This window comes from Bacillus sp. 196mf (genome assembly GCF_003217275.1).
GTDB lineage: Bacteria > Bacillota > Bacilli > Bacillales > Bacillaceae_G > Bacillus_A > Bacillus_A thuringiensis_S.
In genome coordinates, this window is sequence record NZ_QJTG01000017.1 from 57,672 (window position 1) to 115,342 (window position 57,671).

Genomic DNA, 57,671 nt, shown 5'->3' on the forward strand with positions numbered 1-57,671 from the left:
CTTTATTACACGATATAGGACACGGACCCTTTTCACACTGTTTTGAAAATATTACTGGATTAAATCATGAAATTTGGAGTGGAAGGATTATCCAGGAGCATACTGAAATGAAAAAGGTTTTTCTTAAAAACCCAAGAATCCAAAAAGATATTATTTCTGTTATATCCAAAGATAATAAATTTCCTGTTATACAAGGGCTTCTATTCTCTAATCTTGGAGCTGATAAACTAGATTACTTTAGCAGAGATTTATTTTATTCTGGATTAATACAATTAGAGAATATAAATATTAATAAGATAATTAAAGGAAGTAAGATTCAGCAAGATAAAGTTATTATTTCTCCCACAATTATTAATGAAATAGAAAAGCTATTTGTGATAAAGAAAAATTTATTTAATACAGGATTTGCTAGTGAGTTTGTAATCGGAAAAGATGTATTATTAAAGATGATCTTTAAGCAGGCTTCGAACTTGTTTAAAATTAACCAATTGAAACATATACCTAACTATCTGATTCCTATACTGAGTAATAGTAAGAGCATGTGGAGTGTTGAACAATATACGGAGTTAACTGATTCCTATATTTTAGAGAGTATCATCCATTGGAGAGATGAAGAATATGACGATCAACTAAAAAGACTTTGTAATAAATATCTTTCTAAGGAAGATAACTTATTCTGGGATACGTTGGATACAAATAATTCATATCAAATTAACAATGATTATACAGAAGTTATTCAACAGGATCCTAAATATGGTCTTTATACAGGGGGGATTTTCTTAAGAGAAAATAGTGTATTATTCGACCTTGCAGAGAAGTCCAATCTTATAAAGGATTTATCGAAGAAGGAAAATTTAAAATCTTTAGTTTATAATTTATAAACATAACATTACAATTTTCGATAATTTTGAAATTAAGAAACGAGTGAGCTTTATTATTCTGCTGAAGCTCACTCGTTCCTACTAAACTAATGATGACAATCTATGCATGTAAATTCAAGTTAATCTTGATGAGGGACTGTGATGAAATCGTTTAAATAGCAAATGAAACTAAATCTAAAAAGATAACAGTTTGCTAATTTTGTTAAAATATGCCATCCTGAAAATTGAAAATTCACTTTGTATTTTTAGATAATTCATCTATCATTACATGCAGTAAATTAACAAGAGTGTTAACATCATAAAACTTATGAACAAACTCTTTTTCATCTTTATAAGGCTCTTCAGTAAACAAATCAGAAACGATGCCTTCAATTGGGGTTTGTAGCATAATTGTAGAAGTGAGTCGATCACTTTCTTTAATTACTCTATGTATAACCTCCTTTGATAGAGTATAGAAGGACCCTGCTTCAATGGTAGCATCAAATACCCAGTTTAAATTCTCTCTCCCCAAATCTTTTAATTGATGTCCGACCTCTCCTGAGGGTAAAGGTAATGTTCTGTAATGATACAGCTCCTCCCCAAATAGTTCATTAAGCTTATATGTTTTAAACGTAAGAGCACCTGTTAAAACCTTAGAGCTAAAGTCCCAAGGATGGTTATGTACGTGTTCCGCATGAAACAATACATGGTCTGGCCGCCAAATGTGCAGACGAAGTCTATATCCGACCTCATAATTTTCAATTAAAACAATTTTGTCAAATCCATTAGCATGAGTATACGATTTACTAGCTATTTCTGCTAGTTTTTCTTGATCATTAAGAAGAGATTTCAACAGAATAATCAATTGCTCATTGGTACATACAGGTTCTAAAAGTTTTTTTGTTTTTTCTAAATTACTAGTGCTTATGGAATTGAAATTAATATCAATCCACTCCTCTACTTCCCTGATATTACTAAACATAACTGGTTTAATTAACTCAATCATCATCTATTCTCCCTTTCCTTTATATAAATATTTTTATAACTATACATAGAGTTAAGTATTTTGAATATTTTAATAATTTTAAATTAGATACATTCTTTAAAAAATGTTGACTTTTGGAAAAAGAATAATTTATATTTTTATATAGTTCTATATTTTATAGGCATTTTATTCCCATCTTAAAGAAAGAAGGAGAAATTATGAATAAAAAGAAAATAATGGTTGTAATAGGGACACGTCCAGAAGCAACTAAAATGTGTACAGTTATTCAAGAATTGAATAGACACAATGAAGAATTTGAAACATTATTAGTGCTAACAGGGCAACATCAAGAACAGTTGTATCAAGCATTAGATGCTTTTAATTTAAAGCCTGATATTGATCTGAACATAATGCGTGAAAGACAAACATTGACCTATATTACATCTGAATCCTTAATTAAATTAGGTGAAGTTATAGAAGATAAGAAACCTGACATGGTTCTTGTTCATGGTGATACCCAAGCTGCACTTTGCGGATCATTAGCCGCTTATTTCCATAAAATCCCTACAGGGCACGTTGAAGCTGGATTGAGAACTTACAACAAATATTCTCCTTGGCCCGAAGAAATGAATAGACGTATTGCTGATTCTATCAGTGATTTACTTTTTGCACCTACTTCTATGAGTAAAGACAACCTATCAAAAGAAGGATATCTAAATGAACAGATTTTTGTTACTGGTCAAACATCGGTAGACGCCGCTCTTGATACATATAAAGATGAACATGTATTTGAAAATTCTACATTGAACCAGATAGATTTTGCTGCAAATAAAATAATAACGGCTACTGTACATCGTCGTGAAAATTATGGTTTACCTATGAAACAAATATTTAGTGCTATGAAGAGGATAGTAGATGAACACCAAGATGTTACTTTAATTTATCCAATTCATAAAAGTCCAACAGTAAGAGACATTGCCTACCCTATTTTAAAAGGCCATGAACGTATCAAATTAATTGAACCTTTGGGTTATCCAGATATGATTAACCTTTTAGGTCGTACTCATCTAATAATGAGTGATTCTGGTGGCCTTCAAGAAGAGACTGCTGTTTTTGGTAAACCGCTTATACTACTGCGAGATACCACTGAAAGACCAGAAGCTGTTGAAGCTAACGTTGTTGTATTAGCAGGAACCGAAGAAGAAAACATATATTCTCTTACTAATCGTTTATTAACTGATAATTCTTTATATAACAGTATGAAGAACTCTGAGAATCCTTTTGGAGATGGTAAAGCTTCAAAAAGAATTATAAATATTTTAAAGAAATACTTTGATTTCTCCGAAAGTTATCCCAGTGAATTTATCTCTATATTAGACAGAGAACCTCAAATTAGTAAATGAGTTTAGTTAAAGGTAATTCTTTTTAAGAATTACCTTTATTTAATGACTAAGATACTCACATTAGAGAAACTTCCAATGAATGTCTTCCATCTGAATTTCCTTTTCTACATTCACTGCATACTTTTCATCAATTTCAGATAGGATCTTATTTTGAACTTGGAAGTGACAAAATGGACAGGCACTAGCATTAATTCTTTTTATTACTTCTTCCCTGAGTTTGCTATTCCAAATCTCATTAAAACTCATATCCTTAATATTCCCATATTTCCATTCATCGTCCATAAGTTCCTTATAGATTGCATAGCAAGGAACTACATCACCAGTAGCAGCTACATAAGCATAAATTCCATCTTGTACAATCGGACATTCTTTAAGGTGCGTCGGAACATGCTTTTGAGAGTTTTGGTTAAATTCATTAAGGAAATGTTCAAACTGATGAGGCATCCCAACATTATTAGCGTATTTTTCTAATTTTGGGAGTAGTTCCCTCAGTTCTGATAGGGGACGTGTGATCTGCTCTGATTCTAAGTCTAATAAGGCACGATACATTATGTAATCTGCTTTAGACTCTACACCTATGTCTATACACTTAAAGAAAGCTTCATCTGATTGGGAATCCTTAGTCATTATGTATGCCAAACCAATTGTAGGCCAATCTTGATTTAGTCTCCTTCTCTCATCTGACAAAATTTTACAATTTTTGATAACTTGTTTGAAATTTTCTGGTTTATGTGGACTCATAAGTCTTACATATGTCTCTTCCCAAGGAACATCAATGGAAATTCTTATCCAAGAACATTTCAAATACGCCTGTTTAATTTTTTCAGTTAATAATACACCATTGGTAATGACCCCTACTTCAATCCCAGCATCAACTAGCCTGTGAACAGCTTCTGAAAAATAAGGATGTACAGACGGTTCACCACCACCTGATAAAATAACTGATTTTACTGTAGGAGTGCAGTTTATTAAGTCTGTTACTAGATCTCTAAAAGCTGGTACCGGTAAATATTCACCCTGTCTGATATCATTATATGAGCAAAAAACACATTTTAAATTACACCGATTAGTTGGATGAATTTCAATACAAACTGGAGCGCTAGTAGATACTTCTCCCCTCTTCCAGCTATATTCTAATCTACTAGCATGACCCAAAATCCTATTTCTTACACCTGTTGTACCAGGTAATGTAACATTAGACATTCTTATGCCCCCTGTATCTTCTAAATAATTTAAAAGTTTTCTAAAATAACTATTCAACAATATCAAAAACAAAGAAAATGTTCTGACAATTAAAAATGATAGCAAATATCTTTTTTTTCTGTCAACCATTTTTTTTTATATTTACTAGTTATTGGCTATGTGTTAACATAATTTTGAAGTTTTTTATTTACAAAAAATTCACAAAAAAATTACAAAAACACACTTGATTTGTAAACTTCATCGAGTTAAATGGAGAGAACATTTATGATTAATGTTTATTTAGTTGAAATCCCTTTGATTTATACTGAAAATCAAATTAATACATATCTAGAGCAGATACCCATATCAGAAAAGAAAAGAATAAACAGAATGCAAAAAAAAGAGGATAAACTTAGATCCTTAAGTGCTTATTTACTAACGCGTTATATAATATGCAGGAAATTAAATGTAGAAAAGGGTTTGTTTTCTTTATATCGAAATCCATATGGAAGGCCCTGTTTAATTGAGGACATTGAGAATTGGAAAGGAGACTTTAATATTTCTCATTCAGGAAAATGGATAGCCCTAGCTATATCAGATTGTGCTAAGGTCGGAATAGATATCGAAGAAGTAAAAAATATAGATATAACGGATTTGGCTAATTTTGTTTTTTTGAACGGGGAATTAAGAAGATTCTATAGGGAAAGTATTGAAAGACAGATTGAATTATTCTATGCAGCATGGGCTATAAAAGAATCATTTTTTAAAATGATTGGAATAGGTCTATCTTTAAATATTATTCCTCCTAGTACAATTAAAATGATTGATAGCACAAATATTAGTGTATGTAATTTAGGTAATCTTGTATGGTCCCAGAAACTATATGAGTTTGATAAAGGATATAAGCTAGCTGTATCCTCAATGGATGAAGAATTTTCAAAAAAAATAAACTACATTAACTTTTACGATTTATTAGATTAAATATTGGTGGTGACAACATGAAAAATAAAATAATAAATGATTTAGACTCAGAGATGCTTTTTAAGTTACCCATACAAAAGGAGTATGATGTATTACAATCTTGCGAAATTAGAAGAAAAACATTAGTAATAAAAATAAGCAATGCAATATTAAATTCTAATATTACTAAACAGCTTAATATTTCATCACATGAAACCTTGTTAGTCGCTTTAGCTACGGTAGTTTATAGGTACTGTAATAAAAAAATAATTAATATTCCTCTAATTAATAATAGGGTTCTCTCTAAGGTCGATATTAACTTTGATGAAAATAGAAATTTTATAAATGCACTAAATCAACTACAGAGAAGCACAACACATAAGATTAGTGCTTCTGCAGTTAGAAATTCCCCTTTTGTAGTTACCGATAACTCTATACTCGAAGAAGATAAAGTTTTTAGAGATTATAAAGGGATATTAATTTCTGTATGCCCTCAAGATAAAGATATTATTTTAAATGTTAACTATATAGATATCCTATTTGACAGAAAAGCACTTGAAAGTTTTTTCAATCACGTTATTAAAATTATATGTTGTATAGTAGATAATCCCTATCAGGACATTAACTTTATAGATTATTTGACTGAGGAAGAGAAGCATGAAATTTTTCTTAAATTAAGTGATACTAGAACTTCTTATCCAGATACCAGCTGTATTGGCGAATTATTTGAGCAACAAGTAAAAGCTACTCCAAATAATATAGCAGTTGTATGTCCAAAGAAAACATTGACATATAAAGAGTTAAATCAAAGAGTGAACCAATTGGCTCATTATTTAAAGGAAGAATTAAGTATAAAAGAAGAGGATTTCATTGGTTTATGTATACCAAAATCTTCGGAACTTATAATAGGAATTCTAGCGATCATTAAAGCTGGGGGAGTTTATGTTCCAATAGATCCGGAATATCCAGCAAATAGAATTTCACATATTATTGAAGATACAAAAATGCATGCAATACTTACAACAGAAGAAACGTCCACAAAGTTACAAGAACATAATATTCTCTTAGATAATACCAAGAATATTAATGTGGAACATATACAATGCGAATTATCAAATTATAATACTAGTAATCCAATTACAAGTTGTCATTCGGAAAATCTAGCATATATTAACTATACTTCTGGCTCCACTGGTAAACCTAAGGGAGTCTGTATTCCTCATAAAGGAATAGTTAGATTAACTATAAACAACACATTTATTGATATTAGCGAAACAGATGTATTTTTACAACTTTCATCTATTTCTTTTGATGCTGCTACATTTGAAATCTGGGGATGCCTATTAAATGGAGCAAAATTAATCATCCCTTCTAATTATTTATCTTTGAATGAACTTGCAGATGTTCTTGATTACCATGAAGTATCTATTTTATGGCTTACAGCTGGACTTTTCCATCAAATTGTTGATGAAAATCTACAGATTTTAAATAAAGTAAAAAAATTATTAGCAGGTGGGGATGTTTTATCTGTTAACCACGTAAGAAAAGTAATTAATACTTTCCCTACAATTCATTTTTTAAATGGTTATGGTCCAACTGAAAATACAACATTTACATGTACCTATAAAGTAAATAATTTAGATACTAGTGTAAGAAGCATTCCTATTGGTAAGCCTATTTCAAATACAACAGTATTAATTTTAGATAAGAATGGTCTACCAGTTCCAATAGGGGTACCTGGAGAACTGTATGTAGGTGGGGATGGCTTAGCCCGAGGATATTTAAATTTGCCACAGAAAAATAAGGAGAGTTTTGTAAAAAGCATATACAATACGGATAATGATTCAAATCTATATAAGACGGGGGATTTAGTAAAACTCCTTGAGGATGGAAATATCGTATTCATTGGCCGAGTTGATAATCAAGTTAAAATTAGAGGATTTAGAATTGAATTAGATGAAGTTCATCTAGCCCTCAGTAGGTATGAATCTATTAATAAATGTCTAGTAAAGGTCTGTTATGATGGATTTGGGGAGAAAAACTTAGTGGCTTATTTCACTTCTAATGAAGAAATCAATTCAGTAAAAATAAGAGGATTTTTAGAACAGATTCTTCCTAAATTTATGATTCCATCTCTATTTGTACAAGTAAATGAGTTTCCATTAAATAAAAATGGAAAGGTAGATAAAGAGGCATTACCTAATCCATATTCAGTTAAATTAAGTAATAACAACTCTGTTGATGATATAAAAAGGAATACTGCAACTGAGAATGAGATCTGTTCCATATGGAAAGAAGTATTACAAGTGAACACCGTAAATCCTTGTGATAATTTTTTTTACTTAGGTGGACACTCTCTCAAGGTAATGCGAATTTTATCTAAGATTAATAAACGGTATAATGTGAATCTATCAATGTATGACTTTTTTGAAAACCCTACTGTATCTGGTTTATTAGAAAAAATACATACATCTAATTCTGAAGATATCAAAGACACTGCAATATCAACCATAGCTGATAAAGAATCACCTCTTTCAGTTGCACAGGAACAAATGTTATTAATGGATGAAATGCAGTTTGAAAACCCAGCGTATAATGTAGTTTCCGCTTACAAACTTCGAGGGAGAATTGATATTGAAGTGCTAGAAAAGAGCATTAACTTAGTAATTCAACGTCATGAGATTTTAAGAACTTATTACGATACTAGTGGTTATACACCTTTACAAAAGAGTATTCCTAATCATAAATTGAAGATAAATTATATAGATTTAAGCACCCTTCTTATAGACCGAAAACAAGAATGTGACAAATTGTTATTAAAGGAATCTCGTTACATTTTTAATTTATCTTCTCTACCATTACTACGAGTTACATTAGTGAGAACTGAATTACAAGAGTATATGCTACTTTTAGTCGCACATCATATAGCATTCGATGGATGGTCTTTGGGGATTTTTTACAATGAAGTTTCGCAATACTACCTCGATATTATTATGAATAAGGTACCAGACACGCCTCTGTTGCAGACGCAGTATAAAGATTTTTCTGTATGGCAAAGAGATTTATTGAATAGTCAAGCTATCAACCAGCAACTCAATTATTGGAAGGATAAGCTGAATGGAGCAAACACATACTTAGAGCTACCCACTGATTTTCCAAGACCAGCTATGCAAGAATTCATTGGAAAATATACAACGTGGCTTATGGATACAGAGCTATCAAAGAAAATTAATATTTTTTCTAAGGAAAGAAACATTACCCCTTATATCGTTTTAATGTCTGCTTACAAATTATTATTAAGTATATACAGTAAGCAAACAGATATCGTAATTGGAACACAGGTGACTGGTCGAACAAATTATAATTTCGAATCACTAATAGGATATTTTGTAAACAATATTGTAATTCGTACTGTTTTTACAACTGATTTAACGTGCGAAACAATTTTACAGAAAGTTCAATCAACGGTATTGGAAGCATACAAACATCAAGATTTACCTTTTTCAGCATTAGTAAAAGAGTTAGCTCCTAATAGGGATGCAAGTTATAACCCTATTTTCCAAGCGGCATTTGTGTTACAAAATTTCGATCAACCAGTACTTAACATACCGGATACAGAAGTTATAATACAAGATGTTGATAATGGCACTGCAAAATTTGATTTGAATTTAATTGTAGAAGAAAGAAATGAATCTTACCTTTGTAAGTGGGAGTACAATACTCACTTATTTCTACCAGAAACTATTCAAAGAATGATAAACAACTTTAAAGATATATTGGAAAAACTCCTTTCTAATCCAAATGGAAAAATTTCTGATATCTGTAATGTTTCTATAGGTGAACAAGATCAACTCTTAAACAAATGGAATGATACACACAAGGATTTCCCACAACCTAAATTGCTGAATGGCTTATTGGATAAGCAGGTTACAGAAAATCCTGATAAAGTTGCTGTAAGATATAAGAATGAAGAACTTTCTTTTAAAGAGTTACATAAAAAGGCTAATCAGATTTCAAAATACTTAAAATCTCTTGGTTTGTCATCTGATAAAATAGTTGCTATATATTTTGATAAATCAATAGATACCGTTGTAAGTATCTTAGGGATTCTTAAGGTTGGAGCAGCATATCTACCTATAGATAGTTCTTATCCTATAGATAGATGTAAATTTATGATTGAGGATTCTGAGTGTGATGTATTAATTACGAGTAGTAAATATAAAAAGAACTTAACAGATTTTCACAAGCACATTGTATGTATAGATGAGAATTGGGATTTAATTTCAACATATGACGAGTTGCCCCTCCAGATTGAAATTAATGAAGAAGATACAGCGTATATTATTTATACATCAGGTTCAACAGGGGAACCAAAAGGGGTAAAGGTTCCCCATAGAGCAATATATAATCACATGATGTGGATGCAGGATACATTCCCTATCACATCAAATGATATCGTAATACAAAAAACTCCATTGAGTTTTGATGCGTCTGTATGGGAGTTTCTTGCTCCGCTATTAACTGGTGCAACGCTACTATTGGCAGAACAAGGAAAGCATATAGACCCAGAGTACTTAGCAGGTATTATTCAACAAGAAAAAGTCACAATTCTTCAGGTAGTACCTACATTGTTACAGATGCTTTTATTAGAGCCAAAATTTTTAGAATGTATAAGTTTAAAGAGAGTATTTTGTGGTGGAGAAGAATTAACTCCAAATCTTGCAGAACAATTTTTTAAGGGTTTTAACATAGACTTAATTAATCTATATGGTCCAACGGAGGCATGTATAGACTCAACTTATTTTATTTGCTCAAAGAATGGAAATCAAAAATATATTCCTATCGGACGACCAATTGATAATGTAAAGATATATATTTTGGATAAAGATCTCCACCCTGTTCCGATTGGGGTTTCTGGAGACATTTATATATCTGGAGAGGGACTATCAACAGGTTATTACAATCGTCCAATTTTAAATAAGGAACGCTTTATTCCAAATCCTTTTGATGATTCATCTAAATCTAAGATATATAAAACGGGAGATGTAGGAAAATATTTAAGTGATGGAAATATTGTCTACGTAGGTAGATCTGATAGACAGGTCAAAGTAAGAGGACATCGAATTGAACTTGGGGAAATTCAATCAATAATAAATATGCATTCACAGGTAAAAGATACAGTTATAGTTACCACTAAGGATAAAATGAATATTATTGCATTTGTTATATCAAACAACCTGAAAGAAATTTTAGATTTAGATACTTTCATGTATGAGAGACTACCTAAATATATGATACCATCTCATATTATATATTTAGAAGATTTTCCAACTACACCAAATGGCAAAATTGATATTCAAAATCTCTTGAGTACTTTTGAGAGTTATAGAACGAAAAATCCTATCACACAACCAATGGATGAGATTGAGAAACAAATTTATCACATATGGTGCAATCTACTAGAAGTGAGTAGTATAAATGTACACCAAAGTTTTTTTCAGCTAGGTGGTCATTCTCTATTAGCTTATCAACTAGTTATAGCCCTAAATGAAAAATTTAACATAAAAATTTCTTTACGTGACATTTTTGAATTTAGTACAGTTGAAAGTTTAGCTAAAATAATCAAGCAGAAAATTCAAGAGATTTCATTGGGAACAGAAGGCGTAATGCCTTCGGAACTGAAACAAGAGGAAAGTATCATTAATTTAGATAATTTATCAGAAGAAGAAATAGACTTATTATTGGCTCAATTAGTAGATTAGGAAGGTGCTCATATGAACAAGTTAGATATATTAGAAAATCTATCATCAATTGAAAAAAGAAAGTTATTAAATGATCTTATGCATAAAAAAGGGATAAACAGAAAGGTTTATCCCTTAACTTACCAACAAAAAAGACTTTGGTATTTTAACGAACTAGAGGAAAATAAAAAAAATTATAATATTCCTTACTCCATAATGTTTGATGGGCAATTAAGTATCCCTTTATTAAGACAGAGTATTCAGCAAATAGTAAGCAATCATGAGTCACTTAGAACTCACTTTATTGAAATTGATGGAAATCCTTATCAACAAGTTTCTCCAAATTTAACGGTAGATATCCCTGTATTTGATTTGACTAATTTAAATCGGGAAAACCAAGAACATAGTATTAACTCATATAGGGAACAAGTTGCTAATCATATATTTGACTTAAGAAAAGGACCGTTATTTCAATTTTTACTATTAAAACTCACTGAAAACAAACACATATTAATTTTGAATTTTCATCATATTATTTCAGATGGTGGATCTTTAAAAATATTTTTCGAAGATTTAGAGAGTATTTACACATCTTTTCTAACAGGAAATCCAGAATGCCTAACTAAAGCAGCCTTTGCGTATGGAAACTATGCTGTTACTCAGCAGAATAGTTTCCATGATAGGGATTTTAAACAAGAAAAAGAGTATTGGAGATGTAAGTTGAAGGATGCAAATTTACTAATAGATTTACCAGTGGATGATAAAAGACCTCCTGTACAGACTTATCATGGAGAGAATTTTTCCTTTGTTATTCCCAAACATATAAAAGAACATATTGTAGATTTAGCTACTCAATATAATACTACTGTATATACTGTTCTACTTTCTGCGTTTGGATTATTGCTAAATAGGTATACAAGCCAAGAGACAATTCTTGTTGGAACACCAGTATCTTTAAGAGATTCAAAAGAATTAGAAAGAACCATTGGTTTTTTTGTGAATACTTTAGTGATAAAAATGGATTTCTCTACGGAAATTACATTTAAGCAATTATTAAAATTAACCCGTGAGGAAATAATCTCCTCACTTGAAAATAAAAACTTTCCTTTCGAAAAAATTGTAGAGGAGCTAAAAATAGATAGAAACCTAAGCCATAACCCTATATTTCAGGTAATGTTTTCATATGAGGATTCATCCAGACAAATTGAACTTCCTAATTTAACTGCAACACCGGAAGTAATTACAAATGGAGTTTCCAAATTTGATTTAACTTTAAATATTTATCAGAATGCAGACAATCTTTATGCAGATTTTGAGTATAACAAAGATATATTCAATCGTTCTACTATATTAAGGTATAGCCAGCATTTCTTAACTTTACTTAAGGATATCACTCTGAATTCCAATAAATCCTTGCATGACCTTAATATTTTAAGAGATAACGAGAAAGATGAATTATTAGATTTAGGAAATCATCAAAAAACGACCTATAGTAACAATTTTTTAGTAACAGATATGGTAGAACGCATTGCTAAAGAAAAACCGAATCATAAAGCGATTTGCTATGAAAGTCAGTTTATTAGCTATTATGAATTAGAGAATAAGTCTAATCAGCTAGCAAATTATTTATTAAGAAGAGGGATTAAGAAAGGATCGCTAATAGGCATATACATGGGGAAATCAATTGAAACATTTATTTCCATAATAGCAGTTCTAAAAGCAGGAGGAGCCTATGTTCCCTTAGATCCTTCTTATCCAAGAGAGCGAATACAATATATGATTCAGAATAGTAATTTATCAACAATTTTCACAAAAAAATCTTATTTAAAAGATCTTAATGATATCAACATTACTAAGATTTCTCTAGATACTAATTTAGAATTTAAGAATGAACCAATACTAAAACCTAACCTTAATATTAATGTAGATAATTTAGCATATGTTATCTACACCTCCGGTACAACAGGAGATCCTAAAGGCGTTATGGTCCAGCATAATTCGTTATCTTCTATTGCAAATTCATGGTTTAATGAGTTTGGGTTAAATGAACTAGATGTTAGGATTTTGCAAATAGCCAGTCCATCATTTGATGTATTCACAGGGGATTTAATAAAAGTTCTTGTAAGCGGTGGGACCTTATTTGTATGCCCAGACGATTTTAGGATAGATTTCTCAAAATTGTATAACTTGATAAGAAAGAACGATATTAATGTTTTGGAGTCAACTCCTATGCTTATTATTCCATTTATGGAGTATGTGTATGAAAATCAATTAGATATTGGTTGCTTAAAATTACTTATTATAGGTTCCGATAAGTTACCTGCTCATGAATACAAATGGTTAATTGAGAAATTTGGTAATTATATTCAGATTGTTAACTCCTATGGTGTAACAGAAGCTACAATTGATTCAAGTTATTATCAATTTAAAAAAGAAAAAAAATCACTTTCACAATTTACTAACACACCTATTGGAAAGCCACTTAGTAATACATCCTTTTACATACTAAACAAGCATTTACATCTTCAACCTAGGGGGGTAGTAGGGGAATTATTTATCGGTGGAAGAGGTGTCAGCAAAGGTTATCTTCAAAATTCAGATTTAACAAGTCAAAAATTTATCCAAAACCCCTTTAACACAGTTGAAAAAATATATAAAACTGGAGATTTAGCTAGATGGAATGATGACGGGGATGTGGAAATAATAGGTAGAACAGATGATCAAGTGAAATTACGTGGTTATAGAATTGAACTAGGAGAGATTGAGGAAGCTTTACAAAAGAGTCAATTTGTACAAGATTCAGCTGTAATCATTCAAAATGGTAGACTTGTTGCCTTTATAGTACCTTGCGAAAATTATAATAGATCAAATATGTTGCATATTAAGGAATGTCTTAAGCAAAGTCTTCCTAACTTCATGGTACCATCAGTAATAGTTGAGATTGAAAGTATTCCTCAAACTCCTAATGGGAAGATAGACAGGAAACATCTTCAGAATACGAATACTATAAGTGCAAGTAACAGTAGTGGGAAAAATAAATTTGAGATTCTAACGGAATCACTTCCAAGAACTATCTTGGAGTATGAGATCCAACAGATGTGGAAAGAAGTTTTAGGTATAAATAACATTAGATTAATGGATAACTTCTTTGATATTGGAGGACATTCCTTACTTTTAGTACAATTATTAGCAAAAATCAGAAAAAAATACAAAGTAGATATACCGTTGCCCTCTTTCTATAGCAATGCAACCATTGAAGACCTATCTTCAATTATAAATGGCAAAATAAATTTAGAAACAGGATCGCCTTTAACCTGTATTCAGTCTAAAGGTAGTAAAACTCCTATTTTTGTATTCCATCAAATTGGTGGATATTGGTTCCGATATTTAGAGTTAATCCAACAACTTGGAAATGAACATCCAATTTATGGGTTAAGTATCTCAAATCCATATGGGGACTATGACAATTTAATAGATATAGCTTTTTATTATATTAAGGAAATTAAAAAAGTTCAACCAGAGGGACCCTATATATTGTTAGGTCATAGCCTAGGGGGGAATATTGCTTTTGAAATAGGTTTGCAGTTGCAAGAAATTGGAGAAAAAATTGGATTTTTAGCTTTACTTGATACTTATCTACCCCCTTATAAAACAGGTATTAGTGATTTTGAACTACTTCTTGATTATATTGAAAGATATAACCTTTCTGTAGAACAATTGAAGCTGTTCGAAAATATGTCTCCAAATGAAAGAATTGCTTATATATTAGAGTTGGGGAAAAAACAGAATTATTTAGCGCTTGATGTTGATTTTGAAGAGATGAAGAGAATTTTAACTGTTTATCTGAAGTTAAATAGGGCTCTTGCTACTTATCCCAAACCACTTAATTTGTATAAAGGAGATATACATTTTTTTAGAGCTATTAAGGAAGACATAGACTCTACTCTCGGTTGGGATGACCATATAGATGGCGACTTAAATATACATCAGATTAATTCGACACACGGCGTAATGTTAACTAATCCTTATGTTCAAGAAATTAGCAAGATAATCCAAAAAAATATTGATAAAATATAATTTGTTTTATTTAGGTCAGCTTAGATAAGTTGGCCTAAATAATGGGGGATAAGAATGAACATTAATAGTATAAAACAGCTGAATAGGAATGTTAAGTTGAGACTGATAGAACAATTTGCTAGTAGTCTCGCAGGCAATATGATTTTTCCTTTTATGATTATATATTTCTCAGAAGCATTTGGAGAAGCTATTACTGGCATACTTTTTGTTAGTAACATTGTAATAAGCTTCGTCTCTGGTCTTTATGGTGGATATCTTGCAGATAAATTAGGTCGAAGAAAGATAATGATATATGCAGAGGTTTGTCGATTTATAGCGTTATTTATTATGGCTATTGCTTGCACAGAAATAGTAAACTCTCCAGTTATAGTCTTTTTTATGAATATTATTACCAGTGCTTGTTCTGGGTTCTCTCGACCTGCGGGGGATGCAATGTTGATTGATTCGAGTTCAAATGATGACAGGAAATTAATTTATACCATCGATTATATATTATGGAATGCATCTTTATTAATAGGTGGGATTGTAGGAGGCTTTTTATTTCAGGATTATAAATTCCAGTTGATTTTGAGCTTATCAATCATTTCATTAGCTTCATTATTTTTGTTACTATTTTTTATTCGGGATATGTACACTCCTCTTAAAAGATCTTTGGACAAACCCATTAATCTGTTTTCTGAGATAAATACTAATTATAAAGTAGTCATTAAGGATAAACTCTTTACGATTTTTTTAATGGCAAGCCTTTTAGAATTAGCTGTACAAATACAAGCAATGAACTATACTGGGGTAAGATTGGTTAAAGAGATGCAGAACCAAGAATTATTTCATTTCAAAGATATGCATTTTATGGTAGATGGATACAAGATGTATGGAATATTAAACTTTACAAACACTATTTGCGTGCTAGTTCTGGCTGTTTTAATTAATAAGCTTTCTAAAAAATTTAAAGATAAGAGTAATCTAACAGTGGGGATTATCTTTTATTCAATTGGTTTTTCCATGATTAGTTTTATTAATATGCCCATCCTATTGATTTTTTTAATGTTAGTAGTAGTAGTTGGAGAATTAATCTATATTCCGACGAAGCAATCTTTGTTGGCTGAAATTATCCCCACAGAAAATAGGGGTTCTTACATGGCTATAAATGGAATGACAAATAAGGGGGCAAGTATTTTAGGTTCAATTGCAGTAACAATAGGTGCATTTATACCATCTATTGGTATGTCAATTATATTTCTTACAATGGGTTTAATTAGTATAATTTTTTATCGTCAGATATATAGGTTGAGAAACGTATTAAATAAAGAAACTAAATCAATACCTGATCAAGAATATACAGGTTAAAAACAAACAGAATAAAGAGTATTTTTCAATCCCATATAAAGTCATAGCTAAAATGTTTTTCTTTAAATAAAAGCCTAATTTTCCTATAATTAATCAGCAGAAACTTAAAGAACACAGAGGTATTAAGTCTCTGTGTTCTATTTTATGTTCTATAACAGCGGCCCAGTCACAGACCCCAATACCCTAATCAATAATACGGTATCTTTTTTCTTCCAAATGAATTTTTTTGTTTATAAATCGCAATCTCCTATAAATTCCTATTTCATATGCAAGATTTCATGCTCACCTTTATTTCAATTCACTTTCATTTTAAGTTAAATTTATTAAGTGACGAAAAACACCCTTGTTATATTTTGAATTATGATAGATATATTCGAAAAATCGTTCGTATAATTTCATTTACCAATGAATTGTTCAATGAAGAGAAAGTAAAAGGAGATGTCACAGCAGACATCTCCTCTTTTCGAGTATATAGATTAGCGTCCAAACATCATAACAAAATCCCCATCCACTTTCGCCATCTCATACCCACGATACCCCTCCGAAAGCAATGCCTGTTGTCTCCCAGCATCACTCATCAGAATATGCTTAACATCCGTCCAATCACTTTCTCTATCTCCGCGCAATTCCTTCACAAAAACATACCGCAGACTACCACCATACTTCTCCTTCAGCGCAGCAATCTCCATCCCTTGCGCAAACTTATCCTTCAAGCTCGGAATGTTAAAAGGAGCAACGGTGCAGCATACATAATCATATTTGCTATCTTCTTTTTGTAATTCGTCCATGATGACGTTTGCTAATATTTTTTGCATCCCATTTCCTCGACAGTTCGGGTGAACGTTTGAGATTTCTTGATAGATGACGCGGTGTAGTTCACTTTCTGGCAAACCAATATCGAGCCCTAAATGTTCATCATCGATAGGAGGGACGAGTAGAGCGCGAAATGCGATGAGTTCGTTTTCGATAAAAGCACCGATCATCATGCCGTTTCCTTCTAGAATGTATTGAAATTCTTCTTGTGAGAGTGGTTGTAAACGACTTTTATCTTCTAGTGCTTCAACTACAATGTTTTGTAGTGATAAGATTTGCTCGATATGCTCTAGTGATAGTAATGTAACGTGAAATGATTCGTTATTTTGTTTTAATGTTCCTTCGTATAGAACCGTCATATGATAGTCCTCCTTTAGCGTACAACGTCTTGAAAGACGGTTAGTTCTTGTAGTGTATCTTCGTTTATTTCAATGCCGAGTCCAGGCTTTTCGTTTAAGCGAATGAATGGTACATCGTAATGTAAGTTTCCAATGTCTTTCGTAAATTTTAATGGTCCTGTTAGCTCTACGCTCGTAATGATTTTCTTTGAGAAAGCGACATGGAATCCTGCGGAAGAGGCAACAGATGATTCGACCATTGATCCCACTTGGCATTCAATGCCTGCCATTTCTGCTTGATGAGCGAGCTTTACAGCTGGATATATGCCGCCGCATTTCATTAGTTTTATATTTACTTTATCAGCAGCTTCTAATTTAATAATTTGGCGCATTTCACGAGAACTTTTTAATCCTTCATCAATCATAAGCGGGAGGTCTGTTTTAGAACGAATATGAGCCATGGCATCAATATCGTCCGCGATAACAGGTTGTTCAATCCAGTCAATGTTTAAATGTCCTAATGAACGCAGTGCTGTTAATGTGTTTGCGCTATTTTTCCAGCCTTGGTTTACATCAACGCGAATAGCAATGTCATTTCCTACACGTTCTCGTACAGCTTCAATACGTTTCACATCTTCTTTTACATTCGTACCAACTTTCATTTTGAAAGATTGGAAACCTTTTTGAATCATAGAAGCAGCTTCTTCAGCCATATCTTCAGGATCGGCAATACTTAAAACGTGAGTGACAGGGAATTCTTCATGATAGCGCCCGCCAATTAATTGATATACAGGTTGATTTAGTTTTTTGCCCATTATATCAAAACAAGCAATATCAATTGCGGCCTTCGCTGTTGGAACACCGTAAATTTTATTGTCCATCATGTCGTGTATTTTTTCGATATTCATTGGATTTTGTGCGATTAGAGTTGGGGTTAGCGTATGTTTTAAAGTATGGAAAGTACTTTCCCATGATTCACCTGTGACGTGATCATCAGCAACGCCTTCACCGTAACCGATAATACCTTCATCTGTTTCCATTTTGACGATAATAGAGGGCATATCAGAATAAGAGCCATAACTAATAACAAACGGATTGCGAAGCGGTAAACGAATTGCGTAAAGATGAATAGCTGTAATTTTCATTGAATAGAAACCCCTTCCTGTTTACAATAGTTTTATACATTTGATATAGTTGACGTTAAATAGTCGTTAATTAATGATAAGGAGTTAGAGAAAATGATGATAAAAATTGCAGTTGTTGGTTCAAAGGAGTTTATGGAGAACCTTTTTCCTATTGCTCAAAAATTAGAGGGAATAGAAATTGATCCATATATTTACCTTCATCCGGCGGAATCTTCTGAACTATTAAAGTGTCTAAAGCCTTGTGATGTCATCTTTTTCTCAGGTGCTTTACCTTATTATATGGCAAAAGAAATAAGAGAACAATTACGAATTCCAAGTACATACTTACAGCAAGACGAGACAACTGTCGCATCTTCAATTCTTTCTATCATGTATCATCAAAGTATTCAACCACATAACATTTCCATCGATTTAGTAGACCGCTCGTTTATTACAAATGTGTTCCATGATATCGGTATAAAAGAAAGTCCGCAAGTGTTGGATTATGAAAATATGCTGTGGAGTAAAGATGAGATAAATAGAGTTATCGATTTTCATGTAGCTAAATATCAATCTGGAGAGGCTCATTTAGCTTTAACTAGTATTCACGCTGTTTACGATGAGCTTCAAAAAATAGGTGTTCCTTCAGAGCGTATGATTGATCCAACGCAGTCCATTATACATGGGCTAAAAGATGCAAAAATAAAAGCTGAGTTAGCAAAAAGCTATTCAGCTACTGTTGGTGCTTGTATTATTTCTTTCCTAGAATTACGAACGAGTTTGCTTGAAAAACTAGATGTCATTTCAAAAGAACTACGTGGTTCATTTAAACAAGTGGATGAAATGACATGCATTTTGTATACAACTCGTGGTGATATCGAATCGATTATTAAAACAAATGCGATAAATAACTTGTTTGCAAGCGTAGAAGGAACGATAGCTATTGGATTTGGTTATGGAAAAACCGTGAAAGAGGCGGAGCAAAATGCAAAAATTGCTCAAAGTTTTGCAAAGAATAATCCAATAGATCGTTGTTTTTATATACTAACAAGTGATAAAGATTTGTTTGGGCCGTTCCCGAAAGAACAGAGAGTACAAAGTTTGAAAAATGATAATCCGGAACTAATGAAAATAGCGAAGGAAACGAAGCTTAGTCCGGCGAACTTGTCAAAAATCATTCAATTTAGTCAATCGCATCCGTCATTGAAGTTTACAGCAGCTGACCTTTCTGAGTACTTACAAGTGACTCGAAGATCGACAGAAAGGTTGTTAAAGAAATTAGTTGATTACGGGTATGCTCATATTTGCGGCGAGGAAATGCCCTATCAACAAGGGCGACCTCGCGCACTATATGAACTGAATTTACCGCTATTTTTAAGCTTCTAGTTGAGCTTTTTGTTTCTTTAGTAGTTCTGCTTTTTCAATGTCTGATAGTTTTACAATTGTGAAGCCTGTTATACCATAAATGATTGAGATAATAGGTACGATGAAATTCAAAATAGCATAAGGAGCATATTCAAATGCACCTACGCCAAGTGTTGCGAGAATAAATACACCGCACGTATTCCAAGGAACGAAGACAGAAGTTAATGTTCCACCATCTTCTAATGCTCTGGATAAGTTTTTTGAATGTAGTCCTTTTTCCGTGTATGCATTTGCGTACATTCTTGAAGGGACAACAATTGAAATATATTGTTCAGAGCAAGTAAGGTTTGTTGCAAAACAAGATGCGATAGTAGAAGCGATAAGCCCTTTTGCTGATTTCGCTAACTTTAAAATTTGATTTACAATTGAGCGAAGAATACCTGTATGTTCTAATACTCCTCCGAAAGTCATAGCGACAATTGTCATAGAGACTGTATTCATCATCGAATCTAAGCCACCGCGGTTAAATAGTTCGTCTACTAGCTTGTTTCCAGTGTCTATAACAAATCCAGCTTGGAGTGCACCGACAGATGCTGAGACAGAACCACCTTGAATAAAGACTTGTGATAAGAATCCTAAAATAATACCGACGAGAATCGCTGGTATAGCAGGGACTTTTTTAGCGACCAATACCATAACGACTACGGGTATAATGAGTAGGAAAGGCGAGATAACAAAGTTTTGTTGCAATACTTGTAACGTTTGATCGATGCTTTTCGCATCAATATTGTTAGCGCCGAAGCTTCTTCCTAAGACTGCGTAGACGATAAGAGTAATAATTAAACCTGGAACTGTAGTAAATAACATATGACGAATGTGTGCGAATAAATCTGTATTTGTTAATCCTGCGGCTAAGTTAGTTGTATCTGAAAGCGGTGACATTTTATCGCCAAAATAAGAGCCTGAAATAATGGCACCAGCAACCATTGGAGCTGGGATTCCCATACTTAGGCCAATTCCCATTCCAGCAACGCCAATTGTTCCCATTGTAGACCAAGAGCTACCAATTGCTAATGCAACGATAGAACAAATGACGGTAATGGAAACTAAAAATAGTGATGGAGTTAAAAGTTTTAAACCGTAATAAATCATCGTTGCGACGATTCCACCGCCAATCCAAGCACCAATTGTTAAGCCAACAAGAATAATAATGACGATAGCAGGTAATGCAAGACGAATCCCTTTATACATTGCTTCTTCAAGATCATTCCATTTGTAACCGTAACGCCAAGCGACAATAGAAGCAACGGTTGTACCGATAATAAGTGGAACGTGAGGGGTTTGTTTTAATACAACAATTGTAATCATCATAACTGCAACGGTAATGATAATAGGGATAATCGCTATTCCAAAAGGTATTTCTTTTTTCATAAAGTTCCTCCTTGTTACGTATGTTTGTTTGTATTTTTAGAATTGTCGTAAAATAGACGTTTATTAGGTTATGATAACTAAAAGTTTATGTAAGCGTCAACATAAAAAACAGAAAATAAGGAATGTTCTAGTTGTTTGTTTAGTTTGTAATATAGGTGAGTAGTAAGCTTTTTAAGTATTTAAAAATAAATAATTGACTTTTTTCTTAAAATTCAATATGTTCATAAAAACATCTGTTTTTCATAAGTATAATTAACCCGAATCGTTTGTAATGTGGGAAGGAGACTGGAACGTTGAAAACATTAGAACTACAAGAGCGCTTAACGGAGATTTTTCAGCATTTACACGAAAACCCTGAAGTAAGTTGGAAAGAATATGAAACGACAGCGTATATTACTGACTTTTTAAAAGAAGAAGGAATTTCATATAGAACATTTGATGATTGTCCAGGTGTAATTGCTGAGATTGGAGGCGGGAATCCAGTTATTGCGATTCGTGCTGATATGGATGCACTTTGGCAAGAAGTAGATGGAGAATTTAAAGCGAACCATTCATGTGGTCATGATGCTCATATGACTATTGTAATGGGACTTATTTTACAATTGAAAAATATGAGATGGAAAAGTGGTACGGTTAGATTTATTTTTCAGCCGGCAGAAGAGAAGGGGAATGGTGCTTTAAAGATGGTGGAGAAAGGTGCTGTAGATGATGCTGATTTCTTATTTGGTGTCCACCTAAGACCGATTGAAGAACTAACTTTGAAACAAGCAGCCTCATCTATTCGCCATGGAGCAGCAGGATTTTTAGAGGGTATGATTCATGGGGAGGATGCACACGGGGCAAGACCACACCAAGGTGTGAATGCAATTGATGTCATTTCCATGATTAATATCGGTTTGAAAAATATTTGGCTGCCACCGCAAAGTTCTTATTCAGTAAAAATGACGAGATGCCAAGCTGGTGGTGATAATTTAAATATTATTCCGGGAAATGGTCATTTCAGTTTAGATGTAAGAGCAGAGAGTAATATACTATTAGAAGAATTAAAGAAAAAGATTGAGCATGTAATAGAATCAGCTGCATCGATGGGATCAAAAACTTCATACGAATGGATGGATCTTGCACCGGGAGCGGAGGTTTCTGAAGAAGCAGAGCGCTTTATGCGTAAAGGTATTCTCGAAGCGTATGGGGAAGAGAGATGTACGGGACCACTCTATACGACGGGAAGTGATGATTTCCATTACTATACAGTGAAAAGACCACATTTAAAAGCTGTCATGCTTGGACTAGGAGCAGATCTACAACCTGGATTACACCATCCGTATATGAGGTTCGATCATAGTTGTATTATGGATGGGGTAGAAATATTGAAACAAACTGTATTGAAAGTGTTAGAAGACAGGGGCTAGAGAGCTCCTGTTTTTTTGTCGTGAATTGTCGGCAAATCGATATATTTTGAGTTATGATAGATATATTGAGAAAATCGTTGATATATTTGAAGTTACGATAGATATATTAAGAAAATCGTTAATATAATTTCACATACCTATTAATTTGATGAAAAATGAGCCTCCAGTACATGGTGTATAATAATAAGTACCATTTTTTAATAGGAGAAAACGAATGAACGAACAATATTACGATGCAGTTTTACATATAAAAACAGTCGGTGAGCAAAAAGGGTTTAACAAGTCTATGCATTATCACCGCTATGAACCGACGCCGTATAGCGGGTTAGATGAGTTATTGAATCAATATGAGATACGAAGTAGCGACCGAATTGTAGACTTTGGGTGCGGAAAAGGGCGATTAAACTTTTATATGCATCATAAATGTGGTGCTTCAGCAGTTGGAATTGAAATGAATGAAGAGTTTTATAAAGAAGCAATGGATAATCGAGATCGTTATGCACGAAAGGCACGAAACAGTAAGGGGAAAATTCAATTCCAATGTTGTTTAGCGCAGGAATATGAGATTGATCCACGCGATAACCGTTTTTATTTCTTTAATCCATTTTCTGTACAAGTGTTTATGAATGTAGTAAATAACATTTTGCTTTCGGTAGAAGAATTGGAGAGAGAAGTGGATATTATTTTATATTATCCCTCTGAGGACTATATTTTCTTCTTAGAAAATCAGACTGCGTTTGAGCTGAAGAAAGAAGTTAGATTGTCAGGTGCTTATGAGAGGAATGGGAATGAGAGGTTTTTAGTTTATACATTAGGGTAATAAAAAAACAGGTGCCAAGGCACCTGTTTTTTTATTAGTTACGGATTAAGTAATCAAATGCACCTAAAGCTGCGTTTGCACCTGAACCCATAGAGATGATGATTTGTTTGTACGGATTATTTGTACAGTCACCTGCAGCAAACACTCCTGGTACGTTTGTAGCGCCGTGCTTGTCTGTTACGATTTCACCGCGAGCGCGTTCAACTGTTTCGCCTAACCAGTCTGTGTTTGGCACAAGACCGATTTGTACGAATACACCTTGTAATTCAACGTGATGAACTTCTTCAGTTTCACGATCAATGTAAGAAATACCGTTTACTTTATCAGTACCAGTGATTTCTTTCGTTTGAACGTTTTTCAGAACAGTTACGTTTGGTAAGCTGTTAAGACGCTCTTGTAATACAGCATCAGCTTTTAATTCTGGCATGAATTCAAGAACAGTTACGTGCTTAACGATACCTGCTAAGTCGATAGCCGCTTCAATACCAGAGTTACCTCCGCCGATAACTGCTACGTCTTTTCCAGTGAATAATGGACCGTCACAGTGTGGGCAGTATGCTACACCTTTATTTTTGAACTCAGCTTCACCTGGTACGCCAACATTACGCCAGCGAGCACCTGTAGAAACGATTACGCTCTTACTTTTCAGAATAGCGCCGTTTTCAAGTTCCACTTCAATAAGTTCTTTTTTCTCTAAACGTTTCGCACGTTGTAGATTCATTACATCGATGTCGTATTCTTTTACGTGCTCTTCAAGGCTTGCTACTAGCTTAGGACCTTCAGTCTTTTTCACGCTGATGAAGTTCTCAATGCCCATAGTATCCATTACTTGACCACCGAAGCGCTCAGCAACGATACCAGTGCGGATGCCTTTACGTGCTGCGTAAATTGCTGCACTTGCACCAGCAGGGCCGCCACCAACAACAAGAACATCGTATGGATCTTTATCAGAAAGCTCTGATGCATCTGGACCGTTACCCATTTTAGCTAAAATTTCTTCAAGTGTCATACGACCGCTTCCGAAAGATTCGCCGTTTAGGTAAACAGTTGGTACTGCCATAATGTCTTTGCTTTCTACTTCCTCTTTGAATGCAGCGCCATCAATCATAGTATGTGTAATACCAGGGTTAAGAACGCTCATTACGTTAAGAGCTTGTACAACATCAGGACAGTTATGACAACTTAGGCTGATATAAGATTCAAAATGATATTCGCCTTGAATGTTTTTAATTTGATCGATTAATTTTTGTTCAACTTTTGGAGCGCGTCCACTTACTTGTAGTAAAGCTAACACTAATGATGTAAATTCGTGTCCTAATGGAATACCAGCGAATACGACACCAGTGTCTTCACCAGGGCGGTTTACGCTAAAGCTTGGTGTTCTCTCTAATTCAACTTTTTCTACTGTAATCTTAGATGACATAGTAGCTAATTCGTCTACTAGAGCTAACATATCTTTAGATACGTTATCGTCTCCTGCGCTTACTTTAAGTAAAATATCGTTCTCCATTAACTGAAGGTATTGGGATAGTTGTGTTTTTATATCTGCATCTAGTATCATTTTGATCGAACTCCTTAGATTTTGCCTACAAGGTCAAGGCTTGGTTTAAGTGTTGCAGAACCCTCTTGCCATTTAGCTGGGCAAACTTCACCTGGGTTGTTACGTACGTATTGAGCAGCTTTAATTTTGTTAACAAGAATGCTTGCGTCACGGCCGATACCGTCAGCATTGATTTCCATAGATTGGATAACGCCGTCTGGATCGATGATGAATGTACCACGAGCAGCAAGACCTTCTTCTTCCATTAAAACGTTGAAGTTTGTAGTGATTGTGCGAGTTGGATCACCAATCATGATGTACTCGATTTTGCCGATAGTTTCTGAGCTATCATGCCATGCTTTGTGAGTGAAGTGAGTGTCTGTAGATACAGAGTATACTTCAACGCCTAAGTCTTTTAGAGTTGCGTATTGGTTTTGTAAGTCTTCAAGTTCAGTTGGGCAAACGAATGTGAAGTCAGCTGGGTAGAAACAAACTACACTCCATTTTCCTTTTAAACTTTCGTCAGTAACTTGGATAAATTCTCCATTATGGTAAGCATTAGCTTTAAACGGTTTTACTTCTGTGCCGATTAATAACATGTTAAAATTCCTCCTAAATGTTGGTTTTGAGCATCAAAAAATAGTGTGCTCATAAAATATATTTTTTAATTAACTATAATAATTCTAATTCGATATTAATTATCATATAGAAGTGGTTATTTTGTCAAGAGAATAAACCAACTTTATACCAATTTAATTAATATTTATTCTCAATTAAGACTAACAGGGAATGGAAAGGTAATTTTAAGTCTATAAATTTTAGATGAGTAGTTGAAAGTTTAGTGTGTATGTTAGAGATAGTGTGTAAGTTTAATTTCTTGGGAAGGAAATATTTCTTAGAAGTTGTAGTTTTGAAAAGGAACTGCTTACTTCTATTTTACAAAGAATTTTGTGATAAATAAAATAAAATGAATCGGAAAATTTTTGAACAATTTTTGTCATCCCAAATATATAATTAGGAAGTATATTACGATGATAGTTAGAAACATTGACTCAAAGTGCTAACAAGATATAATAAAACCTAGATATACCTTTCAAAAAGAAGAATATATATTTATAGGATGAAAAAATTCAACCTATTATTTTTTATAGCTTTTAGAAAACGCTTACAATTAGTGTGGAGGGGAAACCATGTCTAAGTTCACGAAGTATTTTTTAATGGAAGCTAAAGATGTGATTGCATATGTGAAAGAGAAATTATCTAAGTTTGAAAATGCAAAGGGGTTACAGTGTAAAGAAATAGGTGATGGCAATTTAAATTATGTGTTCCGCGTTTGGGATGAAAAAGAGAACATGTCTGTCATCGTAAAGCAAGCTGGGGATACAGCTCGCATTTCAGATGAGTTTAAGTTGTCGACGAATCGTATTCGTATAGAATCAGATCTTTTGCAGTTAGAGGATGAGTTAGCACCTGGACTTGTTCCTAAGGTGTATTTATTTGATAGTGTGATGAATTGTTGCGTAATGGAAGATTTATCGAATCACACAATATTACGTACAGCACTTATAAATCATCAAATATTTCCGAGGCTTGCGGATGATTTAACTACTTTTATGGTAAATACACTTTTGTTAACATCGGATGTTGTAATGAATCATAAAGAGAAGAAGGAATTTGTGAAGAATTATATAAATCCTGAATTATGTGAGATTACAGAGGACCTCGTATATTCAGAACCATTTACCAATCATAATAAGCGTAATGAGTTATTTCCGTTAAATGAGGGATGGATTAGGGAACATATTTATAGTGATAAAGAGCTTCGTATGGAAGTAGCGAAACGTAAATTTTCTTTTATGACGAATGCACAGGCATTACTTCATGGTGATTTACATACTGGTTCTGTTTTTGTAAGAGATGATTCTACAAAGGTTATTGATCCTGAGTTTGCTTTTTATGGACCTATGGGATATGACGTTGGGAATGTAATGGCGAATTTAATGTTTGCTTGGGTGAATGCAGATGCAACGATGTCACCTGGAGCTGAGAAAGATACGTATATGGATTGGTTACAAACTACGATGGTAGAGGTAATTGATTTATTTAAGCAGAAGTTTTTAGGTGCTTGGGATATTCATGTGACCGAGATTATGGCGAAGGAAGAAGGCTTTAGCGAAGTCTATTTGCAATCTGTATTAGAGGATACAGCTGCAGTGACAGGTCTGGAATTAATTCGCCGTATTGTTGGATTAGCGAAAGTAAAAGATATTACTTGTATTGGGAATGAGGAAGCACGTGCTAGAGCGGAGCGAATTTGTCTTCAAGTAGCGAAGAGTTTTATTTTACGAGCGAATCAATATAGAACGGGCACAAGTTTTGTAGAAACGTTAAAAGAACAGTCAATGCACTACGCGAAGTAAGGGGAGAATATGATGGAAGAGCAATTAATACCAATTCAGTGGAAAGATGATGCTTTAGTTTTGTTAGATCAAACGTTATTACCAAATGAAATTGTCTATGAATCTTTTAAAACAGCTGAAAGTGTGTGGAATGCAATACAAGTAATGAAAGTGCGAGGTGCACCCGCGATTGGTGTTTCAGCTGCTTATGGAGTGTATTTAGGGATAAAGGAATTTGCTGAAAGTACGGAAGAAGGATTTATGGATGAAGTAAGAAAGGTATGTACATACTTGGCGACATCAAGACCGACTGCAGTAAATTTATTTTGGGCGCTTGAAAGAATGGAAAGTGTAGCGATAGATAATGCTCACTTATCAATCTCACAGCTGAAAAATAGATTACTAGAAGAGGCAAAAGAAATTCATAGAGAAGATGAAGAAATTAATCATCAAATTGGAGAGCATGCATTAACATTATTCCATGATGAAATGGGAGTATTAACGCATTGTAATGCAGGTGCTTTAGCGACGACTAAGTATGGTACTGCGACGGCTCCAATGTATTTAGCGAAAGAAAAAGGATGGAATTTAAAAATTTATTCGGATGAAACGCGTCCTAGATTACAAGGTTCAACGTTAACAGCATTAGAACTGCAGCGAGCGGGTATTGACGTTACTGTTATTACAGATAATATGGCAGCTATGGTCATGTCACAAGGGAAGATTGATGCAGTAATCGTTGGATGCGACCGTGTGGCAGCAAATGGTGATGTAGCAAATAAAATTGGCACATTAGGCGTATCTATTTTAGCTAAGTACTACAACATTCCGTTTTATGTAGCAGCGCCAACACCGACAATTGATTTAAAGACATCGACAGGAAAAGAAATTCCGATTGAAGAAAGAGATGCTTCTGAAGTGATTAATCGCTTTGGACAATATTCAGCTCCGAAAGAAAGTAAAGTATATAATCCAGCATTTGATGTTACTCCACATCAAAATGTAACAGCGATTATTACAGAAAAAGGGATTGTAAAGGCACCGTTTACGGAGAATTTAAAAAAGCTATTTCAATAAGTAGATAAATATAAAAGTCAGTCATCATAAGCTTCATACTTAGGGGGATGTATATGTTATTACAAAAAGAAAGAGAAGAAATTGTAGCGTATGGAAAGAAAATGATTTCTAGTGGTTTAACAAAGGGGACGGGCGGTAATATTAGTATCTTTAATCGTGAACAAGGTCTTGTTGCGATTAGTCCAAGTGGTTTAGATTATTATGAAACAAAGCCTGAAGATGTAGTTATATTAAACTTAGATGGTGAAGTAGTAGAAGGAGAAAGAAAGCCATCAAGTGAACTAGATATGCACCTTATTTATTATAGAAAGCGTGAAGATATAAATGCACTTGTACACACACATTCTCCTTATGCAAAGACGATTGCATCATTAGGATGGGAACTTCCTGCAGTATCGTATTTAATTGCTTTTGCAGGCCCGAATGTACGCTGTGCGCCGTATGAGACATTTGGTACGAAGCAATTAGCAGATGCTGCTTTTGAAGGCATGATTGACCGCCGTGCAGTGTTACTTGCGAATCACGGTTTAATTGCTGGGGCAAATAATATAAAAATGGCGTTTACTATTGCAGAAGAGATTGAGTTTTGTGCTCAAATTTATTATCAAACGAAAAGCGTCGGAGAACCGAAGCTTTTGCCAGAAGATGAGATGGAGAATTTGGCGAAGAAGTTTGAAGGGTATGGGCAGCAGTAGAAATCTAACGGAAATGTTATTCAATGTGTATTAAAATGGCCGTGAAAGAATATATATTCTTCCATGGCCATTTTAGGATTTTAATTATTTAGATATATTTTTGAGTTGCGAATCTAATTTCCAAAAACCGATTCCTGAGAATAGTGCTGCTAATGAACCAATAATTGCAGCAATACCGATATCTCCGAACATCATTCCGCCCATTAAGATACCAAAAATTCCAATTAAGATAAGAATAATAGAAATAGCTTTCATTATACGATACTCCTTAAAACGTAAAAGTTATATGTGATAATATAACATTAATAGATTTTATAATCAAAAATATTTTGTTCAGGAATTGTATTGAGGTAGGAAATATGAATGGTGAATAAAGGGTTAGGAGAAGGAAACGAAAGGAAAAAACATCCTCAAAATTGAGGATGTTTTTACGCTTTCTTAAGCAACAAATACATAAAGTAAGGAGCCCCAATTAAAGCAACGACAATACCTGCTGGAATGCCATTAGGATCAACGATATTTCGCCCGATTGTGTCTGCTAGTAGTAATAACCATCCGCCAATTAAAACGGCGATAGGCATGAATATTTGATGTCTTGGACCTACTAAAGATTTCGCGATATGAGGAGCCATTAATCCGATAAAGCTAATTCCTCCTGTTACGGAAACAGCTGCGGCTGCAAGTGCAACGGCTGCGATTAATAAGTATCTTCGTTCTTTTTCAATTTCAATTCCAACACCGATTGCGACCGGTTCGTTTAATGCTAGAATGTTTAATCGATTTGCTTTATAGAAGACAAATGGGATTAATACAATTAGCCATGGAAGCATTGCTAAAACAAATGTCCAATCATCTCCCCAAATGTTTCCGGCAATCCATTTTGAGATAAAGTCCACTTTCATACGATCAGCGGATGAAATAAGGACAATCATCGCTCCAGATAGTGCAAATGCAAAACCGATACCAGTTAATGTTAATCGTATTGGTTGAAGTCCAGTTGATTTACTATATGAAAATACGTAAATTAGAACAGCTGTCAGAAATGCCCCAATAAATCCAACGACAGGTAGTAAGTAAAGAAATGAACCTACGTCTATTGGAAAGTATAAAAAGAAAATAGCAACAGCAACACCAGCCCCAGAGTTAATACCAAGAATACCAGGTTCAGCTAAATCATTTCGGGTAATTCCTTGCAGAATAGCCCCTGATAAAGCGAGAGCCATACCAGCTAATAATGTAATGACAATTCTAGGTAGTCTTAAAGAGTATAAAACGAACTCCTCTTTAAAAGTCCCTTGCCCCATTAATGTTGGGAGTAGTCGATCATAAGATAAAGATGCTGAACCAAGACCCATTCCAACTACAATGGTTGTGATGATTACTATAAGTAAAGCGAGTATAATGAGACGCTGTTTTCTTAAAATAGATTGCATCATGAGAATGTTTTTCCTCCTTTACGTACAATGAATAGGAAGAATGGTAATCCTACAATCGCGACAATTGCCGCAACTGGTGTTTCGTACGGAGCGTTAATAGTACGTCCGATTGTATCTGCAAGTAGCATAAAGGAAGCTCCAGCAATTGCTGACATCGGTATAACAAATCGGTAATCTGGACCGACAATTGGGCGTACCATGTGAGGTACCATTAAACCGATAAATGCCATATTTCCAACAAGCGCTACAGATGCACCTGCAAGTAAGATAATAATGATAAATAAAATAGTTTTAATAACAATAATTTTTTGACCTAGTCCAATAGCCACTTCCTCACTGAAACTAAGAACTGTCAATTTTTTTGCTAGTAAGATAGCGATAAAGATACTAATTGAAATGACTGGAATAATAATTTTTAATTGGCTCCAAGTTGTTCCAATTACGCCCCCAGCAGTCCAAAGTGATACATCTTGTGAAATTTTAAAGTAAATGCCAATTCCTTCTGAAATTGCGAGTAGAAATGCTGAAACTGCGGCGCCCGCTAATACAATTCGAAGAGGAGAAAGACCGCCTTTTTTCACCATACCAATTCCAAATACCATAATTGCGCCAATTGCAGCACCGATAAAGCAAGCTAACGTTAAGTAAAGATAGCTAATGGAAGGATTGAAAGCAAGTGTTAGTGCAAGCGCAGCATTTGCTCCACCAGATAGCCCTAATAATCCAGGGTCCGCAAGTGGATTTCGTGTTAATCCTTGCATAATTGCTCCAGAAACGGCTAATCCAGCTCCTACAAAAATAGCAGCAACTTCACGTGGTAAACGTATTTCTCGAATAATAGATATTTTGTCTCCTTTAGCGGAGGAAGTGAGTGCTAACCATACATCTTTTATCGAAGTATCTGCAGCACCTAATACCATTGCAACCATAAAAATAAGAAAGAATGCAATTAAGCTTAAAATTAGTTTGTATGTAAAAGCTATAGAACGTGGATTATCATGATCTTTTGTCATTCGTTTCACATCTTTTCTGTTCATAGAATAAAGGAAGAGGAATTCTTAAATTAAGAATTCCTCATGTTTGTATTATTTACCAAGAAAGTTCTTCTTGAAGAAGTCTAGTTGGAAATCTAATGTAAGTGGATCATTGAAATAGAATTCCATCATGTTTGCTTCATATACGCGATTATTTTTTACTGCTGGGATGTTTTTATATGATTCTGTCTCTTGGAATGAGTTATCAGTATCTTTGTTTTTACTTACGATTAAGTAATCACCAGCAAATTCAGGTAATACCTCAGTAGATAATGCGTAGTAACCTTCTTTTAATGCTTTTTCTTTTACTTTTTCAGGCATTTTTAATTTCATTTCTTGGTACAGAATTTCTGTTCCGCGGCCCCAGTTTTCGCCGTATACATAAAGCTGTTTGTTGAAGTTTTCTACAACAGAAACTGTTGCATCTTCACCGATTTTTGCTTTAATTTCTTTACCAGCTTCTTGTGCACGTTTCTTGAAGTCATCAACCCAAGTTTTTGCTTCTTTTTCTTTGTTTAATAACTTACCAATTTCTAAATGCTGTGTTAAGTAATCAACTTTTCCGTAAGTGTATGTTACAGTAGGAGCAATTTTCTTTAACTTATCGACATTTTTAACATTTGATAAACCAATGATTAAATCTGGATTTAGTTCAGCGATTTTTTCAACATTTTCATCTGATACTTCAGCAACATCTTTAAGTTTACTATCAAAACGTGGGTTTTGTTTAGACCATGAATCTACCCCAACAAGATTTACACCTAATGACATTACGTTACCAGCGAATGATGATAGTACAACAACGCGTTTTGGATTTGCAGGAACTTCTACTTTACCATTTTCAGATTGGTATGTAATTGTTTCTGATTTACTACCTTTTGCATCGTTCTTTTTGTCTGTAGAGCCATTGCTACAAGCACTCATAACAAGAACGAAAAGAACTGTTAGTGAAATAAATAACTTTTTCATCGTCTTTCTCCTTTAACATAGATGATATGTGTATACAATAATTTGTTTAACTGTAATCTTTTTGAAAGAGTAGTGGTAAAGCAAAATGATTTATTAAAAATCTTGAATATGAGATTTTATAATATAGTATTAACCATATTAATGAAAGAAGATGTAATCTCAAATTTGCTAATTATTAACAAAATGATAATGATTATCACTATTGATTCTTTAAATAATATAATTTTATATAGGTGTATTGTCAATAGTAATTTTGATTGTAAATTTTGCGGAAACAGGCTATATTTTATTGAGAATGATAATCAATGATTAATAGCTGAGGAGTGAGCACGAATGAATCGAGAAGAATTGTTTGATGTAACCGTGATAGGCGGAGGACCTGCAGGGCTTTATTCAGCTTTTTATAGTGGACTCAGAGAAATGAAAACAAAAATAATAGAATTTCAACCACATTTAGGTGGAAAAATACATGTGTATCCGGAAAAGATGATTTGGGATGTAGGAGGACTATTGCCAGTTACAGGTGATAAGTTAATTGAACAACTTGTACAGCAAGGGTTAACATTTCAGCCGGAAGTTGTATTAGATACAAAAGTAGAATCGATTATTCGTAATCAAGATGGTACTTTTACATTAAAAACAAGTAATGGCGAAGAACACTTTTCAAAAACAGTTATCGTCGCAACAGGAAGTGGTATATTGAAACCGCAAAAGTTATCTATTGAAGGTGCTGAGCGATTTGAAGTATCGAATTTAAATTATACAGTTAAATCTTTAAAGCGTTTCAAAGGTAAAACAGTTATTATTTCCGGTGGAGGCAATTCTGCTGTTGATTGGGCAAATGAATTGGAACCAATTGCGAAAAAAGTGTATGTAACCTATAGAAAAGAAGAATTATCTGGTCATGAAGCACAAGTAAAACAACTTATGAACAGCTCAGCGGAGTGTTTCTTTAATACATCGATTACAAAATTAATTGCTGGTGATAATCATGAAGCGATCGAATATGTAGAATTAACAAATCATGAAACAGGTGAGGTTTCTCACTTACCTATTGATGAAGTTATTATTAATCATGGATATGAACGCGACATTACATTATTAGAAAATAGTGAGTTAGACGTTGCAATTATAGATAATTATTATATTGCAGGTAATGCAAATAGTGAGTCTTCAGTAGATGGATTATATGCTGCTGGAGATATTTTAAAGCATGAAGGGAAACTACACTTAATTGCAGGTGCATTCCAAGATGCTGGAAATGCTGTGAATAAAGCAAAGCAATTTATCCAACCAGATGCAAGTGAGTACGGAATGGTTTCTTCTCATAATGAAGTATTTAAGAAGAGAAATCGCGAACTGATTAAGCAGATGATAAAATAATAAGGAACAAGTATACCCCCACATACTTCTCTATTCAAATGGATGAGAGATGTACGTGGGGGTTTTCCTGTTTACTATATTTTCAATCATTATAATGACACCGGTTTCATCAGTTCATATGATATGAACATTTTTATTGGTAAAGCATCTTAGAAAACAATTTAGCTATGTTTTGCTTGCGCAGAACATGGCTAAATTACGCTGTCCCTTTAGCGCGTTCATTAGGAAATGGCATATTTAGTATAGAAGCAATATATTGTTTTCCATGTTTTCGAGCCAATGATTCTAATATTTGACGGACGCGTTTTGTAAGATGGCCTTGTTTTTTGATGGCTTCACAATATGCGTCATAGAAAGCATATTTAGCCCAAAGGAAATCATCTTGTTGGAATAAGAAATGATTTTTGTACCATTCACCAATTGTATGATAACAATTGTTTTCATGTATTGCTGTGCTTTGAGAAAGAAAACGATCAGATAAAGATACATTCAAATGAGAAATTGTGTTTTCTGTTTCAACTTGTAGTGTTTTTTCTAACATTGTAATGATGTGACGAGTAGCCATATGTTAACTCTCCTTTGTGTAAATGGGTAATACCATTCTATATTTAAAAAATTCTTACTATATAATACTATACAATATATGGAATGCATCTACCTGCTTTTTGAACTGCATTTACAAAATCTTTTTTATTTGTTTACAAAAATAAAGTAAAGTAAGATACAGTATAGATGAAAAAATAATAAAGGAATGAACGCATTGTATATAACAGTAGAAGAGACTGCGGAGTATTTGAATTTACCAAAATCGTATATTGAAGAGTTAATTCAGCAAAAGAAAATTCGTGCGCTATTCGATGGAGAGCAATATTTAGTAAATAAAGAACAATTTAATACACATTTAGAACAAATGGAGAAATATAAGCAATTAGTGGAAGAAATATTGAACGAACCAATTCCAGAAGATATGGATGTTAAAGACGAAGATTAAACTATGGAAAATCCCTTATGAAGATATGCAGAAATGTATATTCATAAGGGATTTTTTGTTTGAAGATATCAAAAACATAAGGAGTTCTTAGCCTTTCCTCAAATTTTGATAGGTAGTAGTCTACCATGTTAAAAGCATATTTTTTTCTAGCTAGGACAAACATAGAGAACGTAACCTGTACAGATACATATACTATCAGTGCAAAAGCTTATAAATTAATGGAAGGGGTTTTCTCGTGAGTTTATTTCATTGTGATTTTCTGAAAGACTTAATTGGATCTTTTGTGAGAGTAAACAGGGGTGGTCCAGAATCTCAAAAAGGGACAATAATATCAGTATGTCCAGACTACTTCGTATTGAAGAATGAAAAAGGTGAGCTTTATTACTATCAACTTAGCCATCTGAAAAGTATTACGAAAAATGCAAAAGACTGTGGATCAAGTGATTGCGATTGGGAAGATTGCGAATGTGCAGACGACTTTGAAGCACTACTTCTAAGCTTCAAATATTGCTGGGTGAAAATTAATCGCGGTGGTCCAGAGAAAGTGGAAGGAATTTTACAAGATGTTTCTTGTGACTTCGTTACATTAATTGTAAAAGAAGAAGTTATATTAATTGCAATAAAGCATATTAAAAGTGTTAACTATAATGCATTAGCATGCGGAGAGAGCGATGAGAGCGACGATAGTAAGGAAAGTAGCGATAATTCAGGTCGCGCTCGCGCACAAAGACAATCAAGTAGAGGAAGATAATAAGAAAGGGGGATACAAAATTGGAGAACGTATTATGCTGTGACCAAATTAAATGTTTAGTTGGTGAGAATGTAAAAGTAAATCTTCGCGGACCAGAAAGTCGAGTAGGGACACTGGTATCGTTAGGAAAAGACTATCTTACATTACAACTACCTCATGGTGAATTAGTATATTATCAGTTGAAACATGTGAAGAGTCTAGTGAAGAAAGTGAAAGAAAGTAAATGTGGCGATTGCTATAGTTCATGTTTCTGCTCTGATGAGGATACTTTTTTAGATATATTAAAAGACTTGAAGTATAAGTGGATAAAAATTAATCGTGGCGGTCCAGAGTGTGTGGAAGGTTTATTAAGTGAGGTACACCATGGCTGTATTACACTAGTAAACGGCGATGAAGTTATTTATGTAATTAAGTCTCATATTAAGAGTGTGAGTCAAGTAGTTAAATGTAAAAAGAATGAAGATGAATAATGTTTAATAAATAAGAGGGGCATTATGAGGGAAAGAGAAGAACAATTTCTTATTTCGATAGTATGAAAAGGAATTACTTACTATTAAAACAGAACTTTGCCCTGATTATTTTTTTAGAAATGGAAGACAGGTAAGAAGAAATTCATAGGAAGGAGGATATAGATGAATGAGTTAAACAAAAGTATTGGAGAAAATATATATGTTAAATTAATCGGTGAAAAAAGATTTAAAGGTGTATTAATTGATGTAGGAAATGATATCGTTGTTCTTTACAATGGACAAGATTACGTATATATATCTTTATATCATGTACAATACTATAAATTTTTAAGACCATATGACGAAGAAATATTAAAACCAGATGTTGATTCTGTAATTAAGAGGGAATCCCCTTCAATTTCTTTGAGAAAAGTATTAAGTACTTCTAAAGGGATTTTTACAGAAGTTTATGTAGCAGGAAATGCTCCAATACATGGTTATGTTACAAGTGTGATGAACGATTATATTGTTTTTTATAGTCCGGTTTATAAAACGGTATATATATCTTTAAAGCATTTAAAATGGTTAATTCCGTATAAAGAAAACCAAGTACCGTATGCCCTCAATAAAAATGAACTCCCCGTAAATCCGTTAAATATTACGTTAGCTAGAACGTTTGAAGAACAGCTTATTAAAATGACAGGGAAAATTATGGTGTTCGATTTAGGTGAGGAGTCCAATAAAATTGGAAAAATGGCGAAAATTGATGAAGGTCATATTGAAATATCAAAAGCACGTGATGCAAAAATGTATGTGAATATTCAACATGTAAAATCTGTCCATTGTCCGTAAGCTAGTTGAAAGGGCTGGCTTTTTCTTTTATATGCAGAAGAAAAGGTCGAGCCTATTTGTTTAGCTCGATTTGAATATGAGGGGAAAATGAATTGAATATAAATATACTATGGTGTGATTTTTTAAAAAAATTTTGCACTTATTTATAAAGAAATGTGTACGAGCTATCTTTTTATGTATTCAATTTATTTTTTGAGGAGGAGCTGCTCAACTAATTTATTAAAGGGGTTTTGTTTGTGGAGCAGTTTCCTAATTCGTTATCAATTACATTGCTTGGTAGTGCTGGTGGAGCAGCAAAAGCAGTTTTAGCAATTTTAAATCAAGCGATAGTAAATGAAAAAGATCCAATTTATGAATCGATAAAGAATGTCAAATTTCATTTGGTTGATATAAAACAAAAAGATAGGACTTATTATGATGAGTTGTTTCCAAATTTGAAAGATCAATTGTTTTTATACGAAATAGACCTTCAAGATGTAGTGAAATTTAAACAACATTTAAAAGAAAAAAGGACGAGTGTTGTTATTGATGTTTCAGGGGCAGATACAATTCGAGTATTAAGCTGCTGTAATGAACTTGGAATTTGTTATATTAATTCAGCCTTGGAAAATGAGGCGGTAGATCAGGACGATAGTTTAATCGGCTTTCAGCTTACGGAAAGATATACAAGGTTTGAGAAGGAGAAAGAGAAATTTACAAATACAAAAGCGATTATAGGTTCAGGGATGAATCCAGGTGTTGTTCAATGGATGGTTGTTGAACTTATGAAGGAACGACCAAATGAAAGGCCAAGAGCATGTTATATTGTAGAACATGATACGTCGTTTTTGAATGATACAGCACTTATAAAGCCACATACACTTTATGCTTCATGGGCAGTAGAGCGATTTTTAGATGAAGCGATCTGGAGTTATCCGATGTATATGAGTCATCATCGTCCTCTTTACTTTTATGAAGATGTATACGCTTCAGAGTATAAAGTGAAGTTAGGAGAAAAAGAATTCTATGGTTGTTTAATGCCACATGAGGAAGTATTAATTTTAGGGAAAAACTTCAATATGGAAGTTGGTTTTCTTTACCGAATTAATGAGTATACAACAAATATAATTAGACAGAACTTAGATCAAGTAGAAGATTTATGGAACTGGAATCGTAAAGTGTTTAATCCAGCGGAAGAAGAGATTGCTGGAGAGGACCTGGTCGGTGTGTTACTCGTTTATGAAAATAGTGAGACATATATGTATAATGTGATGAATAGTAGCCAAGTTTTTCGTAAGTATAAAACGAATGCAACGTATTTCCAGGTAGGGTGCGGGATTTATGCGGGCTTGTGCAGTTTACTTTTAGATCAATTTGAACAAGGTGCTTATTACGTCGAGGAGTTGTTATTAAATACAGAAAGTAAGTACGGTGAGTATTTAAATTTATATATGAAGGATTTTGTAATGGGGCATAATAAATTTACTGATGGATTGTTACATGATAGGGTAAGATGGATGTAAGTTGTTACCAAAAGGAAGGAGAAATCTCCTTCCTTTTAGTATTATAAGGTTAAATATTGCCCTGAAAGCAATTTCATACTTATACTTTAAGGAGATAACAATGAAAGTTTTTTGTATCGATCAAGGGGAGTTTTTATATGAACAAATACAAGAGCTTGATTTATGAAGAAAGAAGAGCCTTAAAGGTATTTATATTATTATTCTATATTATATTCTTTTTATATGACGCTATATATTATTTTGTATATCCTGCTATGAATATTAGTGGAACAGCGGTAGGGTGGCCAGAAGGTAGTCTTGGGATAGGTGTGCCTATATTTGTAATAGCATTATTTCCTATTTCTATATATCTTCAAAAAAGAGGGTATGTATATTCTGTAAAATATTTATTTTTATTTGGGTACATGTTTATCAATCTTGTTAATAATTTAATGATTTATTTGCGAACGGATAGACCTTTTGAACATGGTAGTATGGTAGAAATGTTATTAATTTTATTTGCCCCAGTTTTCGTGAATAGGAAATACTTTTATTTAGTGTCCTTTAGTGTAATTGGAAAGTACGTATTTTTCACATTGCTATTACAAGATTTAAAAGTGATAATTCCACTTGTTTTATGTGTATTTTATTTCATTATTTCACATTCTTTATTAAAACGATTTCAATCTTATGTAAGAACAGTGGTTGAAATGATGAACAATATGAAAGAGACGGAAAATTTAGCTGTGATTGGGACTATGTCTACAACAATTGCCCATGAAATTCGAAATCCGCTAACAGCGTTAAAAGGGTTTACGCAAATGCAAAAAGAAAGAAATCCAACTGATACGATGAGCTACGACATTATGCTACAAGAAATTGAAAGGGTTAATGGATTTGTTAGTGAATTGATGTTGTTAGGAAAACCAAAGCCAACAAATTATGAAAGGTGTAATATACGAGACATCCTTCTATATGTTGTGCATCTAATGGAAAGTTATGCAACGCAATATAGAGTTAAATGTCATTTACAAGTAGATGGGAATTTACCGGCTATAAACGGTGATGATAAGCAATTAAAACAAGTGTTATTAAATATCATTAAAAATGGAATAGAATCAATGCCAGAGGGTGGAGAAATTTATATCCGTGCATATCAAAAAACGCAAGGACATTTGTGTATTTCTGTTGAAGACCAAGGATTTGGTATAGAAAATGAGAAGTTAGAAAAAATCGGCAAGGCGTTTTACACAACAAAGGAGAATGGTACAGGACTTGGATTAATGATTACATATAAAATTATTAAGGAACATCAAGGAAGTATCACAATCCAAAGTAGTGTAGGAGTAGGAACGAAAGTAGAAATTTTTCTTCCGAGCGTTTAATGTATTGAGAGAAAAGATTTTTCAGAAAAGTGTTCTTGTTGTGTAAATATAAACATTTTATAAAATGTTTCAAGAAGGGTTTTTTTTATAAAATACTTCGTTTATAATGGAGGAAAATATCGACATGAGATTGATTGCTCATGTAACGGTTCAGTAGTGTTATGAAAAGATAAGAAGGGGTGCACGCGCATCCTTTTTTCTATGCAGATATTATGAAAGAGGTGGTATGATGGAATTAACATTAAATTCGACTGTATGTTTACATACAATTCAATTTAGAAAAGAGCAAAAGAATTATATTGTAAAAGATACAATTACAGGAGAAAAATATGAAATGCCGCCACTTTGGATTGATGCACTAGCAATGATGCGTGACGGTTTTTTATTGGGAGAAATTGAGGAGAAATTAAAAGAAGAGTATCCAGCTGAAGAAGTAAATATGTTAGCGTTCACGAGGCAACTGTTAGAGCTGGAACTTGTTGAAATGGTAGATGGTGAAGAGATAGCTTGCACAAAGAAGAAAGAGATAGACTGTTTAGCTTGGGTGCGTCCTCGTGTGGAACAATTCTTTCTTAATTTAAATAGAAAATATAGAAGCAAAGGTCAGTAATGACCTTTGCTTTTTTTGTAGCCTCATTTAAAAAATAACAGCGAATGCTCTTGCGAAAGCACCGTCACTATCTTTAATTTTTAAAGGTGCTGCCGAGAAAAAGAAGCGTTTCGCTTCGATAGCATCTAGATTTGTTAAGTTTTCAATTAAATAAATATTATTCCCTAGCAATATGTGATGGATCGGTGATGTTTCTGTCGTTACTTCATCAGGAGAAATGAAATCTAAACCGATAGATTTTACTTTTAATTGAACTAATTCTTCAGCTAACTCTTCAGAAAGATAAAATGCTTCTTTCTCATAAGCTTCCGTATTCCATTTAGTGGATAGATTGGAATGAAAAATAACAATATCACCTTCGTTTATGTCAGCATTATGCAATACTGCCTTAGGTAATTTTCGCTCTTTAATGTGAGTTACATCGATAAGAACGGCTTCGCCTACAAATTGATCAAGGGGTAATTGATCGATGGTCGTTGCGCCTGAAATAAAATGCGCAGGTGCATCACAATGCGTGCCCACATGAACGACGGAATGAAAATCTGTAACTTGATAGCCTGCTTCTTCAACGCTTGTAACAGCTTCTAGTTGTATTTTTGGTGTTCCAGGAAATTGAGACATATTATTTTCAAATGTTTGCGATAGATCAATTACTTTCATTTTACATACCTCCAATATATGTTTTTCAAATAATAAAAAGCTCATCCTTCAATATCAAGAAAGATGAGCTTTGCATGCTAGTTGAGTTTTATCTTCCAAAATGCAATGCATTTTGCAGGAATTAGCACCTATTCAGTTTGTATAAACTGAGGTTGCTGGGCTTCAAAGGGCCGGTCCCTCTGCCTCTCTTGATAAAGAAGTATTCAGTTTTTAAAATCGGAATTTTCCGATAGTTAAATTGTAATTCATTTCCTTTTTGTGTGCAATACAAAATAGGTATTCACCCAAATAAAGCCGCTCGCATATTGTAGCTTATGTAAATACAATGCTGCGAAGGAGTGAGTGCAGTGACAGGAAATGTATTGAATTATTATGCTGGTGGTAATACAGCTAGAGGATTTCATAATTTATACGAAGAGAATTTAAAAGAATTAGACAGATTATTTATCTTAAAGGGTGGTCCAGGAACGGGGAAATCTTCTTTAATAAAGGCAATCGGTCGTGAATGGGTTGAAAAAGGATATGATATCGAATTTTTACATTGTTCTTCTGACAATAAATCGGTTGATGGTGTAATTATCCCAAAATTAAAAGTAGGAATTGTTGATGGGACATCACCGCATGTTATTGAGCCAAAAATGCCAGGAGTTGTTGAAGAGTATATAAATTTAGGAATTGCTTGGGACTCAGATAAACTAAGAAAGCAGAAGTTAGAAATTGAAAGATTTGTTTCAGAAGCAAGCAAAGCTTTTCAGTCTGCTTACGCACGTTTTAAAGAGGCATTGGTTATACATGATGAGTGGGAGAAGATATATATTGATAATATAGATTTTAATAAAGCGAATGAACTAACCGATCAGCTAATCCAGAAATTATTTGCAGATAAAAGCGGGAGACAATCTCTTGTAAAACATCGTTTTTTAGGAGCTGCTACACCGAAAGGAGCAGTTGATTTTGTCCCTAATTTAACAGAAGGGTTACCACATCGTTATTTTATAAAAGGGCGCCCAGGTTCTGGAAAATCAACGATGCTCAAAAAGTTAGCTAAGGCAGCTGAAGAAAAGGGGTTTGAAGTTGAAGTATATCATTGCGGATTTGACCCGAATAGTCTTGATATGGTTATCGTAAGAGAATTAGGTTTTGCAATTTTTGATAGCACGGCACCACATGAATATTTTCCAAGTCGCGAGGGTGATGAAATTATTGATATGTATGCCCTTATTGTTACGCCAGGGACGGATGAGAAATATGCGAAGGAAATTCGTGATGTTTCCATTCAATATAAAGCAAAAATGAATGAGGCGATGTCTTTCTTAGCGAAAGCAAAATCGGTTCGTGATAAATTAGAACGAATTTATATTGCTGCTATGGATTTTTCAATAGTAGATGCATATAAAGAGGAGATTCAAAAAGAGTTTGAACGAATTGCTACTACTGTAATCGAAAAGCAACAATAGACGTTTCATTAGGCTGTCAGTAATTTCTGACAGTTTTTTTGGTATGTAGTAAAATTAGTATTGTATTTGTCGAATTTCCAAGGAAATAATCAAAAAATGGAGGTGTTATGCAATGAGAGAGAAAATCGAGTTGGAGTTAGAAAGAATTGAAAAAGAGAATGATGTAAAAATTTTATTTGCGGTGGAATCAGGGAGTCGTGCTTGGGGATTTCCATCGAAAGATAGCGATTATGATGTTAGGTTTGTTTATATACATCCGGTAGAATGGTATTTATCAATTCATGACAAACGTGATGTAATTGAATATCCAATTAGTGATGATTTAGATATAAGTGGTTGGGATATTAAAAAGGCGTTGCAACTATTCGCGAAGTCGAACCCAGCTTTACTTGAGTGGATTCGATCACCAATTTTTTATTCGAAAAACTCTAATTTTCCAGAACTACTTCAACAGATGAGTGAGAAGAATTTTGATCCAAAAGCAACGATATATCATTATTTACATATGGCGTCGAAAAATTATCGTGAATTTTTGCAAGGTGAGAATGTAAAGCTGAAAAAGTACTTTTATGTATTACGTCCTATTTTAGCTTGTAAGTGGCTAGAAGAGAAAGCAACTTTACCACCTGTAGAATTTGATCGATTGATTACAGAATTACCATTAGAACGTAGTGTATTAGATGAGATTGAAAAGTTGTTAATAAAGAAAAAAGCAGGTACTGAATTAGATGTTGGATTGAAAATTAAGGTGCTAAATCAATTTTTAGAAGAACAAATTCATTACTATGGGCAATATGTAAAAGGAATTGAAAAGGGATCAGGGATCGATATTGAAATTTTAAATACACTATTTCGAGACATGCTGTTTGGAGCATATGAAAAAGAGCACAAGTAAGTTTGTGCTCTTTTTATTTTGTAGGAATGAAGAAAACAGATATAGCTGCGATAAGACCTGCAAAGGAGAATAAGTAAAAATTCCATGCTAAGTCATATTGCATTGTCATAATAATACCGATGAGAATAGGGCCAGCAATTGCACCAACTCGGCCAAGTCCCAGTCCCCAGCCTAAGGAGGTAGCTCGGATATGTGATGGGAAGTATTGTGTTACATATGCATTTAATATTTGAGTAATACCGACCGATCCAATACCAGCAAGGCCAATTAAAAGATAAATGATTGTAACAGATGGCTTAATTGTTAATAGTCCGATACATATGGCTGCCATAAGATAAGAGATGCTAATAACAATTTTTGCGCCTATACGATCAGCAATTGCTCCAGCGAATAACGCACCAACAGCTGCGGTAATATTTAGCATAAGTAGAAAAGACAGACTAGATCCAAGAGGATATCCCGCCTGGCGCATCATCTGTGGTAACCAAGTATTTAAACCGTATATTAAAAACATTCCCATTATATAAGTGATCCAAAAAAGTAGTGTTGCTTTTATGTATTCTTTTGAGAATAAAGTAAAAAATCCATTTTTCTTTCGTATAGTAGATGGAGCTTGATGAGTTTTATTTTTTACATGAAATTCAATTTGAAAACGATTAAGAATTTGGTTCACTTCTTCTTGGCGATTACGTGATAATAAAAATTGAATGGACTCAGGTAAATAGCGAATAATGAAAGGAATGAGGAGTAGTGGAATCATTCCGATACCAAACATAATTCTCCATCCGAAATCTTCTAACATAAACATAGACAAAATAGCACCTAATACGATACCTAAAGGATAGCCAGTAAACATAAGAGCATAAATAAAAGATTGCCTTTTTTTTGGTGAATATTCAACAGTAAGTGCTGAAGCCGTTGGGATAACACCGCCTAATCCGATTCCTCCTATAAATCGAGATAATCCAAATAACTCAGGAGAAGAAGCGATAGCCGCTAAACCCATTGTGATAGAAAAAAGTGCTAAACAGCATATAAGCGTCCATTTACGCCCAATTAGATCTGTAATCGTTCCAACTAGAATAGCCCCAATAAACATCCCAAATAAAGCATAGCTTGCAATTGTACCAGCGTGCGCTGGTGATAGCGCCCAGCTTTTGTCTTCTAGGAGCTTTGGTAGAACGGCACCGTAAATACCTAAATCATATCCATCAGCTAAAATGGCTAGCCAACAAATAAAAACAACAAGTTTTGTAATAGAGCTTGAAAAGATAGTTTCTGTAGATTCTAGATGAGGTGGAGCTGAAGGTTGCATAATATTCACCCCTTTTAATTTGTAGATGAATATATTATTTTATTTAATGTTAATATTTTCCTTCCTGTGTCGAAATTTATCTGAACAGGTTTTATAACAAATAAAGAAGTTCAACCGTAATTCTGTTGAACTTCTTTATTTGTTTACTCATTATCAACGCGTTTTAACGGTTGATCTGCTGGGCCTTCAAGAACGTCTCCCTCAATTGAAAAACGAGAACCATGGCAAGGACAATCCCAAGTACAATCACCATTATTCCATTCAACTTCACAGCCGAGATGTGTACAAGTTGTATCGACGATATGTAATTTTCCTTCTTTGTCCTTATAAGCACCTGCTCGTTTACCGTTAACATGTACGACAGATCCTTCACCAACTTCGAGATCTTCTGGCTTACGTAATGCGGTTTCAATCTTTCCTTCAATTAAATGTTTCGCAACATCAATGTTCTGGGAGAGGAACGTTTTTATATCTGGATTTGCATGGAAGCGTGATGGTGCATACAGTTCTTTATAGGGACTGTGGACTTTTAAGATGGAGTCCTTCAGTAGGTGAGCGGCAGCAGTTCCAGTTGTCATGCCCCATTTGCGATATCCAGTTGCAACAAAGATATTTGGATTTCTTTCGTTAATATGTCCGATATAAGGAAGCTTATCTAGAGTGATTAAATCTTGTGCTGACCATCTATAAGGAACCTCGTCTATTCCAAAAGTTGCTTCAGCAAAAGAATAGAGTGCTTCATAATGAAGCATCGTATTTATTCCTTGTCCTGTTTTATGACTCTCTCCGCCAATCAAAATTAATTTTTCTCCATTGTTTGTTATATAGCGTAAGGAGCGCTTTGGATCATCAATACTTAAATACATGCCACCTGGATAATCCGTTTTTGCTTTTATTGCAAGAGCGTAGGAGCGTTCTGCATACATTCGCGTAAAGAAAAAGCTATTTGCATCATAAAAAGGAAAATGTGAACAAGAGACGACATATTCACAAGTGATATGATGGCCCTCTTTTGTAATTATTTGTGGATGATCTCCCTTTTCCACATCCATAGCTGTTGTTTGTTCGTAGAGCTTTCCGCCCATCTCCACAAACTTTTCTAAAAGTGTTTTTAAATAAAGAAGGGGATGGAATTGTGCTTGATTTTTCATTATAAGCGCAGATTGTACTGGAATAGGAATCGATAGAGATTGAACATAGTCACAAGGTATATTTAATTTTTGATAAGCTTCATATTCTTTCGATAAATTTCTTAATCCGTTATCGGTAGTTGTATATAAATATGAATCTTCATTTGAGAAATTACAGTCGATTTTATATGTTTGAACAGTTTCATTTATGAATTGTAGAGCCTGATTATTTGATTCATAGTAAAGCCCGGCCTTTTCTACACCGAAATGGTTTATTAATTCATCATAAATAAGATCATGTTGTGCTGTTACTTTCGCTGTTGTATGCCCAGTCGTTCCGTTTAAAATACGACCAGAATCAATTAAAACAACATCGATGCCTTCTTTTGCAAGTAAATAGGCAGTAGTAATACCTGTAATACCAGCACCGATAATAGCAACTTTTGTCTTTATATTTTCGGATAAACGAGGGAAAGTAGGAAACTGAGTAGATTCAATCCAATAAGATAGCGGCAGTTGTGGAAATGTATCACTTGTCATTGCGGAAACCTCCTGATTTTAGAACAATTTTCTTTTTAATATTTCCATAATATATGAAATTCATGTGTGTTGTTTTAGAAGTAGTCTATTTTTATTAAAAGAGGTTATAAATTATTTTAATATAATTAATTAGATGGGGCATTATGAAGTGGTAGGATTTATATAAAACTAAATTCAAGTGATTCTGTTTGTTGATTACATAGGGAGTTATTGAATGAGATAGAGTCTATGGCGTTTAAGAAAATGTCTATATATAGTGGGTAAATCCTTATGGAATCTATACATTTTCTTTAGTGAAATAAAGTATGATTATAAAAATATAACCACCTTTTATTACTAGGTCATAAAAGGTGTTGACAATATAGAAATTCTATTGTTATGATTCATCATGTGGAAAGGTTGATAGAGAGTAAAAAGAGAAATGTTTTTCATTGATAATAAAAGCGAAAAATAAGTGACGATAGAGTGAGTATATTTTCCTTATAATAGATGCTTTTTGGATCATCTAGTAAAATCAATCTGGAAGCAAGAATTGATATATGTAAGTTGCGCAAGGCGCGGCATAAGAAAGGAGCAAAAGGATGAAGGAGCTTCATACGTTTGGGTGGTATGCAGCACGTGTATCACCACATTTGCCGAAAAAAGCATTTAAACCAGTGCCTACTCGTTTATTTGGTGGACTGGCTTATTTGCTTGTGGCATTGGCGGGGTTAATATCGATTGGTGTATTTGAATTGAATGTGTGGGCGAATCTAGGAATTGCGATTGTTCTTGGATTATGTTTTGCTTCACTAGGATTTTTAGGGCATGAAATTTTACATGGAACTGTTGTAAGAAAGGCATGGCTTCGTGACTTCTTAGGCGCGATTGCATTTATGCCATTATCAACAGGGCCAAAGCTTTGGAGAAAGTGGCATAATGCAACGCATCATGTTCATACACAGCATGAAGAGAATGATCCAGATGCATGGCCGACACTTGAGAAACTTAAGAAGAGTAAGTTTTTGAGTTGGGTATATCGTATGCCTTTACATGTACGTTCATTCTTTAGTTTTCTGTCACTAACAATTCAATTTACATTGCATTCGACTCGAATGTTCTTTCATTTTATAAAAGAGTTCAAGTCATCCAATCAAAAATCTGTATGGCTTCAACTTCTTTTGCCTTGGACAGTTTGGATTAGTTTATTGTTTATTATGGGACCTGGAAAATGGTTATTTGCATATGTCATTCCGTTGTTAATTGCTAACTTTATTGTAATGGCATATATCGCAACAAATCACCGCTTAAATCCAATTGTTCCAGTAAATGATCCGTTAGCAAACTGTTTATCAGTAACAGTGCCGCGCTGGGTAGACGTTTTACATTTCAATTTCTCATATCATACAGAACACCATCTGTTTCCTGCTATGAGCTCTAAATACTATCCGTTAGTAAAAGAGAAGATTAAAGAAATGTGGCCGGAACGTTATCACGAAATGCCGATGACAAAAGCATTAGCAGCCCTATGGAATACACCACGTGTGTATTATCACGGAAGTGAATTAGTGGATCCGCATAGAGAGCATTTCTATGGTTCTTTAGGAAATGGACTAGATCCTCATAATATTTCATATCGTGAGGAACATATAGAGGAAGACGAGAGTATTAAAAAAGTAAATCAGTAAAATTAATATATTTTTGCAGTGAAAAAGCAAGCCATCTCAGGCTTGCTTTTTCTTATAAAGAAACTTCCTTTTTGTTCTTTTTATGGAATTGGACGGAGTTAGTTTCTTTTCGTTGTAGTCGTTTTTCTAAAAGATTAACGAAATAAGTAAATAGAAGAACAAGTACGAGATAGTATGCACCAACGATTATGTAAGTATCTAATTGTTGGAAGTTACCTGCTGCAATTGATAAACCTGATCCCCATAATTCGGACAGTCCTACGTAAGCGACAAGTGAAGAGTCTTTTAATCCGATAATAAATTGATTTCCTAGAGGAGGAAGAGACAGACGAAATGCTTGTGGTAATATAATCCGGCGCATAGCTAAAGGGTAAGGCATACCTAAGGAGCGAGCGGCTTCCAATTGTCCCCGGTCGACGGATTGAATGGATCCTCGGAAAATTTCCGTAATATATGCACCGTTATGAATTGCTAAAGCGATTGCTCCTGCCCAAAAAGGGGAGAAAACAATGACAGATGTAATGCCAAAATAGAGAATTGCGATTTGAACGATTAAAGGTGTACCACGAATAATAGCAATATAGATATGAGCGATACTATTTAAAACTTTATTGTTAGAGATTCGAAAGAAAGCGAATAATAATCCAATTAATGAACCGAGTACTAGGGAAGTTAATGTTAATTGTAATGTGACAATAGTAGCTTTTAAGAGTGTGGGATAGGTAGAGATAAAAATTTCAAACATGCGTTTCACCTCATATTGTATAGATTTTAGTAGAGAATGAAATGCCCCACATAAAATGAACACTTAATCAGTGGGGCACTGTTTATGAATCTTTTGAATGGCTAACTTACTTACTTCGTTTTTTCCTCTTCACCAAGAATATTACGCCCGAACCATTTTTTACTGATTTTTTCATACGTACCATCTTTAATGATTTCATCTAACGCTTTATTTACTTTCTCAACCATTTCTTTATCATCTTTGCGAATAGCAATTCCCATTTCATCAAGATTTAATGGTTTTCCGGCTTCTTTTATATTTGATTTTCCTTCTTTTATCATACGTAGACCAACCATTTGATCCGTAATTACTGCGTCGACACGCCCAGGCTCTAAGTCCATAAGAGCAGTAATATCGCTGTCATATTCTGTGATTTGATCTGTATATTTTGCAACAAGATTTTTAAAGGTACTAGCTTTTACAACACCAATTTTCTTACCTTTTAAATCTTCTGGAGAAGAGATAGCGGTATTCTTTTTAGCTACAAAAATTTGGGCGCCAGAACGATAGTACGGATTTGAGAAACTAACAGCTTTTAAGCGCTCCTCTGTAATTGCCATACTACCCAGTATTACATCATATTTCTTCGCTTGAAGACCTTGAATTAGCGTTTCCCATGGGTTTGTAACTGGCGTAGCCTTCATGTTCATCTTTTTAGCAAGAGCTTCACCGATTTCTACATCAAAGCCGACAAGTTTCCCGTCATTTTCTTTATAGTTAAAAGGTTTGTATAATCCACTCATCGCATAGCGAAATTCTTTTTCACCATTTGATGAAGTAGTAGAGCTTTCTTTGCTACAAGCTCCTAGTATGAAGGATGTACATAGTGTAATGCTCGCAACAATGGTTAATAGTTTTCTTTTCATAAAACCCCTCCTATATATTGATCATACGGATGGTTTTTTAGTATGTTATTGAAATATTTTATTTGGATGATTAGTTGTGCACCGTATGAATGTATTCCTTTTCGTTTGAAACAGAAGTTACATTATAAAACGTTGCGTAAAAATTGTTTTGCTCGTTCATGTGATGGAGCTGAAAAGAATTGTGCTGGCGTAGCATCTTCTACAATCTTTCCATCATCCATAAAGATGACGCGATCAGCTACGTCTCTTGCGAAATTCATTTCATGAGTAACAATAACCATTGTCATCCCTTCTTCAGCAAGTTCTTTCATAACTTGCAATACTTCTCCAACAAGTTCAGGGTCTAAAGCTGAGGTAGGTTCATCAAATAGCATAATCTTAGGGCTCATTGCAAGAGCTCGTGCAATGGCAATGCGCTGTTTTTGACCACCTGAAAGAAGATGAGGAGTTACATCCGCTTTATCTTGAAGGCCGACTTTTTGGAGAAGTTGATTTCCAATATCCTTTGCATTTGCTTTCTCTAATTTTTTTACGTGAATAGGTGCTTCTATGATGTTTTCTAGTGAGGTCATATGAGGAAAGAGGTTAAAGTGCTGAAAAACCATACCGACATTTTCACGGACTTTATTTAAATTTGAATGCTTTGGATCAATTCGCTCACCTTGTAAGTGAATTTCGCCTTCATCGTACATTTCTAAAAAGTTAAGACAGCGAAGTAATGTACTTTTACCAGAACCACTGGCACCAATTAAAACAACAACTTCTTTTTCTTTTACTTCTAAATCAATTCCTTTTAACACATCAAGTGAACCGAATGATTTTACTAGATTTCGAACTTGAATCATACAAAACCCCCAGTTAAAAATATATTTTACAAATGTTGCCCCTTATTTCTGTTATTAGTCACAAATTGTCAGAATCCTTTATTTTTTTCGTGCAATTTGATATTCAAAGAAATAATAATTTTTAAAATCCCTATATCCTTCTATAATGAAAATATGGATAATAATATATAGGTAGTATTTATATTGCTTATAAAAAGGGGGAAAGGGAAGATGGAAAAAGAAAGGAAAACATTTTCTTTTGGATTACGTACACAACTTATGCTATTCACTACAGTTTTAGCTCTCATTACATATTCAACAAGTATATTTTTTATTTATGTGATATACGATTATTTTCAAAGTTATGTAAGTCAAACTGTATATAATATTATCGTTATGTTATTAGGGGTAGTATGGTCTGGAATTTTAGCATATGGAGCAGCCGTATTTTTAATTAAACCGCTTCGAAAGTTAGAGGAGGCGGCAAGAAAAGCAGCTGAGGGTGATATTCGTGAAGATGTTCCATTACCGAAGACAGATGATGAAATTAAATCTTTAAGTGTTGCATTTAATATGATGTTAGGAAACTTAAGGGGCATGGTAAAAAATATTGATACAACATTTTCTTATACAAACAATCAAGTACAGCAGATTAGAAAACAAACAGGCGAAGCAACGAGACAAGCGCAAGGTGTATCTGAGACTCTTGCAGAGATTTCTTCAGGCGCTGAGCAATCAGCAGCATCAATTCAAGCAATTGTTTCTGCTGTTGATACAACGACGTCTATTGCAAGTGAAGTAGAAGAAAAAGCGAAGCAGTCTGATACGTTGTCTTCAGAAATGGTTCAAGCTTTAGGGCATAGTACTCGTGTCTTTACGTCTTTAATTCAAGGTATTCAAACATTGGCAAAAGAAAATGAAGATTCCATGCAAAATGTACAGAAGTTAGAAGAACGAATGAAACAAGTAGAACATATTGTGTCTGTTGTGAGCGCGATTGCTAGCCAAACGAATTTATTAGCACTAAATGCTTCTATTGAGGCAGCTCGCGCAGGAGAGCATGGAAGAGGTTTTGCGGTTGTTGCGGAAGAAGTACGTAAACTTGCTGATGAAAGTGATCATTCTGCAAGAAACATATCTCAGTTATTACGGAATATGCAAGATGAAGTACAACAAGTTGCAATGAAAATGACAGAACAAGTGAAAATAGCTAAAGAAGAGGCGAAACGTGGGGAAGCTACGGAATTAATTTTAAAAGAAATGTCATCAAGTGTTATGGAAGTAGCCGATGCAACTCAGCAAATTAGTAGTTATATGAATGAACAAGTGAGCCACATTCATCAAACAGGAGCACAAACAAAAGCTGTAGCAGCAATTGCTGAAGAAACGTCAGCTGGTTCGCAAGAAGTGGCGCGTGTAACGCTACAACAGTCTAAAAATATGATAGTAATCGATCAATTATTAAAGGATTTAGAGAAGCAAGCAACTGATTTGAAACAAACAATTGAACGATTTTCAATGTAAAAGGAAGAACAGAATGCTGTTCTTCTCTTTTTTATTTAGTTTGATTTAATATTTACAGTTAAACTATGAACGTTTCCGCAACATTCTTTTCTCTCCCTTTCGGATGAAAATTATAGCGAGCTATAATATTAAAAGGGGTGTCTTTTATGAAAAAAGAAAAAAGACAACGGTTAATTAAACAATTTGTAAAGGAGTATGAAATAGATAAGCAAGAAAGATTAGTAGAATTGTTAGCAAAAAAAGATGTATTAGTAACACAAGCTACGGTTTCTCGCGACATTCGTGAGTTAAACTTAACGAAGGTACCTTCTCAAGAAGGATTAATGATATATAAAGTTTTCTCAGAAGAGCATTTACAAACTGATATAAAGTTAAAGAAAAAATTACGAGAAGTTGTTGTGAAAATTGATTGTGTAGATCAATTAGAATCCTTTAATATCAAGGAATACTTTTGATGAGGGAACGGTTTGGTAACAATTATAACAAATCAGCTTCCATAAAGGCAATAACTTCTGCTTGCTTTGACGGGTATAAGTGACTATATGTATTTAATGTTGTTGATACATTTGAATGGCCAAGGCGTTGTGCTACAACAAGAGGGCTAACACCTTTGTTAATTAGATAAGATGCATGAGAGTGTCTGAATTCATGGATTAATATGCGTTTAACACCTGATATAGAAATGTATTTTTCATAGTCTTTATGAAGAGTTGCTGTAGTGATGCTTTTATAAAGTTCTCCAAATACAACATAATCTTTCTTTAAAGGTATTTTTACTGTAGCATGATTTTTTAGTTCTTTCAATAAATCGATGGCATATGTAGGTAACAGAATAACACGATTAGAGGACTTAGTTTTGGGCGGAGTAATTTGTCTGTTATATTCGGTTTTGTTAATGTCTATTGAGTTTTCTTTGAAATTAATATCAGCCCATGTTAAAGCTAAAAGTTCCCCCTTTCGGGCGCCACTATAATACAGAGTTGAGAAAAATGCTTTATAAATTGGGTCATCTACAACTTCGATAAATTGTTTAAACTCATCAAATTCCCAAAAATTCATTCGTTTATTTGATTCTTTTTCAAAGTTGCCAGCAATTCTCGCAGGGTTACTTGCGAGACCATAAAACTTTATTGCAAAATTAAAAATTGAGGATAGTACGGTGTGAATCTTTTTTAAATAAACGGCAGAATATTGGTTTATAATTTCGTTTTGGTAAATCATGATATGTTGAGCAGTTATATTGTTAATTTTTGATTTTTCGAATCTTTCTAGTAAGTGATTTTCAAGGATCGTCTTAATGGTGCTAATCGAAGACTGTTTTCTTCTCTGACAATACCAATCAAAATAGCTATCTGCAACTTGAGCAAATGTTAAACTGGAATTTGTTTCTTTGTCAACTAATATTTTCGCTTCGGCTTCACGTGCTTCCTTTTTCGTTTTAAACCCACGACGCTTTACTTGCTTTTGAGTACCATCAAACTGACGGACTCTGACAACGAAGAAATATGTTCCGCGTTCTTTATCTTTGTAGACCACCATAGGAACTCCTCCTGTATATATAAAGATTGATAATTCGATTTATTGAGTAGATTATAACTTGTTTGTTACCAAAAGAAAAGGCTCCCAAAATAAATTGAGAGTCTTTTCTTTGACTTGAACCACTTTAATTTTAATAACATATAACTTAAAAACTACCCACTCATAATAGTAGGGAAGATTGGTAGGGAAACCAATCAGGATAATACAAGTAAGGATAAAATCATATTACCATAATGATTATGGGGCGTATATTGAGAAAATTCGTCATTTGTTTTTTTATAATATTGTAATGCGTTTTTTAATTGGTTGGGTATAATTATTGAAAAATGGCTGGTTTCTACATAGGTTTTAGCAGAATATAATAAATAATGAACCAATATTCATTACGAATTGTAAAATATGTGAACCTGTAGTTGAATAATTTCAAGATTTTTCTTTAAAGCTATATTGAGAAATAAATTTTAGGGTGGAATAGAATATGAGCCCGTGCTAAAATTGGCTCTGTATACAGTATATGGGCTTCTATAGAGTTAATAGACGGAATAATCTCAAAAAACAAAATAAATAAAAACATAAAAACTCGCAGAGCGTGTGTAAGAGGTGCCCCAACAAAGCCCCTCACACCGTTCATCCTAGCTACCTTAGGACAAACACTTGCATCATACGAGTTCCTCCTTAGTTTAACAGACATTCATCATTCGTAGTGCAGTTTAGAGGTTGAGAAAATAGGATGGTGGATTTTTTGTTTTTGAAAGGAGGGAAAATGTGTATTGGAAAAGCTTCAGGAAATAATTCTAAAACGAAAAGAGATGAAAGGGGAGAGTTTTAGAACTATTGGTGATGCTATCGGTGTTAGTAAATCCACAATTGAAAGAGCAGTAAAAGGCAATTTTGAAATCAAATTTGAAGTATTATTAAAACTTGTTAAGCATTTATGTGATGATGAAAAAGAACAATTTCAATGCATAGAGAATTATATTTTAAATGCCTCAGGAAACCTTAATTTAGAAAAAGTAATGTGTTTTTGTCACGTAATGGGCGAATACGGATTGCTAGAAAAATTGATTTCTAAGCATGAGGAGAATATTGAGGTTAAAAAGTACATAATTCTTTATAAAATTCAAAATAAAAGAAACAAAAATGAGATGAGAGGGCAGAAATTATTAGATGAGTTGTACAAACATAATATCTCCGCTTACCCTGAATGTCAGGTGCTATCAAATATCTTGAAAATGGAGAGCATGTATGACAAGCAGAATTACCACGCAATTGTACCGTTTGCAGATATAGTCAGAGTGGAACTTGATAAAATAGGAAAAGAAGGTGAGGATAAAATAAAAAATACGGATGGTGTACAAGATTATTCATCCCATGAACCAAAGAAGAGAAAAGGTAAAATTGATAGAACATATATTAAAGAGTGTTTGGAGATGAAGTTTAAAGAAAGACTAGCCTATATCTACTTGATGAGAAATGATTTGGTTAATTGTAGGAAAATTTGCAAAGAAATTTTATCAAGTAAGTTGGATATGATGATGATTAAAGCGACAGCTTGGTGTTGCTACGGAGAATCATTTACCTTTGAATCTTTGGAAAAAGCATCTAAATTTATTAAAAAAGCAATTTCTATATGTGAAAAACTAAATGTTCCGCAAAAGGCTCAGAAATACATTGCATTTACTAGCACTCTTGCTCATTTGCATATTGAAAATAATTACAGGCTTGAGGATATTGATTTAGAATCAATTCATAAAAGCGAGAAAGCTTACTATGAATGTTTATACGGTGATTGGGAGTTAGGCATGAGAGTATATGCAGAACTACGAAAAAATGGGTTTACGTCATTTCAGTTATACTCGTATTCAAAAGTCACGAATGATATAATAGGATTGAAAAAAGCTCTTGAACTCTTTGAATTGTCTGGTAATATTTTCTATTCGGGGTACGTAAAACGTTTATTAATGAAAGACGAGGTGAAAGCGGTTGAGTAAATTTACAGTGAGTATTATACTGTTTTTAGGTATTATGATTCCTTTAGGTGAAACTGTTTCAGCAGAATCAATTGAATATACCCATGAACGGGAGCAAAATAGTCAACTAATTATGTCCGCTAAGGAGTTAAAAAAATATAGGGCGGTGGATCCCAGGCGGGGGTTAATAGGTAAGTAAATAAGAAATTTTTCTGAAAGACACTACACAGTAGTGTCTTTCAGTGCGTTAAGGAACGGAACGTTATTTTTTTAAAAAGAAATTATGGGACAAAGATAAAATACGAACTAAAATTAAAGGAGGAGTCTTGGAAATGTGTGAAGATATCACTGTTGAAATCTTATGGGAAATTTTAATTAAAAGGGAATTAACAAATGATGATAGTATAAAACAATATATTGACCAAATTAAACAAGACATTTATTTCGAATCCTCAAGTGATTGTCAGTAACTAATAACAATTATTTTGGGGTTTCCCCATCACCTAAAGCAGCACGCATCATTCTAAGATACATTTCTTGCTCCTTGGGTGTTTTTTCTTTCAACTTTGTATACAAGTCATCGAACTCTTTTTTGAGTTTTGTATGTTGGTGAGTATCTAGACGAGGATCGTCAGAGAATCCTAATAAATAATCTGATGTACAACCAAAAACTTCGGCAAATTTGGAAACAGATCGTTCGCCTCTACCTCTACGATTATTTTCAATAAGTGAAATTGTGGATTTCTTTAAACCAACTCTTTCTCCGAGTTCATCTTGTTTCCAACCTTTTGCAATTCTCATCTTTTTAACTCTATCTCCAATCATTTTAAAATCCACCTTTATTTAAATTTGATTAATTATGCGTTATCTTCAGTTTAAAATAAAAGTTTGTCAATTACAAACTATTTAAAATGATTATAAGAACTCTATAAAAAAGTTTGCAAAAATAAAACTTTGTGTTAATATTTTATTTGTAATAGAAAAAGAGGTGATAGTGAAATGAAGTTAGATAATGAAAAATTATTAAATTTATTAAAAGATAAACAAATGAGACAGATTGAGTTCGCATGTGCAATTAATCTAGCACCATCTACAATATCGTTATACCTAAGCGGGAAAGGACAACCGGGTAAAAAAGTGCTATTTGTAATGTCGGAATTTTTTGATATACCAATTAATGATTTGATTAAAAAATAAAGCTTTTTTAATGAATTGACAAAATGTTAACTGCAACATCTATTTTTTTGAAAATGAGTTTGCAAATTGCGAACTTATTAATTTAAAGGAGCGATACCCATGCACAAAAAACTATACATAGCCAGAAAAGAGCAACGTATGACACAAGTGGCGGCAGCGAAATTGATAAATAAATCGAAAAGGGCTTATTACTCTAAAGAGCAAGAGAAAAGTGGTTTCACCCTAAAAGAAGCTCAGAAACTAGCAAGGTATTTTAAAACCACTGTGGACGAGCTGTTTGAGGAATAAGCGAAAGGATGGTAAAAGAAAATGACACCTGAAAAGTTGTTCGAAGAAAAGGAGTATTTAGTAATCGCAGCAATCAAACAAAGATTTGGAAGTATCGCAAGAGCCAGA

At 33.7% G+C, this 57,671-nt stretch carries 48 protein-coding genes, 3 pseudogenes and 1 riboswitch (2 of these 52 cut by a window edge); of the genes and pseudogenes, 31 read left to right on the top strand and 20 right to left on the bottom strand.

The window, feature by feature from the left end:
- On the top strand, positions 1-881 hold the 3' portion of the coding sequence (locus tag ATL10_RS21010; RefSeq protein WP_181419336.1) for an HD domain-containing protein. The gene continues 259 nt to the left of window position 1, outside the view; the window shows 881 of its 1,140 coding nt (coding positions 260-1,140); its start codon lies off the left edge, out of view; its stop codon occupies positions 879-881.
- 232 nt (positions 882-1,113) lie between these two features.
- Here the strand turns inward: ATL10_RS21010 and ATL10_RS21015 are convergent, their stop codons facing one another.
- A complete protein-coding gene (locus ATL10_RS21015; RefSeq protein WP_110497436.1) occupies positions 1,114-1,866 on the bottom strand; it encodes a hypothetical protein in 753 nt (250 codons plus the stop codon).
- A gap of 197 nt (positions 1,867-2,063) precedes the next feature.
- Between ATL10_RS21015 and wecB the strand changes: the two genes are divergently transcribed.
- The gene (gene wecB, locus ATL10_RS21020; protein ID WP_110497438.1) at positions 2,064-3,248 is read left to right on the top strand and encodes a non-hydrolyzing UDP-N-acetylglucosamine 2-epimerase; all 1,185 of its coding nucleotides are present in this window, start codon (positions 2,064-2,066) and stop codon (positions 3,246-3,248) included.
- 60 nt (positions 3,249-3,308) lie between these two features.
- On the opposite strand, the gene ATL10_RS21025 is transcribed toward wecB, so the two are convergent.
- The gene (locus ATL10_RS21025) at positions 3,309-4,451 is read right to left on the bottom strand and encodes a radical SAM protein (protein ID WP_181419337.1); all 1,143 of its coding nucleotides are present in this window, start codon (positions 4,449-4,451) and stop codon (positions 3,309-3,311) included.
- 264 nt (positions 4,452-4,715) lie between these two features.
- On the opposite strand from ATL10_RS21025, the gene ATL10_RS21030 reads away from it, so the two are divergent.
- From ATL10_RS21030 to ATL10_RS21045, 4 genes are read left to right on the top strand one after another with little or no spacing between them, the layout of a single operon-like run.
- Positions 4,716-5,411: a 4'-phosphopantetheinyl transferase family protein gene (locus tag ATL10_RS21030; protein WP_181419338.1), complete on the top strand. Its 696-nt coding sequence runs from the start codon at positions 4,716-4,718 to the stop codon at positions 5,409-5,411.
- Positions 5,412-5,428: 17 nt separating this feature from the next.
- Positions 5,429-11,152 (top strand): non-ribosomal peptide synthetase, encoded by a 5,724-nt coding sequence (locus ATL10_RS21035; RefSeq protein ID WP_110497444.1) that lies wholly within the window; start codon positions 5,429-5,431, stop codon positions 11,150-11,152.
- A gap of 12 nt (positions 11,153-11,164) precedes the next feature.
- The gene (locus ATL10_RS21040; RefSeq protein WP_110497446.1) at positions 11,165-15,208 is read left to right on the top strand and encodes a non-ribosomal peptide synthetase; all 4,044 of its coding nucleotides are present in this window, start codon (positions 11,165-11,167) and stop codon (positions 15,206-15,208) included.
- A 54-nt stretch (positions 15,209-15,262) separates the two neighbouring features.
- Positions 15,263-16,555, top strand: coding sequence for an MFS transporter (locus ATL10_RS21045; protein WP_110497448.1), 1,293 nt, complete (start codon positions 15,263-15,265; stop codon positions 16,553-16,555).
- Between the two features lie 476 nt (positions 16,556-17,031).
- Here the strand turns inward: ATL10_RS21045 and ATL10_RS21050 are convergent, their stop codons facing one another.
- Together ATL10_RS21050 and ATL10_RS21055 are read right to left on the bottom strand one after the other, a co-directional pair.
- Positions 17,032-17,727, bottom strand: coding sequence for a GNAT family N-acetyltransferase (locus ATL10_RS21050; RefSeq protein ID WP_110497450.1), 696 nt, complete (start codon positions 17,725-17,727; stop codon positions 17,032-17,034).
- 14 nt (positions 17,728-17,741) lie between these two features.
- Positions 17,742-18,851: a mandelate racemase/muconate lactonizing enzyme family protein gene (locus ATL10_RS21055; protein WP_110497452.1), complete on the bottom strand. Its 1,110-nt coding sequence runs from the start codon at positions 18,849-18,851 to the stop codon at positions 17,742-17,744.
- 93 nt (positions 18,852-18,944) lie between these two features.
- Here ATL10_RS21055 and ATL10_RS21060 point away from each other — a divergent pair, with 93 nt between their 5' ends.
- Positions 18,945-20,216: a transcriptional regulator gene (locus tag ATL10_RS21060; protein ID WP_110497454.1), complete on the top strand. Its 1,272-nt coding sequence runs from the start codon at positions 18,945-18,947 to the stop codon at positions 20,214-20,216.
- Here ATL10_RS21060 and nhaC read toward each other — a convergent pair.
- Positions 20,205-21,626, bottom strand: a complete 1,422-nt coding sequence (gene nhaC / locus ATL10_RS21065) for a Na+/H+ antiporter NhaC (protein WP_000711502.1) — start codon at positions 21,624-21,626, stop codon at positions 20,205-20,207. The two genes, ATL10_RS21060 and nhaC, sit on opposite strands and share 12 nt — an antisense overlap.
- A 293-nt stretch (positions 21,627-21,919) precedes the next feature.
- On the opposite strand from nhaC, the gene ATL10_RS21070 reads away from it, so the two are divergent.
- Positions 21,920-23,035: a M20 peptidase aminoacylase family protein gene (locus ATL10_RS21070; RefSeq protein WP_090978186.1), complete on the top strand. Its 1,116-nt coding sequence runs from the start codon at positions 21,920-21,922 to the stop codon at positions 23,033-23,035.
- 214 nt (positions 23,036-23,249) lie between these two features.
- Positions 23,250-23,855, top strand: a complete 606-nt coding sequence (locus tag ATL10_RS21075; RefSeq protein ID WP_016513314.1) for an SAM-dependent methyltransferase — start codon at positions 23,250-23,252, stop codon at positions 23,853-23,855.
- Between the two features lie 34 nt (positions 23,856-23,889).
- Here the strand turns inward: ATL10_RS21075 and ahpF are convergent, their stop codons facing one another.
- Positions 23,890-25,416, bottom strand: a complete 1,527-nt coding sequence (gene ahpF, locus ATL10_RS21080; RefSeq protein WP_110497456.1) for an alkyl hydroperoxide reductase subunit F — start codon at positions 25,414-25,416, stop codon at positions 23,890-23,892.
- A 14-nt stretch (positions 25,417-25,430) separates the two neighbouring features.
- Positions 25,431-25,994 carry an alkyl hydroperoxide reductase subunit C gene (gene ahpC, locus ATL10_RS21085; protein WP_000924420.1) on the bottom strand — a complete coding sequence of 188 codons (564 nt, stop codon included), beginning with the start codon at positions 25,992-25,994 and terminating at the stop codon, positions 25,431-25,433.
- Positions 25,995-26,585: 591 nt separating this feature from the next.
- Here ahpC and mtnK point away from each other — a divergent pair.
- From mtnK to ATL10_RS21100, 3 genes are read left to right on the top strand one after another with little or no spacing between them, the layout of a single operon-like run.
- Complete coding sequence (gene mtnK / locus ATL10_RS21090; protein WP_053565378.1) at positions 26,586-27,815, top strand: S-methyl-5-thioribose kinase; 1,230 nt, start codon at positions 26,586-26,588, stop codon at positions 27,813-27,815.
- Between the two features lie 9 nt (positions 27,816-27,824).
- A complete protein-coding gene (mtnA, locus tag ATL10_RS21095; protein WP_110497458.1) occupies positions 27,825-28,871 on the top strand; it encodes an S-methyl-5-thioribose-1-phosphate isomerase in 1,047 nt (348 codons plus the stop codon).
- A gap of 53 nt (positions 28,872-28,924) precedes the next feature.
- A complete protein-coding gene (locus tag ATL10_RS21100; RefSeq protein ID WP_000926548.1) occupies positions 28,925-29,566 on the top strand; it encodes an L-fuculose-phosphate aldolase in 642 nt (213 codons plus the stop codon).
- Between the two features lie 84 nt (positions 29,567-29,650).
- Here the strand turns inward: ATL10_RS21100 and ATL10_RS31350 are convergent, their stop codons facing one another.
- The 4 genes from ATL10_RS31350 to ATL10_RS21115 form a co-directional block, all read right to left on the bottom strand.
- Positions 29,651-29,821 (bottom strand): hypothetical protein, encoded by a 171-nt coding sequence (locus ATL10_RS31350; protein ID WP_000644466.1) that lies wholly within the window; start codon positions 29,819-29,821, stop codon positions 29,651-29,653.
- A gap of 173 nt (positions 29,822-29,994) precedes the next feature.
- Positions 29,995-31,002 (bottom strand): FecCD family ABC transporter permease, encoded by a 1,008-nt coding sequence (locus tag ATL10_RS21105; RefSeq protein ID WP_016083701.1) that lies wholly within the window; start codon positions 31,000-31,002, stop codon positions 29,995-29,997.
- Positions 30,999-32,039: a FecCD family ABC transporter permease gene (locus tag ATL10_RS21110; protein WP_002025239.1), complete on the bottom strand. Its 1,041-nt coding sequence runs from the start codon at positions 32,037-32,039 to the stop codon at positions 30,999-31,001. Before ATL10_RS21110 ends, ATL10_RS21105 begins: the two co-directional genes overlap by 4 nt.
- Positions 32,040-32,087: 48 nt before the next feature.
- The gene (locus tag ATL10_RS21115) at positions 32,088-33,005 is read right to left on the bottom strand and encodes an iron-hydroxamate ABC transporter substrate-binding protein (protein ID WP_090978196.1); all 918 of its coding nucleotides are present in this window, start codon (positions 33,003-33,005) and stop codon (positions 32,088-32,090) included.
- Positions 33,006-33,338: 333 nt separating this feature from the next.
- On the opposite strand from ATL10_RS21115, the gene ATL10_RS21125 reads away from it, so the two are divergent.
- Positions 33,339-34,388 (top strand): NAD(P)/FAD-dependent oxidoreductase, encoded by a 1,050-nt coding sequence (locus ATL10_RS21125; RefSeq protein WP_110497461.1) that lies wholly within the window; start codon positions 33,339-33,341, stop codon positions 34,386-34,388.
- Between the two features lie 196 nt (positions 34,389-34,584).
- Here the strand turns inward: ATL10_RS21125 and ATL10_RS21135 are convergent, their stop codons facing one another.
- Positions 34,585-34,953, bottom strand: a complete 369-nt coding sequence (locus tag ATL10_RS21135) for a hypothetical protein (RefSeq protein ID WP_000235474.1) — start codon at positions 34,951-34,953, stop codon at positions 34,585-34,587.
- A 186-nt stretch (positions 34,954-35,139) separates the two neighbouring features.
- Between ATL10_RS21135 and ATL10_RS21140 the strand changes: the two genes are divergently transcribed.
- The 7 genes from ATL10_RS21140 to ATL10_RS21170 all read left to right on the top strand — a co-directional run bounded on the left by ATL10_RS21140 (position 35,140) and on the right by ATL10_RS21170 (position 40,907).
- Positions 35,140-35,379 (top strand): helix-turn-helix domain-containing protein, encoded by a 240-nt coding sequence (locus ATL10_RS21140; protein WP_001998970.1) that lies wholly within the window; start codon positions 35,140-35,142, stop codon positions 35,377-35,379.
- Positions 35,380-35,614: 235 nt separating this feature from the next.
- Positions 35,615-36,130, top strand: coding sequence for a hypothetical protein (locus ATL10_RS21145; protein ID WP_053565371.1), 516 nt, complete (start codon positions 35,615-35,617; stop codon positions 36,128-36,130).
- 20 nt (positions 36,131-36,150) lie between these two features.
- Positions 36,151-36,600 (top strand): PI-PLC domain-containing protein, encoded by a 450-nt coding sequence (locus ATL10_RS21150; RefSeq protein WP_065229680.1) that lies wholly within the window; start codon positions 36,151-36,153, stop codon positions 36,598-36,600.
- A gap of 162 nt (positions 36,601-36,762) precedes the next feature.
- Positions 36,763-37,431 carry an LSm family protein gene (locus ATL10_RS21155; protein WP_053565369.1) on the top strand — a complete coding sequence of 223 codons (669 nt, stop codon included), beginning with the start codon at positions 36,763-36,765 and terminating at the stop codon, positions 37,429-37,431.
- A 236-nt stretch (positions 37,432-37,667) separates the two neighbouring features.
- Positions 37,668-38,933: an S-adenosylmethionine decarboxylase related protein gene (locus ATL10_RS21160; protein ID WP_098236027.1), complete on the top strand. Its 1,266-nt coding sequence runs from the start codon at positions 37,668-37,670 to the stop codon at positions 38,931-38,933.
- A 137-nt stretch (positions 38,934-39,070) separates the two neighbouring features.
- The gene (locus ATL10_RS21165; protein WP_090978200.1) at positions 39,071-40,297 is read left to right on the top strand and encodes an ATP-binding protein; all 1,227 of its coding nucleotides are present in this window, start codon (positions 39,071-39,073) and stop codon (positions 40,295-40,297) included.
- 229 nt (positions 40,298-40,526) lie between these two features.
- Positions 40,527-40,907, top strand: coding sequence for a hypothetical protein (locus ATL10_RS21170; RefSeq protein WP_016083694.1), 381 nt, complete (start codon positions 40,527-40,529; stop codon positions 40,905-40,907).
- Between the two features lie 27 nt (positions 40,908-40,934).
- Here the strand turns inward: ATL10_RS21170 and ATL10_RS21175 are convergent, their stop codons facing one another.
- A complete protein-coding gene (locus ATL10_RS21175; protein ID WP_090978202.1) occupies positions 40,935-41,567 on the bottom strand; it encodes a cyclase family protein in 633 nt (210 codons plus the stop codon).
- 85 nt (positions 41,568-41,652) lie between these two features.
- Positions 41,653-41,765, bottom strand: a riboswitch (SAM riboswitch).
- Positions 41,766-41,914: 149 nt separating this feature from the next.
- Here ATL10_RS21175 and ATL10_RS21180 point away from each other — a divergent pair.
- Both ATL10_RS21180 and ATL10_RS21185 read left to right on the top strand, forming a co-directional pair.
- Positions 41,915-43,024, top strand: a complete 1,110-nt coding sequence (locus ATL10_RS21180) for a PRK06851 family protein (RefSeq protein WP_090978204.1) — start codon at positions 41,915-41,917, stop codon at positions 43,022-43,024.
- Positions 43,025-43,136: 112 nt separating this feature from the next.
- On the top strand, positions 43,137-43,919 hold the full coding sequence (locus ATL10_RS21185; RefSeq protein ID WP_001208233.1) for a nucleotidyltransferase domain-containing protein: 783 nt from the start codon (positions 43,137-43,139) through the stop codon (positions 43,917-43,919).
- A gap of 13 nt (positions 43,920-43,932) precedes the next feature.
- Here ATL10_RS21185 and ATL10_RS21190 read toward each other — a convergent pair whose 3' ends face one another.
- The gene (locus tag ATL10_RS21190) at positions 43,933-45,234 is read right to left on the bottom strand and encodes an MFS transporter (protein ID WP_001183092.1); all 1,302 of its coding nucleotides are present in this window, start codon (positions 45,232-45,234) and stop codon (positions 43,933-43,935) included.
- A gap of 143 nt (positions 45,235-45,377) precedes the next feature.
- Positions 45,378-46,904: an FAD-dependent oxidoreductase gene (locus tag ATL10_RS21195; protein WP_000199977.1), complete on the bottom strand. Its 1,527-nt coding sequence runs from the start codon at positions 46,902-46,904 to the stop codon at positions 45,378-45,380.
- Between the two features lie 581 nt (positions 46,905-47,485).
- Here ATL10_RS21195 and desB point away from each other — a divergent pair.
- A complete protein-coding gene (gene desB, locus ATL10_RS21200; protein WP_000661219.1) occupies positions 47,486-48,571 on the top strand; it encodes a Delta(10) desaturase DesB in 1,086 nt (361 codons plus the stop codon).
- 52 nt (positions 48,572-48,623) lie between these two features.
- Here the strand turns inward: desB and ATL10_RS21205 are convergent, their stop codons facing one another.
- The 3 genes from ATL10_RS21205 to ATL10_RS21215 all read right to left on the bottom strand — a co-directional run bounded on the left by ATL10_RS21205 (position 48,624) and on the right by ATL10_RS21215 (position 51,066).
- The gene (locus tag ATL10_RS21205) at positions 48,624-49,379 is read right to left on the bottom strand and encodes an amino acid ABC transporter permease (RefSeq protein ID WP_141541772.1); all 756 of its coding nucleotides are present in this window, start codon (positions 49,377-49,379) and stop codon (positions 48,624-48,626) included.
- Positions 49,380-49,426: 47 nt separating this feature from the next.
- The gene (locus ATL10_RS21210) at positions 49,427-50,221 is read right to left on the bottom strand and encodes an ABC transporter substrate-binding protein (RefSeq protein ID WP_000823754.1); all 795 of its coding nucleotides are present in this window, start codon (positions 50,219-50,221) and stop codon (positions 49,427-49,429) included.
- A 122-nt stretch (positions 50,222-50,343) separates the two neighbouring features.
- Positions 50,344-51,066 carry an amino acid ABC transporter ATP-binding protein gene (locus ATL10_RS21215; RefSeq protein ID WP_053565361.1) on the bottom strand — a complete coding sequence of 241 codons (723 nt, stop codon included), beginning with the start codon at positions 51,064-51,066 and terminating at the stop codon, positions 50,344-50,346.
- Positions 51,067-51,441: 375 nt separating this feature from the next.
- On the opposite strand from ATL10_RS21215, the pseudogene ATL10_RS32375 reads away from it, so the two are divergent.
- The 3 pseudogenes from ATL10_RS32375 to ATL10_RS21225 all read left to right on the top strand — a co-directional run.
- Positions 51,442-51,627: pseudogene (locus ATL10_RS32375) on the top strand (HAMP domain-containing protein); the annotation flags it as partial.
- A gap of 369 nt (positions 51,628-51,996) precedes the next feature.
- Positions 51,997-52,569: pseudogene (locus ATL10_RS32380) on the top strand (methyl-accepting chemotaxis protein); the annotation flags it as partial.
- A gap of 146 nt (positions 52,570-52,715) precedes the next feature.
- A pseudogene (locus ATL10_RS21225) lies at positions 52,716-52,994 on the top strand (arginine repressor); the annotation flags it as partial.
- Positions 52,995-53,046: 52 nt separating this feature from the next.
- On the opposite strand, the gene ATL10_RS21230 reads toward ATL10_RS21225, so the two are convergent.
- Positions 53,047-54,108, bottom strand: coding sequence for a tyrosine-type recombinase/integrase (locus ATL10_RS21230; RefSeq protein ID WP_110497463.1), 1,062 nt, complete (start codon positions 54,106-54,108; stop codon positions 53,047-53,049).
- Between the two features lie 770 nt (positions 54,109-54,878).
- On the opposite strand from ATL10_RS21230, the gene ATL10_RS21235 reads away from it, so the two are divergent.
- Together ATL10_RS21235 and ATL10_RS31360 are read left to right on the top strand one after the other, a co-directional pair.
- Positions 54,879-56,099 (top strand): AimR family lysis-lysogeny pheromone receptor, encoded by a 1,221-nt coding sequence (locus ATL10_RS21235; RefSeq protein WP_110497465.1) that lies wholly within the window; start codon positions 54,879-54,881, stop codon positions 56,097-56,099.
- 311 nt (positions 56,100-56,410) lie between these two features.
- Positions 56,411-56,548 (top strand): hypothetical protein, encoded by a 138-nt coding sequence (locus ATL10_RS31360; RefSeq protein WP_181419340.1) that lies wholly within the window; start codon positions 56,411-56,413, stop codon positions 56,546-56,548.
- Positions 56,549-56,558: 10 nt separating this feature from the next.
- Here ATL10_RS31360 and ATL10_RS21245 read toward each other — a convergent pair whose 3' ends face one another.
- A complete protein-coding gene (locus ATL10_RS21245; protein WP_110497469.1) occupies positions 56,559-56,903 on the bottom strand; it encodes a helix-turn-helix domain-containing protein in 345 nt (114 codons plus the stop codon).
- A 174-nt stretch (positions 56,904-57,077) separates the two neighbouring features.
- Here ATL10_RS21245 and ATL10_RS21250 point away from each other — a divergent pair, with 174 nt between their 5' ends.
- The 3 genes from ATL10_RS21250 to ATL10_RS21260 form a co-directional block, all read left to right on the top strand.
- On the top strand, positions 57,078-57,275 hold the full coding sequence (locus ATL10_RS21250) for a helix-turn-helix domain-containing protein (RefSeq protein WP_110497471.1): 198 nt from the start codon (positions 57,078-57,080) through the stop codon (positions 57,273-57,275).
- Positions 57,276-57,374: 99 nt separating this feature from the next.
- Positions 57,375-57,563, top strand: coding sequence for a helix-turn-helix transcriptional regulator (locus tag ATL10_RS21255; protein WP_110497473.1), 189 nt, complete (start codon positions 57,375-57,377; stop codon positions 57,561-57,563).
- A 21-nt stretch (positions 57,564-57,584) separates the two neighbouring features.
- A protein-coding gene (locus ATL10_RS21260; protein ID WP_110497475.1) for a sigma-70 family RNA polymerase sigma factor crosses the window boundary here: on the top strand, positions 57,585-57,671 show its beginning. 561 nt of this gene lie beyond the right edge of the window; 87 of the gene's 648 nt are visible here — the first part of the coding sequence; the start codon lies at positions 57,585-57,587; the stop codon falls past the right edge of the window.

Coding starts and splice junctions, on each gene's coding strand:
- ATL10_RS21015 (WP_110497436.1), bottom strand. CDS start 1,866: ATGATTGAGTTAATTAAACCAGTTATGTTTAGTAATATCAGGGAAGTA.
- wecB (WP_110497438.1), top strand. CDS start 2,064: ATGAATAAAAAGAAAATAATGGTTGTAATAGGGACACGTCCAGAAGCA.
- ATL10_RS21025 (WP_181419337.1), bottom strand. CDS start 4,451: ATGTCTAATGTTACATTACCTGGTACAACAGGTGTAAGAAATAGGATT.
- ATL10_RS21030 (WP_181419338.1), top strand. CDS start 4,716: ATGATTAATGTTTATTTAGTTGAAATCCCTTTGATTTATACTGAAAAT.
- ATL10_RS21035 (WP_110497444.1), top strand. CDS start 5,429: ATGAAAAATAAAATAATAAATGATTTAGACTCAGAGATGCTTTTTAAG.
- ATL10_RS21040 (WP_110497446.1), top strand. CDS start 11,165: ATGAACAAGTTAGATATATTAGAAAATCTATCATCAATTGAAAAAAGA.
- ATL10_RS21045 (WP_110497448.1), top strand. CDS start 15,263: ATGAACATTAATAGTATAAAACAGCTGAATAGGAATGTTAAGTTGAGA.
- ATL10_RS21050 (WP_110497450.1), bottom strand. CDS start 17,727: ATGACGGTTCTATACGAAGGAACATTAAAACAAAATAACGAATCATTT.
- ATL10_RS21055 (WP_110497452.1), bottom strand. CDS start 18,851: ATGAAAATTACAGCTATTCATCTTTACGCAATTCGTTTACCGCTTCGC.
- ATL10_RS21060 (WP_110497454.1), top strand. CDS start 18,945: ATGATGATAAAAATTGCAGTTGTTGGTTCAAAGGAGTTTATGGAGAAC.
- nhaC (WP_000711502.1), bottom strand. CDS start 21,626: ATGAAAAAAGAAATACCTTTTGGAATAGCGATTATCCCTATTATCATT.
- ATL10_RS21075 (WP_016513314.1), top strand. CDS start 23,250: ATGAACGAACAATATTACGATGCAGTTTTACATATAAAAACAGTCGGT.
- ahpF (WP_110497456.1), bottom strand. CDS start 25,416: ATGATACTAGATGCAGATATAAAAACACAACTATCCCAATACCTTCAG.
- ahpC (WP_000924420.1), bottom strand. CDS start 25,994: ATGTTATTAATCGGCACAGAAGTAAAACCGTTTAAAGCTAATGCTTAC.
- mtnK (WP_053565378.1), top strand. CDS start 26,586: ATGTCTAAGTTCACGAAGTATTTTTTAATGGAAGCTAAAGATGTGATT.
- mtnA (WP_110497458.1), top strand. CDS start 27,825: ATGATGGAAGAGCAATTAATACCAATTCAGTGGAAAGATGATGCTTTA.
- ATL10_RS21100 (WP_000926548.1), top strand. CDS start 28,925: ATGTTATTACAAAAAGAAAGAGAAGAAATTGTAGCGTATGGAAAGAAA.
- ATL10_RS31350 (WP_000644466.1), bottom strand. CDS start 29,821: ATGAAAGCTATTTCTATTATTCTTATCTTAATTGGAATTTTTGGTATC.
- ATL10_RS21105 (WP_016083701.1), bottom strand. CDS start 31,002: ATGATGCAATCTATTTTAAGAAAACAGCGTCTCATTATACTCGCTTTA.
- ATL10_RS21110 (WP_002025239.1), bottom strand. CDS start 32,039: ATGAACAGAAAAGATGTGAAACGAATGACAAAAGATCATGATAATCCA.
- ATL10_RS21115 (WP_090978196.1), bottom strand. CDS start 33,005: ATGAAAAAGTTATTTATTTCACTAACAGTTCTTTTCGTTCTTGTTATG.
- ATL10_RS21125 (WP_110497461.1), top strand. CDS start 33,339: ATGAATCGAGAAGAATTGTTTGATGTAACCGTGATAGGCGGAGGACCT.
- ATL10_RS21135 (WP_000235474.1), bottom strand. CDS start 34,953: ATGGCTACTCGTCACATCATTACAATGTTAGAAAAAACACTACAAGTT.
- ATL10_RS21140 (WP_001998970.1), top strand. CDS start 35,140: ATGAACGCATTGTATATAACAGTAGAAGAGACTGCGGAGTATTTGAAT.
- ATL10_RS21155 (WP_053565369.1), top strand. CDS start 36,763: ATGAATGAGTTAAACAAAAGTATTGGAGAAAATATATATGTTAAATTA.
- ATL10_RS21165 (WP_090978200.1), top strand. CDS start 39,071: ATGAACAAATACAAGAGCTTGATTTATGAAGAAAGAAGAGCCTTAAAG.
- ATL10_RS21170 (WP_016083694.1), top strand. CDS start 40,527: ATGGAATTAACATTAAATTCGACTGTATGTTTACATACAATTCAATTT.
- ATL10_RS21175 (WP_090978202.1), bottom strand. CDS start 41,567: ATGAAAGTAATTGATCTATCGCAAACATTTGAAAATAATATGTCTCAA.
- ATL10_RS21185 (WP_001208233.1), top strand. CDS start 43,137: ATGAGAGAGAAAATCGAGTTGGAGTTAGAAAGAATTGAAAAAGAGAAT.
- ATL10_RS21190 (WP_001183092.1), bottom strand. CDS start 45,234: ATGCAACCTTCAGCTCCACCTCATCTAGAATCTACAGAAACTATCTTT.
- ATL10_RS21195 (WP_000199977.1), bottom strand. CDS start 46,904: ATGACAAGTGATACATTTCCACAACTGCCGCTATCTTATTGGATTGAA.
- desB (WP_000661219.1), top strand. CDS start 47,486: ATGAAGGAGCTTCATACGTTTGGGTGGTATGCAGCACGTGTATCACCA.
- ATL10_RS21210 (WP_000823754.1), bottom strand. CDS start 50,221: ATGAAAAGAAAACTATTAACCATTGTTGCGAGCATTACACTATGTACA.
- ATL10_RS21215 (WP_053565361.1), bottom strand. CDS start 51,066: ATGATTCAAGTTCGAAATCTAGTAAAATCATTCGGTTCACTTGATGTG.
- ATL10_RS21230 (WP_110497463.1), bottom strand. CDS start 54,108: ATGGTGGTCTACAAAGATAAAGAACGCGGAACATATTTCTTCGTTGTC.
- ATL10_RS31360 (WP_181419340.1), top strand. CDS start 56,411: ATGTGTGAAGATATCACTGTTGAAATCTTATGGGAAATTTTAATTAAA.
- ATL10_RS21245 (WP_110497469.1), bottom strand. CDS start 56,903: ATGATTGGAGATAGAGTTAAAAAGATGAGAATTGCAAAAGGTTGGAAA.
- ATL10_RS21250 (WP_110497471.1), top strand. CDS start 57,078: ATGAAGTTAGATAATGAAAAATTATTAAATTTATTAAAAGATAAACAA.
- ATL10_RS21255 (WP_110497473.1), top strand. CDS start 57,375: ATGCACAAAAAACTATACATAGCCAGAAAAGAGCAACGTATGACACAA.